The organism is Pseudofrankia coriaricola (genome assembly GCF_032027725.1).
Lineage (GTDB): Bacteria > Actinomycetota > Actinomycetes > Frankiales > Frankiaceae > Pseudofrankia.
On the sequence record NZ_JASNFO010000071.1, the window covers coordinates 57,672 to 105,284 of the forward strand.

General features: G+C 70.3%; 39 protein-coding genes, 2 tRNA genes and 1 pseudogene (1 of these 42 cut by a window edge). 24 read left to right on the top strand and 18 right to left on the bottom strand.

What is annotated here, in order from left to right:
• The 7 genes from gyrB to QOZ89_RS31795 all read left to right on the top strand — a co-directional run.
• A protein-coding gene (gene gyrB / locus QOZ89_RS31765; RefSeq protein WP_071053382.1) for a DNA topoisomerase (ATP-hydrolyzing) subunit B crosses the window boundary here: on the top strand, positions 1–1,373 show its 3' portion. The gene continues 568 nt to the left of window position 1, outside the view; 1,373 of the gene's 1,941 nt are visible here — the last part of the coding sequence; its start codon lies off the left edge, out of view; the stop codon is at positions 1,371–1,373.
• A gap of 286 nt (positions 1,374–1,659) precedes the next feature.
• Positions 1,660–4,209, top strand: coding sequence for a DNA gyrase subunit A (gene gyrA, locus QOZ89_RS31770; RefSeq protein ID WP_071053381.1), 2,550 nt, complete (start codon positions 1,660–1,662; stop codon positions 4,207–4,209).
• 34 nt (positions 4,210–4,243) lie between these two features.
• The gene (locus QOZ89_RS31775) at positions 4,244–5,665 is read left to right on the top strand and encodes a DUF3566 domain-containing protein (protein ID WP_312627350.1); all 1,422 of its coding nucleotides are present in this window, start codon (positions 4,244–4,246) and stop codon (positions 5,663–5,665) included.
• A gap of 111 nt (positions 5,666–5,776) precedes the next feature.
• A tRNA-Ile gene (locus QOZ89_RS31780) sits at positions 5,777–5,850 on the top strand.
• Between the two features lie 1,084 nt (positions 5,851–6,934).
• Positions 6,935–8,209: a glycosyltransferase family 4 protein gene (locus tag QOZ89_RS31785; protein ID WP_071053379.1), complete on the top strand. Its 1,275-nt coding sequence runs from the start codon at positions 6,935–6,937 to the stop codon at positions 8,207–8,209.
• Between the two features lie 3 nt (positions 8,210–8,212).
• Positions 8,213–9,016: a class I SAM-dependent methyltransferase gene (locus QOZ89_RS31790; RefSeq protein WP_312627352.1), complete on the top strand. Its 804-nt coding sequence runs from the start codon at positions 8,213–8,215 to the stop codon at positions 9,014–9,016.
• Complete coding sequence (locus QOZ89_RS31795) at positions 9,003–10,370, top strand: prenyltransferase/squalene oxidase repeat-containing protein (RefSeq protein WP_083419860.1); 1,368 nt, start codon at positions 9,003–9,005, stop codon at positions 10,368–10,370. The genes QOZ89_RS31790 and QOZ89_RS31795 overlap by 14 nt, the downstream gene beginning before the upstream one ends.
• A gap of 492 nt (positions 10,371–10,862) precedes the next feature.
• On the opposite strand, the gene QOZ89_RS31800 is transcribed toward QOZ89_RS31795, so the two are convergent.
• Both QOZ89_RS31800 and QOZ89_RS31805 read right to left on the bottom strand, forming a co-directional pair.
• Entirely contained in the window at positions 10,863–11,480 is a 618-nt protein-coding gene (locus QOZ89_RS31800; protein ID WP_071053451.1) for a class I SAM-dependent methyltransferase, read from the bottom strand.
• Positions 11,481–11,723: 243 nt separating this feature from the next.
• Positions 11,724–12,269, bottom strand: a complete 546-nt coding sequence (locus QOZ89_RS31805; RefSeq protein ID WP_071053378.1) for a PadR family transcriptional regulator — start codon at positions 12,267–12,269, stop codon at positions 11,724–11,726.
• Positions 12,270–12,380: 111 nt separating this feature from the next.
• On the opposite strand from QOZ89_RS31805, the gene QOZ89_RS31810 reads away from it, so the two are divergent.
• Positions 12,381–13,244 (top strand): SDR family NAD(P)-dependent oxidoreductase, encoded by an 864-nt coding sequence (locus tag QOZ89_RS31810; RefSeq protein WP_312627354.1) that lies wholly within the window; start codon positions 12,381–12,383, stop codon positions 13,242–13,244.
• A gap of 141 nt (positions 13,245–13,385) precedes the next feature.
• Complete coding sequence (locus QOZ89_RS31815) at positions 13,386–14,054, top strand: class I SAM-dependent methyltransferase family protein (protein ID WP_312627356.1); 669 nt, start codon at positions 13,386–13,388, stop codon at positions 14,052–14,054.
• 89 nt (positions 14,055–14,143) lie between these two features.
• Here QOZ89_RS31815 and QOZ89_RS31820 read toward each other — a convergent pair whose 3' ends face one another.
• The 3 genes and pseudogenes from QOZ89_RS31820 to QOZ89_RS31830 all read right to left on the bottom strand — a co-directional run bounded on the left by QOZ89_RS31820 (position 14,144) and on the right by QOZ89_RS31830 (position 15,963).
• Positions 14,144–14,980 carry a metallophosphoesterase family protein gene (locus QOZ89_RS31820; RefSeq protein WP_071053375.1) on the bottom strand — a complete coding sequence of 279 codons (837 nt, stop codon included), beginning with the start codon at positions 14,978–14,980 and terminating at the stop codon, positions 14,144–14,146.
• Between the two features lie 135 nt (positions 14,981–15,115).
• A pseudogene (locus tag QOZ89_RS31825) lies at positions 15,116–15,525 on the bottom strand (NAD(P)/FAD-dependent oxidoreductase); the annotation flags it as partial.
• Between the two features lie 177 nt (positions 15,526–15,702).
• The gene (locus QOZ89_RS31830) at positions 15,703–15,963 is read right to left on the bottom strand and encodes a CGNR zinc finger domain-containing protein (protein WP_083419859.1); all 261 of its coding nucleotides are present in this window, start codon (positions 15,961–15,963) and stop codon (positions 15,703–15,705) included.
• Positions 15,964–16,056: 93 nt separating this feature from the next.
• Between QOZ89_RS31830 and QOZ89_RS31835 the strand changes: the two genes are divergently transcribed.
• From QOZ89_RS31835 to QOZ89_RS31850, 3 genes are all read left to right on the top strand, one after another.
• Complete coding sequence (locus QOZ89_RS31835; RefSeq protein ID WP_312627359.1) at positions 16,057–16,749, top strand: ArsR/SmtB family transcription factor; 693 nt, start codon at positions 16,057–16,059, stop codon at positions 16,747–16,749.
• A complete protein-coding gene (locus QOZ89_RS31840) occupies positions 16,742–17,155 on the top strand; it encodes a cupin domain-containing protein (protein ID WP_071053373.1) in 414 nt (137 codons plus the stop codon). The genes QOZ89_RS31835 and QOZ89_RS31840 overlap by 8 nt, the downstream gene beginning before the upstream one ends.
• A 1,272-nt stretch (positions 17,156–18,427) precedes the next feature.
• Positions 18,428–18,973, top strand: coding sequence for a thioredoxin family protein (locus tag QOZ89_RS31850; RefSeq protein ID WP_071053371.1), 546 nt, complete (start codon positions 18,428–18,430; stop codon positions 18,971–18,973).
• 244 nt (positions 18,974–19,217) lie between these two features.
• On the opposite strand, the gene QOZ89_RS31855 is transcribed toward QOZ89_RS31850, so the two are convergent.
• Positions 19,218–20,048 (bottom strand): helix-turn-helix domain-containing protein, encoded by an 831-nt coding sequence (locus QOZ89_RS31855; protein WP_071053370.1) that lies wholly within the window; start codon positions 20,046–20,048, stop codon positions 19,218–19,220.
• 194 nt (positions 20,049–20,242) lie between these two features.
• On the opposite strand from QOZ89_RS31855, the gene QOZ89_RS31860 reads away from it, so the two are divergent.
• Positions 20,243–20,989: an NADPH-dependent F420 reductase gene (locus tag QOZ89_RS31860; protein WP_071053369.1), complete on the top strand. Its 747-nt coding sequence runs from the start codon at positions 20,243–20,245 to the stop codon at positions 20,987–20,989.
• A gap of 189 nt (positions 20,990–21,178) precedes the next feature.
• Here the strand turns inward: QOZ89_RS31860 and QOZ89_RS31865 are convergent.
• The 4 genes from QOZ89_RS31865 to QOZ89_RS31880 form a co-directional block, all read right to left on the bottom strand.
• Positions 21,179–21,254: transfer RNA gene (locus QOZ89_RS31865), tRNA-Ala, on the bottom strand.
• 135 nt (positions 21,255–21,389) lie between these two features.
• Positions 21,390–22,946, bottom strand: a complete 1,557-nt coding sequence (locus tag QOZ89_RS31870; RefSeq protein WP_312627363.1) for a hypothetical protein — start codon at positions 22,944–22,946, stop codon at positions 21,390–21,392.
• A 367-nt stretch (positions 22,947–23,313) separates the two neighbouring features.
• Entirely contained in the window at positions 23,314–24,441 is a 1,128-nt protein-coding gene (locus QOZ89_RS31875; protein WP_071053450.1) for a ParA family protein, read from the bottom strand.
• A 531-nt stretch (positions 24,442–24,972) separates the two neighbouring features.
• Positions 24,973–25,770: a maleylpyruvate isomerase N-terminal domain-containing protein gene (locus QOZ89_RS31880; protein WP_241842327.1), complete on the bottom strand. Its 798-nt coding sequence runs from the start codon at positions 25,768–25,770 to the stop codon at positions 24,973–24,975.
• Between the two features lie 887 nt (positions 25,771–26,657).
• Between QOZ89_RS31880 and QOZ89_RS31885 the strand changes: the two genes are divergently transcribed.
• The 4 genes from QOZ89_RS31885 (at position 26,658) to QOZ89_RS31900 (ending at position 31,096) form a co-directional block, all read left to right on the top strand.
• A complete protein-coding gene (locus QOZ89_RS31885; RefSeq protein WP_083419857.1) occupies positions 26,658–27,935 on the top strand; it encodes an ABC transporter ATP-binding protein in 1,278 nt (425 codons plus the stop codon).
• Positions 27,936–28,002: 67 nt separating this feature from the next.
• Positions 28,003–29,253 carry an ABC transporter substrate-binding protein gene (locus QOZ89_RS31890; protein WP_071053367.1) on the top strand — a complete coding sequence of 417 codons (1,251 nt, stop codon included), beginning with the start codon at positions 28,003–28,005 and terminating at the stop codon, positions 29,251–29,253.
• Positions 29,250–30,182, top strand: a complete 933-nt coding sequence (locus QOZ89_RS31895; protein WP_312627368.1) for an ABC transporter permease — start codon at positions 29,250–29,252, stop codon at positions 30,180–30,182. The genes QOZ89_RS31890 and QOZ89_RS31895 overlap by 4 nt, the downstream gene beginning before the upstream one ends.
• A gap of 68 nt (positions 30,183–30,250) precedes the next feature.
• The gene (locus QOZ89_RS31900; RefSeq protein ID WP_071053366.1) at positions 30,251–31,096 is read left to right on the top strand and encodes an ABC transporter permease; all 846 of its coding nucleotides are present in this window, start codon (positions 30,251–30,253) and stop codon (positions 31,094–31,096) included.
• A 305-nt stretch (positions 31,097–31,401) separates the two neighbouring features.
• Here QOZ89_RS31900 and QOZ89_RS31905 read toward each other — a convergent pair whose 3' ends face one another.
• The gene (locus QOZ89_RS31905; RefSeq protein WP_241842326.1) at positions 31,402–31,533 is read right to left on the bottom strand and encodes a DLW-39 family protein; all 132 of its coding nucleotides are present in this window, start codon (positions 31,531–31,533) and stop codon (positions 31,402–31,404) included.
• Positions 31,534–31,773: 240 nt separating this feature from the next.
• On the bottom strand, positions 31,774–32,316 hold the full coding sequence (locus QOZ89_RS31910; protein WP_071053365.1) for a YbhB/YbcL family Raf kinase inhibitor-like protein: 543 nt from the start codon (positions 32,314–32,316) through the stop codon (positions 31,774–31,776).
• A 110-nt stretch (positions 32,317–32,426) separates the two neighbouring features.
• Between QOZ89_RS31910 and QOZ89_RS31915 the strand changes: the two genes are divergently transcribed.
• Entirely contained in the window at positions 32,427–32,765 is a 339-nt protein-coding gene (locus QOZ89_RS31915) for a P-II family nitrogen regulator (RefSeq protein WP_071053364.1), read from the top strand.
• A gap of 177 nt (positions 32,766–32,942) precedes the next feature.
• On the opposite strand, the gene QOZ89_RS31920 is transcribed toward QOZ89_RS31915, so the two are convergent.
• A complete protein-coding gene (locus tag QOZ89_RS31920) occupies positions 32,943–33,752 on the bottom strand; it encodes a DedA family protein (RefSeq protein WP_083419854.1) in 810 nt (269 codons plus the stop codon).
• A gap of 473 nt (positions 33,753–34,225) precedes the next feature.
• On the opposite strand from QOZ89_RS31920, the gene QOZ89_RS31925 reads away from it, so the two are divergent.
• The 6 genes from QOZ89_RS31925 (at position 34,226) to QOZ89_RS31950 (ending at position 40,942) form a co-directional block, all read left to right on the top strand.
• Complete coding sequence (locus QOZ89_RS31925; RefSeq protein WP_312627373.1) at positions 34,226–35,404, top strand: lipase family protein; 1,179 nt, start codon at positions 34,226–34,228, stop codon at positions 35,402–35,404.
• 597 nt (positions 35,405–36,001) lie between these two features.
• Positions 36,002–37,000 carry an ROK family protein gene (locus tag QOZ89_RS31930; protein ID WP_071053362.1) on the top strand — a complete coding sequence of 333 codons (999 nt, stop codon included), beginning with the start codon at positions 36,002–36,004 and terminating at the stop codon, positions 36,998–37,000.
• 229 nt (positions 37,001–37,229) lie between these two features.
• Complete coding sequence (locus QOZ89_RS31935; protein WP_157910618.1) at positions 37,230–37,619, top strand: YybH family protein; 390 nt, start codon at positions 37,230–37,232, stop codon at positions 37,617–37,619.
• A gap of 742 nt (positions 37,620–38,361) precedes the next feature.
• On the top strand, positions 38,362–38,826 hold the full coding sequence (locus QOZ89_RS31940) for a hypothetical protein (RefSeq protein WP_312627380.1): 465 nt from the start codon (positions 38,362–38,364) through the stop codon (positions 38,824–38,826).
• 80 nt (positions 38,827–38,906) lie between these two features.
• Positions 38,907–39,557, top strand: coding sequence for a SigE family RNA polymerase sigma factor (locus tag QOZ89_RS31945; RefSeq protein WP_071053359.1), 651 nt, complete (start codon positions 38,907–38,909; stop codon positions 39,555–39,557).
• A gap of 11 nt (positions 39,558–39,568) precedes the next feature.
• Complete coding sequence (locus QOZ89_RS31950; protein WP_131804195.1) at positions 39,569–40,942, top strand: hypothetical protein; 1,374 nt, start codon at positions 39,569–39,571, stop codon at positions 40,940–40,942.
• A 342-nt stretch (positions 40,943–41,284) separates the two neighbouring features.
• On the opposite strand, the gene QOZ89_RS31955 is transcribed toward QOZ89_RS31950, so the two are convergent.
• From QOZ89_RS31955 to QOZ89_RS31975, 5 genes are all read right to left on the bottom strand, one after another.
• Positions 41,285–42,376 (bottom strand): TniQ family protein, encoded by a 1,092-nt coding sequence (locus QOZ89_RS31955; protein ID WP_312627383.1) that lies wholly within the window; start codon positions 42,374–42,376, stop codon positions 41,285–41,287.
• A 2-nt stretch (positions 42,377–42,378) separates the two neighbouring features.
• A complete protein-coding gene (locus QOZ89_RS31960; protein WP_312627385.1) occupies positions 42,379–42,852 on the bottom strand; it encodes a hypothetical protein in 474 nt (157 codons plus the stop codon).
• Between the two features lie 264 nt (positions 42,853–43,116).
• Positions 43,117–43,707 carry a DUF6262 family protein gene (locus QOZ89_RS31965; RefSeq protein WP_312627185.1) on the bottom strand — a complete coding sequence of 197 codons (591 nt, stop codon included), beginning with the start codon at positions 43,705–43,707 and terminating at the stop codon, positions 43,117–43,119.
• A complete protein-coding gene (locus QOZ89_RS31970) occupies positions 43,704–46,301 on the bottom strand; it encodes a tyrosine-type recombinase/integrase (RefSeq protein ID WP_312627183.1) in 2,598 nt (865 codons plus the stop codon). Before QOZ89_RS31970 ends, QOZ89_RS31965 begins: the two co-directional genes overlap by 4 nt.
• On the bottom strand, positions 46,298–47,476 hold the full coding sequence (locus QOZ89_RS31975; protein ID WP_312627181.1) for a tyrosine-type recombinase/integrase: 1,179 nt from the start codon (positions 47,474–47,476) through the stop codon (positions 46,298–46,300). Before QOZ89_RS31975 ends, QOZ89_RS31970 begins: the two co-directional genes overlap by 4 nt.
• Positions 47,477–47,613: the final 137 nt, after the last annotated feature.

Genomic DNA, 47,613 nt, shown 5'->3' on the forward strand with positions numbered 1-47,613 from the left:
AGGAGATGGCCTTCCTGAACAAGGGCATCTCGATCTCGCTGCGTGACGAGCGCGGCGAGGAGCCGGTCGAGGTCACGTTCATGTACGAGAACGGCCTCGCCGATTTCGTCACCCACCTGAACGCGACGAAGGAGCCGATCCACAAGACGATCATCGCGCTTGACGCCAAGGGCAAGGGCATCGAGGCCGAGCTCGCGATGCAGTGGAACGCCGGCTACAACGAGTCGGTCTACACGTTCGCGAACACGATCAACACGCACGAGGGCGGCACGCACGAGGAGGGCTTCCGGGCGGCGCTCACCAGCGCGGTGAACGTCTACGCCAAGGAGCAGAACCTCCTCAAGCCCGTCAAGGCCGGCGCGAAGAACGCCGACGAGCGGCTCTCCGGCGACGACATCCGTGAGGGCCTTACCGCGATCATCTCCGTCAAGCTCGCCGAGCCGCAGTTCGAGGGCCAGACGAAGACGAAGCTCGGTAACACCGAGGCGAAGAAGTTCGTCCAGGAGATGTGCTACTCCGCGCTGCGGGACTGGTTCGACGCGAACCGGGTCGAGGCACGGGCCATCGTCTCCAAGTCGCTCGACGCGCAGCGCGCCCGGATCGCCGCCCGCGCCGCCCGCGACCTGACCCGGCGCAAGGGCCTGCTCGGCGGCACCGGCCTGCCCGGCAAGCTGTCCGACTGCCAGTACACCGACCCGGAGCGCTGCGAGGTCTACATCGTCGAGGGCGACTCGGCCGGCGGCTCCGCCAAGGGCGGGCGCGACTCGAAGTTCCAGGCGATCCTGCCGCTGCGTGGCAAGATCCTCAACGTCGAGAAGGCCCGCATCGACCGGGTGCTCAAGAACGCGGAGGTCCAGGCGCTGATCCAGGCGCTCGGTACCGGCATTCACGACGAGTTCGACATCGCCAAGCTGCGCTATCACAAGATCGTGCTGATGGCCGACGCCGACGTCGACGGCCAGCACATCCGGACGCTGCTGCTGACGTTGCTGTTCCGGTTCATGCGCCCGCTTGTCGAGGCGGGCCACGTCTTCCTCGCCCAGCCCCCGCTCTACAAGATCAAGTGGGGTCGCGAGGACTGGGAGTACGCGTACTCCGACCGGGAGCGCGACGGGCTGGTCCAGCGCGGCGTCGAGACCGGTCGCAAGCTGCCCAAGGACGCGATCCAGCGGTTCAAGGGTCTCGGCGAGATGAACGCGACCGAGCTGTGGGACACCACCATGGACCCGGACAAGCGCATCCTGCTGCAGGTCACGCTCGACGACGCCGCCGTGGCCGACGAGCTGTTCAGCGTCCTGATGGGTGAGGACGTCGACGCCCGTCGCAGCTTCATCCAGCGCAACGCCAAGGACGTCCGCTTCCTCGACATCTGATCGGGGCGAACCCTGTTCGCCGCCCTTCGGGCGGCTTCCCGTAGCCGATCAGATCATGTCTGCCCAGGGGGGCGACCCCCTGGAACCCCCGATGTCGGGCTTCGCCCGACGAGGGGCGTCGACCAGGGGACCGCTGACGCGGGGGCGGTTGGACCTCCACGGCGGCTGGCTGGCAAGCACGCTGGCCACGATTGATGGCACTAACTGCGACATAGCGTATTAACCGACTAGTTCCGTGCTGTCGGGGTAATAACCGACAGGTTCCGTACTGCCCTGGAAGGACATCGTGGTCGACGTACTACCGCCGCCTGGCGACCGGATCGAGCCGATCGGCATCGAAGTCGAGATGCAGCGGTCGTACCTCGACTACGCGATGTCGGTCATCGTCGGGCGCGCCCTGCCCGAGGTCCGCGACGGCCTCAAGCCCGTGCACCGCCGGGTGCTCTATGCCATGTACGACGGTGGCTACCGCCCGGACCGGGGGTACTTCAAGTGCTCCCGCATCGTGGGTGACGTCATGGGTAACTACCACCCCCACGGCGACACGGCGATCTACGACACCCTGGTGCGGCTCGCGCAGCCGTGGTCGTTGCGCTACCCGCTCGTCGACGGGAACGGCAACTTCGGCTCGCCGGGCAACGACCCGCCGGCCGCCATGCGGTACACCGAGGCCCGGATGGCCGCGCTGGCCATGGAGATGCTGCGCGACATCGACGCGGATACCGTCGACTTCGCGCCGAACTACGACGGGCGCTCCCAGGAGCCGCTGGTCCTGCCCAGCCGGTTCCCGAACCTGCTCGTCAACGGCGCGGGCGGCATCGCGGTCGGCATGGCGACGAACATCCCTCCGCACAACCTGCGCGAGGTCGCCGGCGGCGTCCAGTGGGCCCTCGACCACCCGGACGCCACCGACGAGGAACTGCTCGAGGCGCTCATCGGCATCGTCAAGGGCCCCGACTTCCCGACCTCCGGCCTCATCGTCGGCCGCTCCGGGATCGAGGACGCCTACCGCACCGGCCGCGGCAGCATCCGGATGCGCGCCATCGTCAACGTCGAGGAGAACAAGGGCCGCACCCAGCTCGTCGTCACCGAGCTGCCCTACCAGGTCAACCCGGACAACCTCGCCGAGAAGATCGCCGAGCTGGTCCGCGACAACAGGGTCTCCGGCATTGCCGACGTCCGGGACGAGACCTCGGCCCGCATCGGTCAGCGCCTGGTCATCGACCTCAAGCGCGACGCCGTCGCCAAGGTCGTGCTGAACAACCTGTACAAGCACACCCAGCTGCAGGACACCTTCGGTGCCAACATGCTGGCGATCGTCGACGGCGTGCCGCGGACCCTGCGGCTCGACCAGATGATCCGCTACTACGTCGAGCACCAGGTCGACGTCATCGTCCGGCGGACCCGCTACCAGCTGCGCAAGGCCCAAGAGCGTCTGCATGTCCTCAAGGGTCTGCTCATGGCGCTCGATCATCTGGACGCCGTGATCGCGCTGATTCGCAATGCCGAGTCGGCCGACGCCGCCCGGCAGCAGCTGATGAACGGTGAATACGCCACTGGTCAATACGCCCAGATGGCGGGCACTGTCGCTCCTGGCCAGGACTATCGGCTCTCCGAGATCCAGGCGACTGCGATCCTGGACATGCAGCTGCGCCGGCTCGCCGCCCTGGAGCGGCAGCGGATCATCGACGAGGCCGCCGAGCTGGAGGCTCGGATTGCCGAGCTGGAGGCCATCCTCGCCTCGCCGCAGCGGCAGCGCGAGATCATCAGCGAGGAGCTCAAGGAGGTCGTCGACAAGTTCGGCGACGAGCGGCGCACCCGGATCGTGCCGTTCGAAGGCGAGATGTCGATCGAGGACCTGATCGCCCAGGAAGATGTCGTCGTCACGGTCACCCGGGGCGGCTACGCCAAGCGCACCAAGACCGACCTGTACCGCTCGCAGCGGCGCGGCGGCAAGGGCGTGCAGGGCGCCGCGCTGCGCGAGGACGACATCGTCGAGCACTTCTTCGTCACCACCACGCACCACTGGCTGCTGTTCTTCACGAACAAGGGCCGGGTGTACCGGGCCAAGGCGCACGAGCTGCCCGAGCAGGCTCGCAGCGCCAAGGGCCAGCACGTGGCGAACATTCTCGCCTTCGGCCAGGACGAGCGCATCGCCGAGGTGATGGCGATTCAGGACTATCAGGCCGCGCCCTACCTGGTGCTCGCCACCAAGCGCGGGCTGTGCAAGAAGTCCGCGCTCGTCGACTTCGACTCGAACCGCACCGGCGGCCTCGTCGCGATCAACCTGCGCGAGGACGACGAGGTGATCGGTGCCAGGCTCGTCGGCGCCGAGGACGACCTGCTGCTGGTCAGCCGCAACGCCCAGTCGATCCGGTTCCACGCCGACGACGAGCAGCTGCGCCCGATGGGCCGCGCCACCGCCGGAGTGATCGGCATGCGGTTCGACGCCACCGACGAGCTGCTCTCGATCGCCGTGGTCAAGGCGGACCTGCGGGCCGACCTGCTGGTGGCGACCAGTCGCGGCTACGCCAAGCGGACGCCGCTGGGCGAATACCCGATCCAGGGCCGCGGGGGCAAGGGCGTGCTTACCGCGAAGATTGTTCCCAGCCGTGGCAACCTGGTCGGCGCGCTCGTCGTCGAGCCTGACGATCAGCTCTATGCCATCGCGTCGAACGGCGGCGTGTTGCGTACCGTGGCCAAGGACGTTCGTCGGGCACAGCGCCAGACGATGGGCGTGAAGCTGATCGACCTTGAGCCCGGTGTGCAGGTCGTGGGTGTCGCGCGTAATGCTGATGCCGAGGACGTCGATGGCGACGAGCCGGCGGCCGGCTGACCTGCGGGGCTGACGGGGAGCTGAGGGGAGACGCGTGAGCGACAAGGACGAACGGCCGGGCAGGTCCGGCGCGCTCCCAGGGACCGCCACCGACGGCGAGAACCCTGATCCGAGCGCCGGCAACCCGTTCTTCGAACGGCAGGGGAGCAAGACGGACGCGGACACCGGCCGGCCGGCCGCCGACGCGACTCCTGCCAGGACGGCGACGAAGACACCCACGGCGCCAGGGGCCGGCTCGGGCAGCCCCGAGGATGACAAGACCGCGGTGGTGCGAGCCGTCGCCCCGTCGTCGGCGCCGGCCACGGCGAAGAAGAACGCGGCGAAAACGACCACTCTGGACACGGCGCCGGCGAAGGCGCCACCGGCCTCCGCGGCCACCACGACTGTCGCTACTCCGGTCGCACCCCCTCCGCTCGTCGACAAGGGTGGTTCGCACCGCGCCGACCGGTCGGAGCCTTATGCCGCGACTGGCCGTGGCGCGCCGGCCAAACCGGCCGGAGCGGACCAGCAGGCGCAACCTCCGCGCGACCCCGACACGATGGCCATCGTGCGTAACCCAGCCCGGGGCCCGGACAAGGCGCGTGACACCAGCCGGGATGCCCGTGCCCGCGGTGGTGATGTTCCCGAGCGTGCGGAGCGGGACCGGCCAGGGCGCTCCGCGCCACGGCCAGAACGCTCCGACCGTCCGGCCACGGGCGCCGATACCCGTAAGGTCGCCGCCGTGGCCGCCCCCAGCCCCGACCCGGACCGGACCCGCGCCGAGCCGGCGAAGCCCGACCTGGCCAAGCCGTCCCGTGGGCCCGCCGTCCCGGCCGAACGCGTGCCGGCACCAACCTCCGGCTCCCGCCCCCTCGGTCCTGCCGGTGGCCCGGGGCCTGACCGGGGCCGGCCCGCCGCCGACCAGGAGTGGGCGAGGCCGCCGCGCGCCGACCGGCAGGAGCCCGGCGGCGTCGCCGGTCCCCCCGGTCCCCCCGGTCCCCCCGGACGTCCCGGACATCCCGCCCATCCGGTTCAGCCTGGCCGGTACGACCGGCCCGAGCCGGTGCGCCAGGACTACCAGGACGACTACCTGGGCGGCGAGGACGACCTCAGCCGGGCTGGTCGGCGGGCCAAGCTAAGGCTCACCCGGGTCAGCCCGCTGACCGTGACCAGGCTGGCGTTCGCGTTCTCGCTCTGCGTCTTCCTCGTCGTCATGGTCGCCATCGCGGTGCTCTGGTTCGTCCTGAACTCGATCGGTGTCTTCGACAGCATCGTCGAGGCGGCCGGCACCTTGACCACCGACGAGAGCAGCAACGTCGGCTCCTGGCTGTCGTTCGGCCGCGCCATGCAGATCAGCCTGCTCATCGGCGCGATCAACGTCATCCTGATCACACTGCTGTCGACCCTCGGCGCACTTCTCTACAACCTCTGCTCCGACATGATCGGCGGCATCGAGGTCACCCTCAGCGACCGCTAGTGGCGGCCGGCGGCGCCGCCCACAGCGGCGCCGCCATCCTGTACTCTTGGCACCGGCAGGCCGTACCCCCTTGGGGCCGGCCTGTAGGCTCGCTATATAGATGTGGCATCTGGACCTATAGCTCAGTCGGTTAGAGCGCTTCCCTGATAAGGAAGAGGCCGGTGGTTCAAGTCCACCTAGGTCCACGCGCCGGCCTCTCCTGCTCGCTGACTTGGTCAGCTTCGCCGAGGGCCGTTATTTTGCCCCGGGGCCGAGCCCCGGACCCCACGCCAGGGGGCTTCGCCCCCTGGACCCCCGCGTAGGCCGGATTGCTTCCTGGCTGCTGTGTGAGGCTGATCCCGCGTTTGGGGGCTTCGCCCCCTTGCCCCCTGGCGGCTTCGCTTTGGTTGGGGCTGTTTGCTGGCTGTTTCGGCTGGGGCCCGTGCCTGGGGCTTCGCCCCTTGCCCCCTGGCTTCGCTTTGGTGGGGCTGCTTGCTGGTTGTTCGGCTGAGGGTTGGGTCTCGTGCCGGGGGCTTCGCCCCTTGCCCCCTGGCGGCTTCGCTTTGGTTGGGGCTGTTTGCTGGCTGTTTCGGCTGGGGCCCGTGCCTGGGGCTTCGCCCCTTGCCCCCTGGCTTCGCTTTGGTTGGGGCTGCTCTCTGGGTGCCGGTAATGCTGCGCTGGGGCCGAGCCGCGGAGCGGGGCGCCAAGGGGTTCGCTGCCTGGGCCCGGTTGTACGGCCTGGTTGGGGGCGGGATTCTGGGATTTCGGGTGGAAGTTTTTCGTCGTCTGACGGGATTTCTTCTTGTCTTGTTTTTCTGTAGCTGGTTTGTTGGCCTTTACGGGGCTGCGGGTGAGGCTGGTGGGGTGATCGTCGCCGCGTCCACCGTGATGGGGGCGAGGCTGCCCGTTCGCGAGGTGCCGGCGCTTACTGGCGCCGGTCATCTCGGCGGGGGACGAGGCCGGTCGGTCCAGCGCGAGGGGGTGCCTGAGTCGGAGAGTTCGGGCTCCGAGCGATCGCCGAGCGGGGGAGTCGAGGCGGGGCTGCGCTCAGCGACTATCCGATTGCTTACTTTAGGTGATATGCAACTACTATGGGTATTTGTGCTTTGACGCTGTCGGTGAGGGGACAGGGAATCGGGCTGGTCGGTTCGTCAGTGGTGGACCGAACCGTTACGAGCCGTCGGTGAGGTCGGGGAGCAGGTCCGATGTGCAGGAAGATCGGGCGAATCTGTCCTAATGTGACAAGTAGCGGCGCTGCTCTCGACCGGTAGGCGAGAGGGAGCCTGAGCCATGGGAGGGGCACCGTTGCGGATCGCGTTGCTGTCGTACCGCAGTCTCCCGACCTGCGGGGGCCAGGGTGTGTACATCCGCCAGCTGTCCCGTCAGCTCATCGGGCTCGGCCATCAGGTGACGGTGGTCAGCGGGCCTCCGTACCCGGACGTGGATGACGGGGTCGAGCTGCAGCGGCTGCCGAGCCTGGACCTGTGGGGCGAGGCGGACCCCTTCCGCTGGCCGTCGCCGCGTGAACTGCGCGACGTGGCCTCGCTGACGGAGTTCGTGATGATGCGGACGGGACAGTTCTCCGAGCCGCTCGCGTTCAGTCTGCGTGCGTACCAGGCGCTGCGGCCCCGTAAGGGCGTCCCGCCGCCGTTCGACATCGTGCACGACAACCAGACCCTGGGCTACGGGATGCTGAGGCTGCGCCAGGCACTGGCGCCGCACGGCGTTCCGCTGGTCGCGACGGTGCACCATCCGATCACCGTCGATCGCCGGCTGCACTTGGAGGCGACGAAGGGGGCGAAGGCCCGCTTCGGCGTCCGTCGCTGGTATTCGTTCCTGCCCATGCAGGCCCGGGTCGCCCGCCGGCTGGATGGCATTGTCATCCCGTCGGAGAGCTCGCGCACCGACATCATCGCGGACATGGGCCTCACGTCCGACCGGATGCACACCGTTCCGCTCGGCACCGACCACGAGGCGTTCTCGCCGAACCCGTCTATTCCCAAGGTTCCCGGTCGGATCGCGGTCGTCACCAGCGCCGACGTCCCGCTCAAGGGGCTTCTGGTGCTGCTGGAGGCGCTGGCGAAGATCAGAGCCGAGCGGGAGGACGCGCACGTCGTCTGCGTCGGCAAGGCCCGTCCCGGTGGCGCCGCCGCGCGCCAGGTGAGCGAGCTGGGCCTGACCGATGCGGTCACCTTCCGGTCCAACCTCGAACAGTCCGAACTCGTCGACCTGCTGCGGTCCGCCGAGGTCGCGGCCGTGCCCTCCCTCTACGAGGGTTTCAGCCTGCCGGCCGTCGAGGAGATGGCCTGCGGCCTGCCGCTCGTCGCGACCACCGCCGGAGCACTGCCGGAGGTGACGGGCCCGGACGGCGAGGCGGCCCTCACCGTGCCGCCGGGCGACGCGGACGCCCTGGCCGTGGCCATCAGCCGGCTGCTCGGCGACCCGGAGCTTCGGGCTCGCCTTGGCGCCGGCGGGCGCCGTCGCGTCGAGGAGCGGTTCTCCTGGCAGGTGGCGAGCGCCGCGACGGCCGACTGGTACGCCGAGCGAGTCGCGGCGCTTCGGTAACCAATGCTGACAGTTGACTTCAACCAGTTCCCGGTAGGCCCCGGCGAGCGTGTGCTCGACCTCGGCTGCGGGGCCGGACGGCATGCGTTCGAGGCCTATCGCCGCGGCGCCGACGTCGTGGCGCTCGACTACTCGTTCGGCGACGTGGTGGCCGTGGGCGGCATGCTCGCCGCGATGGCCGCCGAAGGCCAGGTGCCGGAGCGAGCGAGGGCGGGCGCCGTGCGTGGCGACGCGTTCCGCCTGCCGTTCGCGGACGCGACGTTCGACCGGGTGATCGCGGCCGAGATCCTCGAGCACCTGCCGGCGGATGAGAAGGCGATGGCCGAGTTGGTCCGGGTGCTGCGACCCGGCGGGCTCGCGGCCGTGACCGTGCCGGCCTGGCTGCCGGAACGGGTGTGCTGGGGCCTGTCCACCGGCTACCACTCCGTCGAGGGCGGCCATGTGCGTATCTACCGCCGGGGCGAGTTGCGTGGCCGGCTGACGGCCGCCGGCCTGGAGTACGTCGGCGGCCACCAGGCCCACGCGCTGCACTCGCCGTACTGGTGGCTACGTTGTCTCGTCGGTGTCCACGACGACGACCATCCGGCCACGAAGCTTTACCACCGCCTTCTGGTGTGGGACATGATGAAGCGCCCCAGGCTGACCCGGTGGACCGAGCAGGCGCTCAACCCGGTGCTCGGGAAGAGCGTGGTGCTCTACCTGTGCAAACTGCCCGTCGCGGCCGGGATGGCGTCGGAGCTGATGGAGGCTCAGGCGGCGGTCGCCACGTTCACGAAGCTGGAGGAGACCAGGCGTGGTGTCGGCTGAGCAGCCCGATCCGCACCTGCTCCGGCCGGACGGGCTCACGATGCCCGACCGGCCCGACCGGCCCGGTCAGCGGCCGGGTTGGCCCGAACAGATCAGGCGGCCCGATCGCCCGGCCCGGCCCGCGCCGGCGCCGTGGCCCGCGCCGTTGCTGAGCCGCGCCGAGATCGTCGCGACGGCCGACGCGCTTGTCGCCATGCAGGAGCCGGACGGCGCGATCCCCTGGTTCGCCGGCGGCCACACCGAGGCCTGGGACCATCTCGAATGCGTGATGGCGCTCGAGATCGGCGGCCGGCAGGACGCGGCCCAGCGGGGCTGGGACTGGCTGGTGCGCAACCAGCGCCCCGACGGCTCGTGGGCGGGCAGCACGGTGGGCGGCGTCGTCAAGCAGGACCACGCCGACAGCAACCAGTGCGCCTACGTCGCCACCGCGGTCTGGCACCACTGGCGGCGCACCGGCGACCGCGCGTTCGTTGCCCGGATGTGGCCCGTGGTCCGGGCCGCGCTGGACTTCGTGGTCGACATGCAGGCTCCCAGCGGCCAGATCTGGTGGGCCCGGTCGGCCGACGGCAGCGACTACCCGGCGGCCCTGGTCACCGGATGCGCCAGCACCCTGCACAGCCTGCGCTGTGGGCTTGGCCTCGCCAACCTCGTCGGCGAGGCGCAGCCAGGCTGGGAACTGGCCACCGGCGCGCTCGCGCACGCGGTGCGTGCCCACCCCGAGTACTTCCTGCCGACCGATCGCTGGTCGATGGACTGGTACTACCCGGTGATCGGCGGCGCGCTCAAGGGCGCCGAGGGCCTGGCCCGGCTACGCGAGCGCTGGGACGACTTCGTCGTCGACGGCCTGGGTATCCGGTGTGTCGACGACGAGCCATGGGTCACCGGCGCCGAGACGTGCGAACTCGCGATCGCGATGCACCTGGCCGGGGAGACGGCCGCGGCGCGCACACTCGTCGACGACATGCAGCACCTGCGCCACGACGACGGCGCCTACTGGACCGGCTGGCAGTTCGAGACCGGCTGCCACTGGCCGGTGGAACACAGCTCCTACACGGCGGCCGCCGTCATCCTCGCCGTCGACGTGCTCGCCGGCGGCGTCAGCGAGGCGGTCTTCCGCGGCGACGACCTGCCCGAGCCGATGACCATCCTGGAGCCCATCCAGCCCGGGGACAGATCCCATCCCGGGGCCGCGGCCCTGCCGGTGGGCCGGATCCCGCCGCTTCCGCGTAGCGGGGAACAGCTGGAACTGGCCTGCGACTGCGAGCCGGCCCCGCTGCTCGCCACCTGGGCCAGCGGCCCGCTCGCCGAGCGCCTCACCGAGGGCGGGCGCGAGAGCACCCGCCTGTCGGGGTGAGGCGCTGGACGCGCTCACCCCGTGTCGGGCGCTGGGCGCCCTCCCCGCGTGGTTCCGGGCCCTGGCATATGGCGGTGGCAGGGCTTGGACTGGGTTGACGACGTGGCTGGCAGACCTCCCAGATCGGCTTCGCCGATCCGGCAGGGACCCCGGGCATTGCGCCGATGCGCTGTCGCCACGTGTGGCTGAGATCCGTTTACTGGTCGCTGGGACGGTGTCGCGGGCCATCGCGGCTGGACATCCGGGCCCGTAGGCGTATGACACGGGCCCGTCTGGCTCAAAACCCATGGGGCGGCCGCGTTGGCGCAGCGCTGATTTGTTGCCACTGGGCCGTGGTGGCGTTGCCGGTTCCCTGTCGCTGGGTATGGCGAGGTCGCTGGCGGCCCAGATGGGCTCGTTACTTTGGGTATCCGTTCAGTGGCAGTTAATGGAAGTTAACTGGCAATAAAGCAGGTAGCCGGGCCAGTCGGGGATTGGCGGGCGGGTGGCTCGCTAGGGGACGCGATCGAGGACGCGCAGGGAGCCGGTGCGGGAGCGCTCCTTGAAACCGTCGTCCAGCGCTCGCAAGAAGATGTGGTACGGGGCCTGGCCGCCGTCCGCGGGGTCGGGGAACACGTCGTGGATGAGCAGCGTGCCGCCCGGCGCGACGTGGTGCGCCCACGCCTCGTAGTCCGCCTGGGCCTGGTACTCGGCGTGCCCGCCGTCGATGAACAGCAGGGAGACGGGTGTCGTCCACCAGCCGCCGACCTGCTCCGTGCGTCCGATGACGAGGGTGACGACGTCCTCCACGCCCGCGTCCTCGAGGTTGCGGCGCAGGAAGGGCAGCGTGTCCATCCGGCCGGTGCGCGGGTCGACCACCGTCGGGTCGTGGTGCTCCCAGCCGGCCTGGTTCTCGTCCGAGCCGCGGTGGTGGTCGACCGTCACGACCTGGGCCCCCGCCTCTCGAGCGGCCGCCGCAAGGTAGATCGTCGACTTCCCGCAGTAGGAGCCGACCTCGAGGATCAGCCCACCCGCCGGCACCGTTCTCGCCGCGGCATAGAGCGCGTCACCCTCGTCCTCCGGCATGAACCCCTTCGCGGCCAACGCCGCCCGCCGCAGCCCCTTATCCACAAGGTAGGTACTACCAGAAACGGGCCCGTCGATCCGCCGCCCCGGCTCGCCCCCACAGGCCATGATCGCCAGCCGTCCGTGAAAGAGCGCGGAAACGGGCCCGTAGGCGGACCATCCGAAGATGATCGGTTGGTCATTTTCGACGCCGATTGTCAACTGGGGCAGGCGGACCGTCGAGGACGACTCCGTCACCGCGGAGCGGGCCCGCCGGGGGAACCAGCTGCCAGCTGCCAGGCGACGCGGTCAGCTTGTGCGGTCGGGGTCGCTGACCGGCGGCATGGCGCGGGCCCACTCGGCCCAGTCGGCCAGGGCCTGGAAGAGCCGGACGCCGGCTTCGGCCGCGATGCGGATCGACCGGGTCTGCGGGCTGTCACCGTAGTCGCCGCGATCCTTGGCGGTGGTGTGCTCGCGGTAGAGGTTCGCCTGCTCGGCGAAGTAGCGGCCTTCCCGTTCGAGATGGGCGTCGAGGTCGTCGGGCGCCATCAGCCAGAAGAACACGGAACGTAGCAGGGGCTCAATGCGCAAGGTGTGGTCGACCTCGCCTTCGGTGAGCCAGCGGCGGACCTCGTCGAGACCGGCGCCGGTGATGCCGTACGCCTTTCGCCCCCTCGGTCCTCGGCTCTCCACCTCGATCAGGCCCGCATCGGCCAGACGGCCGAGCTCGGCATAGATCTGAGGATGCTGAGCGGGCCAGATCGGCCCGAGGGTCTCCTGAAACCGGCGGGTGAGGTCGTAGCCGCTGGCCGGTCCCTCGGCCAGCAACCCAAGCAGCCCATGTCGTAGGGACACCCTCACCCGCTCCCGTCGGTAGACACATGTACACCTTGACACGTCGGCAGCACCACGTGGATGCTCGCACCTGTCTCAACCAACATGTCACTTCATTCATGTGAGGCTTCCGTGTCGCAGCCAACAGATCGCCTAGCGGTCCTCGTCACCGGCGCCGCCGGCGGCATCGGTACGGCCATCACCGAGACGCTGGCCAGGCGTGGTCTCCACGTCTACGCGGCCGTGCGCGGCGGTGGTGAGCACCTGAAGGGCCTTCCGAACGTCGACATCGTGGGCTTGGACGTCACCGACCGAGGCAGCGTTCGCGCCGCGGCCGAGCAGGTCACCGCCGCGCGGCGGGACAGGGGTCTGCGAGCGGTGGTGAACAACGCCGGAGTGATTGTCCACGGCCCGGTCGAGCTGGTCGCCGCCGCCGAACTGGAACGCCAGTTCGCCGTCAACGTCTTCGGCGCGGTCGAGGTCGCGCAGGCGTTTCTTCCGTTGCTGCGAGCGGGCCGCGGCCGCCTGGTGAACATCAGCGCCCCGAGCGCGAGCGTCGCGATCCCCTTCGCCGGACCGATCTCGGCGAGCAAGGCGGCACTCGACTCGTTCTCCGACGCCGCCCGCGTCGAACTGGCGCCCTGGGGCATTCACGTCGTGACCGTCGTCCCCGGAGCTATCGAGACCCCGATCTTCACCAAGGCCGACGCCGCCGCGCAGGCCGCGCTGCGCGACGCGGACCCGGGCAAGGTCGCCCTGTACAGCCGTCAGCTCGAAGCCGTCGCCGGCGCGCAGGCGGCGATGAGGACCTCGAAGCCCCAGACCGTCGCCGACACCGTTCTGCGCGCGATCGAGGCCTCGAAGCCGAAGGCCTACTACCTCGCCAATGCCGATGCCCGCGCCGCGGCGATGCTGTCCCGCCTTCCGACTCGGACCAAGGACCGCCTTCTGACCCGCATGCTCGGCCTGCGCAAGACGGCTCCAGTGGCGTCATAGCGCCTGGACGCGCCTCCGGCTGTCCGGCCATCCCCGGACTCGGCGATCTCCGGATTCCAGAGCCGCGCGATCCCTGTTCCAGAGCCGCGCGATCCCTGTTCCAGAGCCGCGCGATCCCTTTCCTGGCTACGGTGGGAGCTTGTGAATCGTCCCGCTTCGGAGCGTCATTGGGTCGACTGGCACCGGCGGTACGACGTCACGGGGTCGTCGCTGAGCCGTCGCCTCGCCATGGTCCAGCGGCGCATCCGGCAGGCGCTGGACGACCAGCCACCGGGGCAGATCCGGGTGCTGAGCATGTGCGCGGGCCAGGGCCGCGACATCCTGGGCGCACTGGTCGACCATGAGCGTCGTGACGACGTCCGGGCCAGGCTCGTCGAGCTCGACCCCGATCTTGCCACCGACGCGGAGCGGGCGGCGAGGTCCGCCGGCCTGGATGGTGTACGGGTCGTGGTCGGGGACGCATCGGACCTTGGTGCGTACGAGGGCATTGCGCCGGCGCACATCGCCCTGGTCTGCGGAGTGTTCGGCAATGTCAGCGACGCCGACGTGCGGCACACCGTCGAGCAGCTGCCCCGGCTGTGCCGGCCGGCCGCGACCGTGATCTGGACACGTCATCGCCGTTCACCTGATCTCACTCCCACCGTGCGCTCCTGGTTCGCCGCGACCGGGTTCGAGGAGGTGGGGTTCGACGTCGAGGACGGCTTCCTGATCGGTGTGGGAACCCACCGGCTGGTCGGACCGACGTTGCCGTACCGGCCCGACATCCGGCTGTTCGATTTCGTCGGTGACGGCGGCGGGGCCCACCTGTAGCGAGCAGGCGTCCGGGTCCGGTCCGGATCCGGGCCGGACCACGTTCGCGACGGCGGCGGTTTCGGCCGGCCCGCTCGGGGCGTCGCGCATCACCCGATGCGGACCGCCTCCGGAAGCTGGTAGACGGCGAACGGGGCGCCGATGACCGGCGCGGCAACGTTGCGTACCGCGGTGCCGGCGGGCGTCACGCCGACCTCGGTCCCGTAGTGCGCGTGGCCGTGCAGGGCCAGCGTGACCTGGCGCCGGGCGCCTGGGACCAGGTCGCGGGGGTGTTCGTCGCCTATCCGGTGGTCAGACGTCCCGGTCCCATGAACGTCGTCTGTCCTGGTCGTCGCGCCGGGCGGGGGTTCCCCGTCGATCGCCGCGCCGAGGAGGTGGCTGCCCAGGAACGGGTACAGCTCCAACGGCTCGCCTACGAGGGTGTCCCGGGTCGGCGCATAGTGCGTGAGCGCCACCCGCACGTCAACGTCGAGCTGCTCCAGCGCGCCTCGCAAGGCCTGCGCGGTCGTCGCGGCATGCCGGGCGAACGCCTTCATTTCCTGCTCACCGTGCGCGGTGGCCGCGCGGCCGGTGAAACCTCCAGCGAATCCCTTCACGCCGGCGATCCCGACCTGTCCTCCAGCGGTGTCGACGACCGTTGACGCCCCCTCCAGCACGGTCACGCCGGCGCCGGTCAGCATCTCTGCGAACGCCGCCTCTTCGCCGCGGTTGTAATCATGGTTCCCGAGAACGGCGATCACCGGCAGGTCCAGCCCACCGAACAGGTCGCGGGCCTCCGCGGCGGAATCGATACTGCCGTCCTCGGTCAGATCCCCGGCTAGAAGGAGGATGTCGGCCACGTCGGCCGCGCGCTCGTACAGAGGCCGAAGCCGGGCCGCGGAGCCGGTGGTGACGTGGAGATCTCCAACTGCCGCGATTCGGACCATGACCCGATCGTCCCCCGCGCTCGCCCACCGAGTCGCGGATTAGGCGATCTGGCCCAGTACCGCATGTCGGCGGCGGTATCGACCTTGGCCCTGGCGCCCCCCCGCGCTGAGGCCGTCCAGGCACAGCAGGTTGCCTCACCCGGGGTAGAGGTAGCTGTCCTCGATCTCGGTGATCGTCACCTTGGGCGGGGGCAGAAACCCGAGCTGGACCACCTGTTCGGGAACCGCCGTGGCCAGCAGCCAGTCGGCCGCCACGTGTGCCCGGTTGGTGCCCGCGCCGAGGGCGAGCAGGTGATAGGCACGGTGACCGCGGCGGCCGGGACGCCCGAAATCCGGATCCCGAGCGGGTTGGCGACCGCGTCGGCGCCACCGAGGTCGACGACGAACCCGAGGTCACGGTGGCGGTACGGCCGCGCCGTGCCGTAGCCGACCGAGGCGGCGACGTTGCGCCCGGCGGCGGCCCCCTGACGGACGGCGTGCTGCGCGGTCTGCCCGGCGGGTGCCCCGTCCCTGGTCACGTCGTGTACCGCCGCCGCGTCGCCGAGAGTAACTGGCCGCATTCCCAGGACGCGGGAGTATTAGCCGACGGTCCGGTCGATGTCGGCGACGGTGAGCACGAGGTGGACGGCTCGGGCGATACGTACGAATGGCTCCCAGGTCGGTCGGTCGGGTGGGTGGGAGGCGGCCTCGGGCGAGCGGCACGGGGGACTGTGCGACGCGGTTCACACCCCATCGCCGGTACCTGTGGCTCTGCGGGCCCGGTACGCCGTCATCTTCGACCGGGCACCGCAGTCGTCCATCGAGCACCACCGACGTACTCCCGCACGGCTCTCATCGACGAACAGCAGCGCGCAGTCGGGCCGGCCGCACTCGCGTACCCGACCGGCCAGCGGCCCACCGAGCCTCCCAGTCGCGCTTCGTGCCAGACAGGCAGGGAACGCCCCACCGTCAATGCTGGATCCATGCCGGATGCAGGCCCTCACATCCCCGTTGGCGACTGCCCAAGGCCGAGTCCGCGACCTCGATTACTCATGATCTGCTTGATTACTCACTAATGAGTGAGTAAGGTCGGTTTCGTGCTCGATACAGCCGCAGCTGCTCGCCTACTGGCGGATCCGACCCGGGTCCGACTCCTCGACGCCCTGACTGCCGGACCGTTGCGGACCTCCGAGCTCGCCGCAGCGGCGTCGATGTCGGCAGCGGCGGTGAGCCGGCATCTTCAGCTCCTACGCGACGGGGACGTTGTCGAGCGCCTGGATGTGGCCGATGACGGCCGCGGGCGCGCCTACCGCCTCCGGCCGGCCGCGCTGGAGCATTTGGCCGACTGGATTCGCTCCACGACATGGAGCGCGGAGCTGACGGCCGCGGTGTCGCACCCCCGCACCCGTGAGCTCGTCGGTCGAATCGGAGGGTTCCTCGACGCACTCACCGACAGCGACGTGTCGTTCTTCGAACGGCACCTCGGCGAGGAGGCCGTCCTGATCTTCCCGGGCCTCGCCGAGCCGATCGACAAGCGCGGGTGCATCCAGTCCGTGAGCAGCCACCCCCCTTACCAGCGACACCAGCTCCTGGCCGAACCGACCGTGCAGCTCCTAGGGACCGCCACCACGGTGATCACGCTCCACGCCGAGGTCGGGACCGCGGTCGACGATCACCCTCGTCACACCTTCATCACCGCGGTGATGGAAGAACGCGACCCCTGGCAACTCGCCCACCTCCAATGGACACCAGCAGCTCCTCCCGACCAGAAAGGCATTACCGATGACTGACCTGTTCGATCTCACTACCACCTACGTCGTCGTCGCCGGAGACACGGCGACGAGGTTCGAAGGCGGTGAAGCGTTCTGGCGGCGCATGGCGTCCAACGATGCCGCGCTCTCTCCGGCGGACGGCGGATGGCTTGTCTCGTCCTACGTGCTTACTGAGTCGTGGCAGAACTGGGAGATGCATCCCAAGGGTGACGAGGTCGTCCACTGTCGGACCGGCGCGTGCTCCTTTGTCCTCGAGACGCCGAGCGGAGCTCGGACCCTCGAGCTGACCCCCGGACAGACGGTTGTCGTGCCACGCGGAACCTGGCATACAGCAAAGGTCGACGATCAAGCCGAGCTCCTCCACATCACCTACGGCTCGGGCACCACGTTCAAGCCCGTCGCGCCGACGAACTCGGCCCGGTGATCCCGCGCACCTTTCCGCCAGCACCGGGCTGGTCACCCGACGGCCACCGCATCAAGGCACCCCTGGAGTACTCCCGCGGCAGCGAGAAGATCTGGGTCTTCGGCGGCCTGCGCATCCGTGACGGCACCGAGGTCATCTGCTGCGCCCCGGCGCACAACAGCGACGGCTGGATCGGGCTGCTGACCCAGCTGGCCCGAGCCAATCCCCGCGGCCCGATCCGGGTCGTCACCGACACCTGGCCACCCACACCAGCTGGAAAGTCCGCGGGTGGCTGGACATGTCTACGGCACGGTCCTGATCGATCTGGACCGCCGTCGGCCGATCGACCTGCTGCCCGACCGGGAAACGGGGCTCGACCCCACCAGGGCCAAGTCCCGGTCCGGACGCGCTCGGCGACCGCGCTGATCGCCGCGACCGGTCGGGCGTCCGGGCCGTGCTGCGGGTCCCGGCCTGGGCGACCAGCCTGATCCCGCCGTGGCCGATCGACCGCGCCTCCGCCGCCGTCAACGGCTGCCGCTGCCGCTCGTCGAGATGCGGGAAGATCACCTTGAACTTGGCCGCCAGAACCGCCCGACGTCCGTGGTCGTATCGCGGGACAACCAGACCACATGACGCAAACGACGAGTTGTTGTCACAATGAGTGCATGGAAGCGTACAAGCACACCCCCGAGGAGCTCGAGCTCATCGAACAAATGCGCGGGCGGACGAGACCTTGCGCAAGCTGTGGGCGGAGGGGCCCTACCCTCCTCACAGCGACGAGTACGCCAAGTACGGCGAATGCCTGTGCGGACACTGCCAGGAAGTAGAAAGCCGGGATCCGGGGTGACGGCACGGACTCACGGCTCCGACGAGCCGCGGAAGCGCGGGAGTCGGCCGCCAGGATCAGCGCCTTGCCCGGCCAGGTCGTAGCCGACGCACGAGACGTCGAACAAGACGGACCCAGGGCCAACGGCACCCTCCACGAACACCCTCCTCTGCCGATGAGCGCGCGTCGGGATGATTGATCGACTAAACTTTTGGACGCGTCGCCTCAGTAGGCAGAACTCATTTGCGGCGGTGTTACCAGTTTGGTTGAGCGTAAGCAAGCGGAGCGTCGTCGGCCTTCCCGAGATCGATCTCGGTGACAGCTCGGCAGGGTTGTGAAGCATCAGGAATTTCGTGATCGTCCGCAGGGGCGGGCGTACCGCCTGCAAGCAGGGCATGCGGCGAAGCCTGCGACAGGATCATCGTGGTGCGCGTGCAGCCGTCGAGCCCGACTCGTAACCTGCGGGCATGGCTGTCTCGTCCCTGATGGTGCCTCTGGGCGCGGCGGCGCCGGACTTCGCGCTCGCCGACACCGCTGGCCGGACAGTGCGTCGCGACGACCTTGCCGCCGCGCCGGCGCTGCTCGTCGCATTTCTCTGCAACCACTGCCCCTACGTGCGGCACATCGAGGCCGAGCTGGGCCGAGTGCTCGGCCGCCACCCCAGCCTGGCGGTCGTGGGCGTGTGCAGCAACGACGCCCAGGCATATCCGGACGACCGTCCCGAGCTGCTCGCCGAACAGGCCAGGCGGGCGGGCTGGACCTTCCCGTACCTGGTCGACGGCGACCAGACGGTCGGCCGGGCGTACCAGGCCGCCTGCACGCCTGACTTCTTCTTGTACGACGTCCACCGCAGGCTGGCTTACCGCGGCGCCTTCGACGAATCCACGCCGGGCAACCGTCGACCGGTCCGCGGGGACCTGCTGGAGGCGGCGTTCGTACACGTGCTCGTCGGCGAGCCGGTACCCGAGCCGCACACCCCCAGCATGGGCTGCTCCATCAAATGGAGGTCCTGACCGGTTCGCCGCCTCCGCGTGCGCACCGGGCCGCCCTCACCAGGCTGACGGGATTGAGGGCGGCAGAGACGACCCGACGAGCTGACCCCTTCGCGCGGCACCGGGCACCTCACGGTCGGCAACCACGCTGGCTCTTCCACCCGCTCGGTCAGAAACGACGCAGCCGGGCCACCCGATGCGGCGATGTCTCCGATTCCCGGCCTGTTGCCGGGATGCCGGGGTCCGTCCGCTGTGTGGGGATGAACTACAGGGTCCCGAGTATCCGCAGCGCCTGCTCAGATGCCGAGCCCGGCTCGGCGGCGAACAGGTCCAGCCCGCAGCACGACGGCTCGTCGGGCAGCGCGACGAGCTCGCCGTGCAGCGTCAGTTCGCCCACGACCGGGTGGTGCAGCTCGTACACCCGGTACCGGACCTGCGCGACCGGGTGCTCTGCCCACATCCGCGTGAAGTCCGCGCTCAGGTCCCGCATGTGGTCGACGTGCGCCGCGAGTCCGGAGTCCCCGCGGTACCGCCCGAACAGAACGCGCAGATGCGCCACGTGCTCGCGTGCCGCCCGCTCCCAACCGGTGCGGTGCAGCTCGCGCAGGTGGGGCTCGTCGAACAGCAGGTGCGAGAGCGTGCGGCGGTTCTCCGGCAGCGCGGCGAAGTCGCCGAACACCGCCACGGCGAGCCGATTCCAGCCGACAAGCTGGGTGTGCCGACCGACCACCAGCGCTGGAGTCATCACGAACGACTCCAGCAGGTTGCGCAAGCCCGGAGGTACGTCCGACGAGGCCGCGACCCCCGCACACGGCAGGGGACGCCGTGCGATTCGGTGCAGGTAAGCCAACTCGTCCGCGTCCAGGCGCAGCGCCGTGCCGACGGCGTTCAAGACCTCGTCCGAGACGCTGTCGCCCTTGCCCTGTTCCAGACGCGTGTAGTGAGCGATGCTCACGCCCGCCAGCCCGGCCAGCTCCTCACGCCGCAGGCCCGCGACCCGGCGCACTCCGCCGTAGTCCCACAGCCCGACGTCCTCCGGGCGCAGGCGGGCACGGCGTGACTTGAGGAACTCGCTCAGCTCGGCCCGGTCGTCCACGCGTCAACCCTACGGCTGAGCGTGCAGCGGGTGATCACGTCGTGAGTACGCAGAACACGGGCCTGGTCGGGCGGTCGCGGCGGTTCCACGCTGTCTGGCGAGCCACCCGCACGCGACCGGCGCGGCCTTGCCGCGCTCGTTCACCGCCCGCCGGCTCTTGTTGCGGCATTCACACGAACGAACGGAGAGAAGCCGTGCCCCAAACGCTCGGACTCATCGGCAGCGGAATGATCGGTTCTTCCGTTGCCCGCTTGGCCGCCGCGGCAGGCCTCGAGGTCGTCCTCAGTAATTCGCGAGGCCCTGAGACACTCGCTGGTCTTGTCGCTGACCTGGGCGGGCGTGCCCGAGCGGCCACACCGGCAGAAGCAGCACGCGCCGCAGACCTGGTGGTGGCGGCAATCCCGCTGAATGCCTACGAACAGCTCCCCGCCGATGCTCTGGCCGGCAAGACGGTGCTGGACACGGCGAACTACTACCCCGAACGGGACGGCCACCTCGCCGAACTGGATGCGGGCGAACTGACCTCCAGCGCTCTGGTACAGCGCCACCTCACGGGCTCCCAGGTGATCAAAGCGTTCAACAACATCACCCCGCACCAGCTGTTCTCTCTCGCCCGGCCCGCGGGTGCGCCGGACCGCAGCGCCCTTCCCGTCGCCGGCGACGACGCAGAGGCCAAGGCAGAGGCCACCCGGCTGTTGGACGTCCTCGGTTATGACGCGGTGGACATCGGCATACTTGCCGCCAGCTGGCGCAGTGAACCGAACACACCGGTATACGTCCAGCCCTATCTCGGCGAAACACCAGCCATGAACGTCGAGGCCTTCCTTCGCTGGACTCTCCGGACACCCGGCGTCGTCGTTCCCGCAGCGCGAGTCCGCAAGCTCGTCGAGACCGCGGTTCGCCGGCCGGCAGGCGAGGCCAGGCTCCCGAGCGACGACTGACCCGAAAAATAGGTGAGGTGACAGCGTTCTGGGTCAGGCGGCCGCCGGGATCGGATCGAAGCGGACGGTGTAGCCGAGGGGGCAGCGCCAGCAGACGACCGAAACCACCACCCCAGCAAGCCAGAAACGATCACCAGCAGACTGTCACACCCAGATGTGAACATCGACGCTGCTCAGATGTGAAGATCGTGGTGGAGACGAGGGGACTCGAACCCCTAACCCCTGCCTTGCAAAGGCAGTGCTCTGCCAGTTGAGCTACGCCCCCGTACCGTGCGGCCGGCGGGAGCCGCCGGTCCGGCGGCTGCGCAGCGGCGCGCGGCTCCAAGCGTACGACATGCAGGCGCGAGGTGAGGAGCCTCGAAGTACCTACGGCATCGGGGCTCGTGCTCGCGATCGCTGATCAGCAGCGGCCCATCTGATCCAGCCACGACGCGAGCAGCGGCGGCAGCTGGTCGTAGCAGGCGGGACGGGTCGACGGGGCGGCGGGCGGCGTCGGGGCCTGTGCCGGTGACGGAGTAGAGGTGGGCCGTGGTGCTGGGACGGCCGTGACGGGCCGGCGGGGCGGGGCCGGGAGGGTCGTCGAGCTCGCGGACGCCTGGGCGCCGAGCGGCGGGGTCGCCGAGGGCAGGCCTGGGAACACGGGCGACGTCGGGGTGCTCGACGAGGTCGCGGGCACGCGGTCGGTGCCATCCGCCGCGGGGAATCCCGCGTTTGGGGACGGCGCTCGGCTGCTACCGGGACCGACAGTGAGTAGTGCGACGCCGCCTACGATCATGACAACGGCCGCGGCGGCGAGGGCAATCGTCGTTCGGCCGATCGGGCTGTGGACGAAGGTGCCCGTGCGCAGCATGTTCACCCGCTCCCGGAGGCCGCGGTCGCGAGGTTCGTCGGCGGGCTCGATAGGAATCAGGAGCCGAGCGGTCCCGTAAGGGATCTCGTCCTCATCGAGGGGCAGGGAGCCGTTGGCGGCCCCGTCCGGCCATTTCCGTTGGTCGATCTCCACCGAGTCGTCGACTGGCGAAGGGCCGTGGACCGTTGGTCCTCCGCCGGCCGCGTCGGCCGCGGTGCCAGCGGTGTTGGGCTGGTCAGCGGTGATGTTCCCGGCCTGAGCGATCTCCGCCGCCGGGGCGGCGTTCCCGACCTGCGCGGTGTCCTCGACCTGCGCGGTGTCCCCGGCCTGGGCGGAGGCGTCGGGATCGGGTTCCGTGCTCGTCGGCGCCGCGTCGCTTGCGTCAAGGGATCCGGGGGTGGCGTTGTCCGCATGGGTCTCGGACGAGGCGCCGGAATCGGCTGGAGCGTCCTGGCTGGCGGAGGCGTCCTCGACCTCGTCGAGGTCGGCCGCGGTGAGGCCGCCGCCGGTCTCGCTCGCACCGCCGTCGTCGCCTGGCCGGGTCGCACCGGCCGCCTCTGACTCGTCGACGGTCGGTCGCTCGGGTGGCGAGAGGGTTTCAAGGCCGCCGCTGTCAGGCTTGGACTCGGTCAGAGAGCCCTCGGTTGGGCTGGGCGTCGAGGCCTCGGAGGCGGGCGGGTCCGCGGGGGCGAGAGGGACGAGGGGGACGCTCCCTTTCAGCGTGGCTTCTGGGTCGGCGGCGTCGTCCTCGGGCGAGTGCGGGTCTGCCCCGGGGGCGAGGTCGTTCGAAGCGGGGAGGGATGCCCCGAATGGGTGCTGAGCGGGCGGGCGAACGAGCGTCCGTCGGGACCGGAGAAAGGCCGCGACGCCCGCGGCGCGGCGCCGCGTCGCGAAGGTGACCCGGGTTTCGTTGTCCGTTCCGAGTCGCTCCGCCGCTTGTAGTGGGATGATCTGTTGATGTTCACGGTGGCCGTTGTCTGCGCCGCCATGGGTGTCGGCGGTGTTCGCGGACGGCCTCGACGTGGGCTGCGCCGGGCCGATTGTGATGTGGGACACGGGACTGGCCGGCGAGACGGCGCCAGCCTGGGCCACCTCGTCCTGGGGCACGGCCTCATCCTGGGACGAGGCGCGGGTCGGTCCGGGGCGGAGTGTCACGGCGTCGTGAGCCGAATCCGATCCCACGTCTCCCGCGTCGCCGTTGTTCCAGCTCCCCGCGGCCGCTTCGCTCATCGTGACGTGCCCCTGTCGCCTACTTCTCGCGCGGGTCCGCGCGCCGTACGGCGGCGGAGCGCGGTGCCTGGGCGCTGACTACCGGTTCTCACGGTTCCACATGGCGGTAGATGACCGCCGACCAGCCGGGCGAATCGGCGTCCACCAACAACGGACTATCAAGGTCCCTTCAGTGGAGCGGCGGTGCGCGGGCATGGTGCGCGGCATCCCTGTCTGCTGGTGCTGGTGCTGGTGCGGCCGGCGACTACTGTCTGTTGCCGGAGGCGGAAACGGGCAGACGGGGCAGCGTCGGGTCGAGGTAGCGCAGCCGCTCGCGCACGTTCACCGCCAGGTCGCGGAACTCCTGGTAACACTTGCGGACCTGGGTCTGCGCCGCGGCGAGGGCGCCGTCGCCGGCCCGCAGTTCGAACATCGGCTTGCGGGCGTCCTGCGCCAGCGGCATCAGCGCCTGGTAGTGCGGCAGGTTCGCGATCTCGAACGACTTGTCGAACGGGTCGGCGCGCTGAGCGCCGAGCACCGATGTCGCGAACACCTCGGGGATCCTGTCGAGCCAGCGGTCGTACGCCCGCACCGGCCGGTCCCTGCCCGAGGCCGGCTGCATGATGACGTACCCGATCGGCATCATCAGGGCGCGCGGCGCGGCGATGCGGTCGGGCACCTTCGGCAGCACCATGCCCTGCCAGGTGGAACGCCAGTCCCGCAGCGTTGGGCCGAGGTTGCGCAGGCCGCGCAGCGAGAACAGGTCGGCACCCAGCGGCATGAGCACAGTGTCCGCGGACAGCAGCGCGGCCCGGTTGATCGCGCCCAGGTTGGGTCCGACGTCGATGAGCACGATCTCGGCGCGGACCGCGCGCCCGCCATGGTCGACGACCCGATGCAGCGCGGTGGTCGTGCGCAGCGCGGCGACGTCCTTGCCGAGGAAGCTGTTCGGCCACGCCGCCGACAACTTGTCCTCGAAGACAGAAAGGTCGACGTCGCCGGGCAGCAGCCAGACGTTGTCGTCGACGGATACGGGGTCGAACAGCGCGACGTCCCCGACGCCCTCCATGATCGGCGCGATCGCCGTGGCGATGGTCCCCGTGCCGGCAGCGATCCGCGGGCGTCGCCCGCCGCCGAGGATGTCGAGGTGCCGCGGAGCCGAAGACCCCGTCGAGCCCAGCCTGGCGTTCGCCGGCGACACGGCGGCGGCCTGTTCCTGCCACAACGTCGCGAGTTCGTCCTCGTCGAGGAACTGCGCGGTCAGGTTCGCCTGGGGATCGAGGTCAACGGCGAGCACACGGTGCCCCTGGCGCGCCAGCATGTGCGCGAGATGGAAGGTCAGCGTCGTCTTGCCAACGCCACCCTTGTTGTTGAACAGCGCCATTGTGATCAACGCCGGCCCCCTCGAGCCGCCCACCCGGCCCGTGTCAGCCCGAAGCCGCCACATGTCCGCCGGCGGCGCGGGGCTTCGCCGTTCTCGCGCCCCCTTCGCCCGGGACCGGCGGAGCCGCGCAGCTGAACATCCGTGCGCATGCGGGGGCCCCGACGGCCAGAAAAGCCGGTCAAACCGGCATGTTGCGCGCGCACCCGACCATTGTCTCCCTACCACCCCGACCCGGCGCATTGCCAGGGTCATCGGCTGCCCGTATCGGGCCCTGGTTCGGCACGGTGACCATGCAGGGGATCCGTGGTGACCACGGTGACCACGGTCGGGCTCTGCTGGGCCTGGGCCCCGCCCTTCCTCCCCGTCCGGCCCGGCCGAAGGAGGCCCGGCCGACAGAAGGACCGACAGAAGGAAGGAACGGACCGGCGTCGGAGGCGGTGGGGATGCCGACACGACACGGTGCGGTGCCCACGCGTGGGCACCGTCCCTGGGTGGACGTCGTGGCGCGAGTACGCGAGTAAGGAGGCGCTCCCGGGACGCTCAGCTCGAGGGGGCGAGAGGTGGCCAGTCCGTCGGGGTGGCCGCCGTGGGCAGCCGGCCGAGAAGCCAGCGCAACGTCTCCGGGGTCGAGGCCCGCACGGTGACCATCCGCGGGCCGCGGCCGAACGCGCGTGACGGCCGGTCGCCCGGTGCCAGCAGCACGGTGACCTCGGGTGGCAACCGTTCCGACAGACGGGCCGCGCTCCACGCCCACTCGGCGTCGACGTAGGCGGCCGGCAGGTCGGCCCAGCCAGGGCCGCCCTTGTCGATGAGCCCGAGGTCGACGAGGTGTACCTCGACCTCACGCCAGCGCGCGAAGACCAGGTCGGTCAGGCTCGTCGGTGCCCTTCCGTGGTGCACGATCCCGGTCCGCCAGACGTCGACGTGCGTGCGGTCCCAGGCGCGCTCGAGCGCCGCGATGGCCCGCGCCAGGTCATCACGGATCACCGCCGCCGGCCGGCCGGCGGCCACGTCCAGGTCCACGTCCGGGTCGAGATCCAGGCCGAGGCCGGCCGCGGCGGCCTCGAACAACCTGGTGTGGGTGTCCGCGCCCTGGGCCAGGTGGCTCAGCACATGCCCCACGGTCCAGCCGGAAAGCAGCGACGGGCGGGCGATGACCTGGTCCTCGGCGGCCGAGGCGAGGGCGAGCAGCCGCCGATGACCGGTGGACGCCCCCGCGAGCAGGTCGTGGGGGATGGGCGACGGGACATAGCCGGAGCCGACGGGCGTGGCGTGCGTTTCCCGCGCGGACGGCGGGATGCCTGGCTCCCGGGTGCCGGGCCGAGTCTCGGTGGCCACCAGCCCACGATGGGCCACCGCGCGCCGTCCGTCCAACCGGCGGTCGTCGCCGGGCTTGGGCGCTCGCCAGACCCCCAGAGCCACACCGGCGAGGTCACGCGTCCACGGACGGACGCTGCCCATCCACAGGGACACCGTCCACCTCGTTCCAACGTGCCCTTGCCAACGCTGACCATCAGAGGGGCAGTGTTGGCAAGGACTCGTTCCTGGCCGCGAGACGGGGATCGTCACCCGAGAACGGCGACCCCCGGTGGAAACCGCCGCGCGATGGCCTGCCGGCGGCAGTCGCGGGCCGGCCATCGCTCGCCGCGGCCATGGCTCGTGTCACGCCCGCGGCCGTCTCCTCACGATGCCCACCGGTGGTCGGTTCCGCCGGCAGGGTGGCGCACTGTTGACCGTGCGGACCATCTCCGAAGGCGCTGACCACCGGTGGGCATCGGGGAGCACCCTCACAACGCGTGGGCCTGGCCTCACCGACGCCCGCGGGAGCTTCGCTGGACACGCTCCGCCCGTACGCTGACCACCAAAGGGGCAGTGCCACGTCAGGACTACGCCGGCTGGTATCCGTTCGTGTACAGACACTTTCCCTACGCGAGCAGTGCCACGAAGGTGTCCCGAGGCCGTGCCTCGTGCCCCCCGGCCCGGTCCACGCAGGTGGCGGGTCCGCGACGCCTCCGGCAGGGCCGTCGCGTGACGAACGAACGAGAGTGGAATCCCTGGTCCGAGGCGCCGGTGGGCTCTGATTCGGCCGGGAAATCGAACCTTTACGTCGGATCCCTTGTCGAGGCCTCGTTCCGCTGTCAGTCTGGCTCGGCGCCAGTGCGCAACTTCTACAGGTTGCCGCAGATCTGTCACAGAAAGTGAGAAAGGCGGGTGCGAGCTTGGCGGTGACCGCGGACGAGGGGCCGGCGTCCGCCGCGGACGCGGTGGGCGATGCGAGATCGGTGTCCGCCCAGGTGTCCACGACGGTGCCCACCGGTGGAACGGGTGATGCACCGCCCGCGATCGAGCTGGTCGGCGTCGCGAAGGAGTACATGTCGCGCCGCGGCGCGGTGACCGCCGTCGAGACCATCGACCTGCGGATCGCCGAGGGCGAGTTCTTCTCCCTGCTCGGCCCGTCCGGCTGTGGCAAAACGACCACGCTGCGCATGATCGGCGGCTTCGAGGAGCCCAGCCGCGGCCAGATCCTGCTGCACGGCCAGGACGTGACGTCCGTCCCGCCGAACAAGCGCGACGTCAACCTGGTCTTTCAGAGCTACGCGCTCTTCCCGCACCTCGACGTCGCCGGCAACGTCGCGTTCGGCCTCAAGCGCAAGGGCGTCGCCCGCGGCCAGGTGCGCCGGCGGGTCGGCGAGATCCTCGACCTGGTCGAGCTCGGCGCACTCGCCGACCGCCGGCCCCGGGAGCTGTCGGGCGGCCAGCAGCAGCGGGTCGCGCTCGCCCGTGCGCTGGTCAACCGGCCGCGGGCGCTGCTACTCGACGAGCCGCTGGGCGCGCTCGACCTCAAGCTGCGCCAGACCATGCAGATCGAGCTGAAGCGGATCCAGCGCGAGGTCGGGATCACGTTCGTCTACGTGACGCACGACCAGAGCGAGGCGCTGACCATGTCGGACCGCATCGCCGTCATGAACAAGGGCCAGATCGAGCAGCTCGCCTCGCCGCGCGAGCTCTACGAGCGGCCGCGCACCCGGTTCGTCGCCGGCTTTATCGGCACGTCCAACGTGCTGCGCAGATCCGTGCGCACGGTGACCACCGACGGGACCGGTCCGATCGCGATCCTGGACGCCGGCGCGGACGAACGGGTGATCGTGCCGGTGCACTCGGGGCTGGGCGGGGTGGTCACCGGCTCGGTTGTCGAGCTGACCGTGCGGCCAGAGAAGATCAATATGACCGCCGCCCGGCCCGAGGGTGACGTCTGCGTGTTGCGCGGCCGGGTCACCGAGGTCGTCTACCTGGGCACCAACACCACGTACACGGTGTTCACCGCCGGCGGCGACGAGATCACGGTCTTCTGGCAGAACAGCGCGGACGCGAACGACCTCGCGGGTCGCGGCGACGAGGTGTGGCTGTCCTGGCGAGAGGACCACTCCTACGCGCTCGCGCCCAGTGGCGCCGATCCCGCCGCGGCCGAGGCACCGACTGAGCCGGTGGCCACCGCCGGCTGAACCGCCTGGGCCGCCCAAGCACAGCGAACAACGCTAGTACCACTGCATCTCGCGGAGGACCCCCACTGTGACGACTCACGGCAGCTCGGACCATCCCGGCGCGCACCAGGCGCCCGCCCCCGCCGTCAATCCGGCGCTCCTGCGCGGGCTGACCCAGCCCAGGCTGGGCCGTCGCGACGTCTTCCGGCTGGGCGGCCTCGCCGGCGCGGCCGCGCTGCTGGCCGCCTGCGGGGTCAAGGGCGAGAAGAAGGACGACTCGGCCAGCGTCGTGCCCAGCGACTTCTGGGCGGGCAAGACCAAGACCAACACGCTCGACTTCTCGAACTGGCCGCTCTACATCGACGTGTCGGAGGACGGGAAGTCCAACCCGTCGCTGGACAAGTTCAAGGCCGACACGGGAATCAAGGTCAACTACCGCGAGGACATCCAGGACAACGAGTCGTACTTCGGCAAGGTCCGGCCGAGCCTGGCCGCCGGGAAGTCGATCGGCGCCGACCTGATCGTCATCACCAACGGCATCTTCCTGGACAAGTTCATCCAGCTCGGCTACCTCGCGCCGCTCGACCAGACGAAGCTGCCCACGTTCGCGGCGAACGCGGACGCCAGCGTGAAGAACCCGTCGTACGACCCGGGCAACAAGTACACGGTCGCCTGGCAGTCCGGGCTCACCGGCATCGCGTACGACCCGGCCAAGACCGGCCGGGAGATCACCAGCTACGAGGACCTGTTCGACCCGAAGTTCGCCGGCCACGTCGGCATGTTCGGCGACAACCTCGACCTGCCGAACCTGGCGCTCGTCGGCATGGGGGTGAACCCGGAGAAGTCCACCCCGGACGACTGGAAGAAGGCCGCCGAGAAGCTGAACAAGCAGCGCACCGACGGCATCGTCCGCAAGTACTACACGCAGGACTACATCGACGCGCTGGCGTCCGGTGACCTGTGGATCTCCATGGCGTGGTCCGGTGACGTGTACCAGCAGGTCGCGAGCGGCAAGAACCTGCGGTTCATCGTTCCGAAGGAGGGCGGGATCCTCTGGACCGACAACATGTGCATCCCGATCACCGCCCAGCACCCGGTCGACGCGATCACCTACATGGACTACGTGTACAAGCCGGAGATCGCCGCGATGCTGGCTGAGTACATCAACTACATCACCCCGGTGCCGACCGCCAAGCAGGACGTGTCCCCGGCGCTCGCCGACTCGCCGCTGATCTTCCCGAGCGAGTCGGACCTCGCGAAGACCCACCGTTTCCGCGTCCTCACCACCGACGAGGAAACCGAGTGGAACAAGATCTTCCAGCCGGTCTACCAGTCGTGAGCGCCGAGCCCGCGGCCACAGTCGCCCCTGCCCCAGGGGCGACTGGTCTCCGGCGCGGGCGACGGGGCGCGCGGTGGCGCTCGCCCTTCACCCCGTACCTGCTGGCGCTGCCGGGCGGGCTGTGGCTCGCCATCTTCTTCGTCGTCCCGATGCTGGTGATGCTCTCGGTCTCGCTGCAAACCGGGAACGTCGTGGACGGCTTCGTGCAGACCTTCCATTTCGCGGTCTACCCCGACGCGATCAGGCAGTACTCCGACCAGTTCATCCGGTCCTTCGCCTACGGCGGGATCTGCACCGTCCTGTGCGTCGTGCTCGCCTACCCGATGGCGTACTGGATCGCATTCCACGGCGGGCGGCGCCGCTCGACCTACCTGTTCCTGGTGCTGCTGCCGTTCTTCGTCTCGTTCGTGATCCGGACCGTCTCGTGGAAGTTCCTGCTGGCCGACGACGGCGTGCTGCTGGGCAACCTGAAGGACATCGGCCTGCTGCCGGACGACTTCCGGGTGCTCGCCACCTCGACGGCGGTCATCGGGGGCCTGACCTACAACTCGTTCCCTTTCATGCTGCTGCCGATCTATGTCGCGCTCGAGCGGATGGACCCGAAGCTGCTCGAGGCCGCCGACGACCTCTACGCCGGCAGGGCGGCGGTGTTCGGCCGGGTGGTGCTGCCGCTGTCGATGCCGGGCGTGTTCGCCGGCGTGCTGCTCACCTTCGTGCCCGCGACCTCGGACTATGTCAACGCCTCGATCCTCGGCGGCACCAGTGACACGATGATCGGCAACATCATCCAGACGACGTTCCTGACGAACGCGGACTATCCGCTGGCCTCCGCGATCTCGTTCATCCTGATGGTGATCCTGCTCGTCGGGATCTTCATCTACGCGCGTGTGCTGGGCACCCGCGACGTCTTCGAGATGGGCACCCGATGAGCGCGGCTCCGACTCCGGTTCCGTCCTCGACATCGCGTCCGGCCTCGGCCTCGGCGGCGTCCGGGGCCATGCCCAAGGGCAAGGCCAGGCGCCCGCGCGGCCGGCTCGGCGAGCACCTGCTGCGGGTCTATACCTGGCTGATCCTGCTGTGGCTGGTCGCGCCGATCATCTCGATGATCGTCTTCAGTTTCAACGACACGCACAGCAAGCAGAACAACAACTGGCAGGGGTTCACCCTCACCTGGTGGAAACGCATCGGGGCCATTCCCGACCTGACCACCGCGCTCGAGAACTCGCTCACGATCGCGCTGCTGTCGACCCTCATCGCGACCGTGCTCGGGACGATGATCGGCATGGCGATCGGCAAGCACGCGTTCCGCGGCAAGGGCGCCGTGAACCTGTTGCTGTTCGCGAACATCGCCGCGCCCGAGGTGGTACTCGGCGCGTCGCTGCTGTCGCTGTTCATCACGCTTGGTATCCCGCGCGGCTACCTGACGATCCTCATCGCGCACGCGATGTTCAACATCGCCTATGTCGCGGTGGTGGTCAGTACACGGCTGGCCAGCTACGACCTGAGCCTCGAGGAAGCGGCGCGTGACCTGGGTGCCGGCCCGTTCGCGACGTTCCGGCTGGTCACCCTGCCCATCATCTTCCCGGGCGTGATGTCGGGCGCGCTGCTCGCCTTCTCGCTGTCGATCGACGAGTACATCATGACGCAGTTCAACGCGGGCGGAACGCTCACCTTCCCGCTGTGGGTCTTCGGGGCGACACGGGTCGGCGTCCCGCCGCAGGTGAACGTCATGGCCACGATCATCTTCATGGGTGGCGTGCTGCTCGCCGTACTCGGCGCGACCATTGGCCGAGGCCGGCGCACCCGGCGGCCGGCCGACGACACCGCCGGCGCCCCGGCCTGACCCCGCGCGGTGGGTGTGACATTGGGCTGGCGAGCAAGGCACGTAACGGCACCACAGATCGTGACAACGCATCAGCGCAGTGCCAACCCAGCCACCTCGTCGAGCGGGATCAGCCGGGCCACCGTCATATGCGTCAGCCCGGAACCACGCGGGGAGGGCGCCCAGCGCCCGCGGACCTCCCAGATCGACTCCGCAGGCTCCGTCGATCCGGCAGGGACCCCGGGCGGCGCCCGGCCGGGGTTCCTGCCGGATCGCGAAGCGATCTGGGAGGTCTGGGGCGCGGAGCGTCCGGGCGCGGGACCGCCCTAGTCCTGGCTGGTGCTGGCGGAGGTCGCCTCCCGCCACAGATCGATCTGCTCGCCCTTGTCCCGGCGCCAGCGGGTGGCCAGCGCGGCGGCACTGGCCACCGCGGCGATCAACGCAAGCTTGCGCATCATCGGACGCTCTCCTTGTCCTGGTTGCTGGGCTCCCGGCCCCGCCTCGTCACGGTATCTCGGGCGCCCTGCGCCCGCGATCGGGCGCAGGGCGCCCTCTTACGTGATTCCAGGTCGGGGCATACGACGAGCCTGGCCTGGTCCCGAGTCGACGAGGTGGCTGGGTTCGTGGGTTGAGCGGGCAGGATCGTGCCTGGGTGGGCCGAGCGCCCCGGAGGGGCGCTCGGCGTTGCCCTGGGCCGCTCAGCGCTGGTAGGTCGCCCGCAGGACGCCCCGGGCAAGCGTGTGGAACGCCAGGTTGAATCCGACGACCGCGGGCGAGACCGCGTCGTTGATCTCCAGCTTCGGGACGTCGACCGCGTGCACGACGAACACATACCGGTGCGGGCGGTCGCCCGCCGGGGGTGCCGCGCCGCCGTAGCTCTTCGTCCCCCAGTCGCACGCCACGTGATAGGCGCCCGCCGGCAGGCCGGAGAGGTCGCCCGAGGCGGCCCCGGTCGCCAGCTCGGTGACCGACGCCGGGATGTCGACGAGGGTCCAGTGCCAGAAGCCGGATCCCGTCGGCGCGTCCGGGTCATAGCAGCTGATGACGAAGCTGGCCGTTTCGGCCGGGAATCCGGACCAGGACAACTGCGGAGAGACGTCCTCCCCACCGGCGCTGCCGTGCACCTGGGCCAGGGACAGCGGCTCGCCGTCGGTCAGGTCGGTGCTCGTCACGGCAAAGCTGGGAGCAGGCGGCAGCAGGTCGAGAGGGTCTGGCGCCAGTGCGCGGTCGGCCAGCGACATACGGCGTTCCTCCAGATGAGCAAGGGTGGGCAGCGCAGCCCGGCATGCGTCGGCTCTACGCTTTGGCGGAACGAAAACCCGCAGTCCGAGCGCATGAGTGGGGCCTGGTCGTGAAGCTTGTCACCGCAATCCTCCGCCCGCACCGGGTAGCCGACGTGCGCGCCGCGCTGACCACGTTCGGTATCCATGGCATGACGACTAGCCAGGTAACCGGTTACGGCATGGAAGTTTGGCGTACCAGTTCGTATAGGGGGCAGAGGTTCCATGACGAAACCGTCAGTAACGTCCGGTTGGAGATCGTCACCGAGGATGCTGACGCGGAGGACGTAGTCAACGTCATCCTGCGCTCGGCCTCGAGCACCGCGAGCGGCGCGGGCAAGATCTGGGTCACTACGGTCGACGGGCTGGCCCGCGTGCGTACCGGCGAGCGAGGCCCCGATGCGCTCTGATCTTCGGGAGCCCAGTTCCAGACCTCAGTTCCAGAAGATGAGTATTCAGATGTCGTCTGTTGTGTCGTGCCGGCCTGAGGTGGCGTAAGCTAGCGTTCGTCTCGGTCGTCCTGCTCGTCGAATCCCCCCGTATCGACGAGTAGGCGATCGAGATTTTTCGTGTGTGGCCGGGACCCGTCAGCGACGGTGGCGGCCGCCGCCGTCGGGGCGGCGAGGGGTGGGGCGCGGGACCGGCGGCTGGACGGACAGGCCGGGGCGCGGACGGACGAGGACCTGGGTCGTCTCGTGGCTGACTGGAAGTACCTCGTCGTCCAGCGTGTCGTCCATCGCGGGGACGGTGTCGTGAGAGCGGCGCCTGGCCGCGCGGCGGGCGCGCAGGAGCTCGTAGCCGATCGGGACCACCGAGATCAGCACGATGAGGACGAGAATCGCCTCGATGTTGTTCCGGATGACGCCGATCTGGCCGAGGAAGTATCCGAGGGCCGTCACACCGCAGCCCCAGATCACGGCGCCGATCAGGTTGTACATGACGAATGTGCGGTAGCTCATCCGGCTCACGCCGGCGATGATCGGCGTGAAGGTGCGGATCACCGGTACGAAGCGGGCCAGCACGATCGACCGGGCGCCGTGCTGCTCGAAGAAGGCGTGTGCCTTCTCGATGTGCTCCTGCTTGAACACCCGGGAGTTCGGCCGGCGGAACAGCGCGGGGCCGACCTTGCGCCCGAACAGATAGCCGACCTGGTCGCCGGCCGCGGCCGCCACGCCGATCAACAGGCAGGCGAGCCAGATCGGGGTGGAGATCTCGCCCCGCGCGATCAGCATGCCGAAGGTGAACAGCACCGAGTCGCCGGGCAGGAAGAAGCCGACGAGCAGTCCCGACTCGGCGAAGACGATGATCAGAATGACCGCGATGCCGGCCTTGGCCAGGGTGTCCGCATTCAGGAAGGCGGGGAGGGCAAGCGTGTTCGCCGCGATCGAGGTGGTCACAGTGCGGGCCTCCGGAGCGGACGCGGTCGCGAGGATGGCCAGCCGCCCGCGGGAACGGCATGCCCGCTCGTCGATGGCCCAGTCCGTGGGTCCAGATCAGGGTAACGAGCGTCTCCGCCCGCCGGGCGAGCGGCTGGCAGTACCCGGCTGAGCTGGCCGGAGTCTGTGGTCCGGAGGCCTTGGCCGGAGCGTGTGTCTCATGCCATACCGCGGCCGGGCGGCCGGTGGCCGCGCGACCGGAGCAGGAACCGGATCCGGTGCCGCGTTGGGCGTGGAGCGGCGAAGCGGTCGGCGGTTGACGGTTGGCGACGGTGGTGCCTCCGGCCATAGCGGGCGAAGTTGGTTCACGTGAAACGTTCGCCGACACAGAGGGTGAATAACCTCGACATGTGCGGACGCAGGCATCTCCGGGTGGACCGGGCAGACGGCGGGCACGGCGAGGGCTGGTTGTCGTCGCGGCGGCTCTGGCCGTTGTGTGCGCGACCGCGCCGCTGACCGGTTGTGGCTCCGGCGGGGATGGTGGCGGCGCCGCGCCCGCGACGGCCGAGCCGACCCAGGCGGACACCGAGTTACCCGCGGATGTCAGGCCGGGCGCGCCGGGCGAGCTGATCTCGGCGACGCCGCTGACCGCGTCGGATGGCATGGCGGCCTGGCGGGTCGTCTACCACACGCGGGACCAGAACGGCGCCGACGTGGTGGCCTCCGGGCTGGTCGTCACTCCGTCGGCCGGGCAGGGCGGCCCTGTCCCGGCCGGCGGTCGGCCAGTGGTCGCCTTCGGGCATGGCACCACGGGGGTGAATGACGCGTGCGCGCCGTCCAGGTCCAACCCGCCGCTGTCATCCATCGGCGGGGCGCTCGGGCTGGTGACGCAGGGGTACGTGCTCGCCGCCGCCGACTACATCGGGCTCGGCACTCCCGGCGAGCACGCGATCTATGTCGCCCGCCCGGAGGGCCAGGCGCTGCTCGACGTCGCCCGTGCCGCCCGGTCGCTTCCGGCCGCGCATGCCGGTGAAAGTGTGGTCATCTGGGGTTACTCGCAGGGCGGCCAGGCCGCGTTGGCCGCCGGAGCGCTGGCCGCCCGCTACGCGCCGGAACTCTTAATCCGCGGGGTGGTGACGACCGCGCCCCTGGCTGACGTGCCGAACTCGCTGCGCAGCATGCTCGCCGAGCCCAACGGAGTCGCCTACGTGCTGCTGGCGGCGATTGGCGTCTCGGTGATCGATCCCGGCGTGCGGCTTTCTGACGACCTCACCGCGCAGGGACGACGGCTGTTGTCGATCGCCCGGGAGAAGTGCGCGCTGGATCTGCTCATCGCGAGCTCCGGGCAGAGCAGCGCGACGGTGTTCGTCCACGATCCGCTGACCACCGAGCCCTACGCCTCGGTGTTCGCCGCGCAGCGGACCGCGGTCATCGCGCGGATGGCCCCTGTGCTGGTACTGCAGGGCGACATCGACGATGTGATCCATCAGCCCGTCACGGACGGTGTGGTGCGCGACCTGTGCGCCACCGGCACGGAGGTCGCCTACCACCGCTACGCGATCGCGGACCACAGCACGGTCGTCGGCGCGTCCTATCCGGAGATGTACAGCTGGATCGCGGGCCGGTTCGCCACCGACCCGCCGCCGGTCCCCAACATCTGCGCGGGCCTCTAGCGCCCAGGCCGTAACGGGGCGAGCACCTCGGTCCAGCGAGCCAGCTCATCGAACATCAGTTTCGAGGCTGACGACAGCCGCCGCGGTCCTCCGGCGGGCGGCCCGATGCGCCTGCCCACAGTTCTCCTCGTCGGCTCTCCTCATCGGCCGGCGAGCAGCGGGCGCGGTCTCGAGGGCTGCCCGGCCCACGGCCCGGCCCACGGCCCGGCCCGCGGTGCGGTCCAGCCCTGGCGCGCGGCGAGCGGGCCCTGCCCTCCCGGCCGTGAGACAGCCACGCGGTCGCGGTCGCGGTCGCGGGCGGAGGCGGAGGCGGGGCCGCCGGGCCGACCCGGCGGCGGCTGCGCGACGATAACGCAGCCTTGACGGCGGAGGCTCTCGGCCTACCTGATGCGGGGCCGCGCCACGACGGCGACGTCTCGCGCGGCCGGAGGCGCTCGACCAGCCTGGTGCCGGACGGGCGTCCAGGCGGTCGGCGCGCCGCCACTGGGGCACCAAAGTCGGGCATGACTGGCCGGTATGTGACGCGACTCGCGGCAACTGGGCGACAACTAGGCCGAAGGCGGTTCGGCCTCGCTGGCAGGGACGGAGAATGGCGCGGTGACTCAGGACGGCGTACCACGCGCGGGCAGCGCGGGCACGGATCCGGTTCTTGGCCTCGACCTCGGCGGCACGTCGATCAAGTGGGTGACCCTGGTCGACGGCACGGTGATCGACAAGGGCCAGGTGCCCACGCCGCGGACCGGCGTCGACGACGTGCTGTGCGCGCTCGCCGGCCTCGCCGCCCAGGTCCCGGCGGCGCGGGCGATCGGCATCGCGGTGGCGGGCGCGCTGGACCCGGTCGCCGGCAAGCTGCTCGTCGTCCCGAACATCCCGGGCGACTGGCCCGCCCGGGCGATCGGCCCGGAGCTCGCGAACGCCATCGGGCGGCCGGTCAACCTCGCCAACGACGCGCGGGCGTTCGCCTATGGCCAGCTGCGGCACGGCGCCGCCGCCACCGCGGCCGACGCGATCTTCGTGACGCTCGGGACCGGGATCGGCGGCGCGATCGCCTCCGACGGCCAGCTGCGGCTCGGCTACCAGCGCCGCGGTGGCGAGATCGGGCACATGCCGATCGAGCCCGATGACGGCCGCAAGTGCGGCTGTGGCGCGATCGGCTGCCTGGAGACCATCGCGGGTGGCCGGGCACTGGCCGAGATGGGCGGAGACCTCGTCCGGACCGGCTCCGCGCCGGTGCTCGCCGCGGCCGTCGAGGGCCGGCCCGAGCTGGTCACGCCCGGGCACGTGGTCCAGCTCGCCCCCGTCGATCCGGCCTGCGCACGCCTGGTCGCCCGCGCCGGGCGGGCCCTCGGCATCGCGTTGGCCTGCCTCGCGAACGCGCTGGCGCCCGAGGTCATCGTGTTCGGTGGCGGGGTGTCGGCCGGCCTGTCGGCCTTCCGCCCGCACTTCGACGACATCATGTCCCGCTACACCGTTCTCGTGGAGAACCCGCGGGTCGTCACCGCCATCGACGGCTTCGCCGGCGCCGTCGGCGCCGCCGCCTGGGCGGCCGAGCCCCCCGCCGGCTACCCGTCCCCGACCCTGCCCAGCGTCCGCTGACCTCGGCGGCTGACCTCGGCGTCGCCGCCTACCGCAGACGCACAACTCCTGACGCCAGACAGCAGCACCATGCGCTGCTGCCGCCTCCCAAGGCGCGGAAGGAGGGCCAGGTCCCCGTGGACGCGGGCCCTGGCCCGACGCCTGTCCGGAAACCAAACCTCGCAGCTGCGTCGGTGGCTGCACAGGTTCGGTTGACCTCAAGCGCGGTTGAGGTCCTAGTGTGCCGTGCGTGAACGAGATCGATGACCTCATCAGCCGCTACCAAGATGGCTTCCTACGGCTCGACGCGGGGTTGTTGGGTTCCCTGTGGGCCGACCAGGACATCGTGTACAGCCCGGCCGAGCTGGCGGATCCGATCACCTCCAAGGTCGACCTTGACGCGTACTACGCCCGCGTCGTGCGGTTGTTTCGCGACGTCGAGATCATGGACGTATTCGCTGTCCGTCACCAGCGCTTGAGTGACGATGTTGTCGCCGTCCATTTTGGGTTCCGCTTTCGAGCCCACTTCGTCAGCGGGCCATTGCACGTGGTTGCCGGCCGGGTGTCCGTGGTGTTCCGCCGCGACGCCACCGGATGGCACGGGGTGCACTATCACGAGTCGCTGACGCCCGGAAGCTAGGCCTCAAGCTTTCACGCCATGACCGTCTGGTGGGTGTGTCTGAAATAGGAAAGCGCTCCTGGGCTGGGAGGACGGGCTCGTCGAGAGCCCGATCCGTTCCAGTCGAAGGAGCACCTTCATGGTGCGAAAGTACCGGTGTCTACCCGTCTGACAACCCGCCGGGAAAACGACGATCAACGAGGGAACCTGCAGGCGCAGGTGTAGGTTCCCCCGTTGATCTTCCAATCGGTGGCGTGCTGCCAGGGGTTTCCCAGGCGGGGTGTCATTAGGCGTAGTGCTGACTTACCGGGTTTCGATGGCAGTTCTGCGCGGGGAGTCGCCGGGTGTGTCCCGTCCCGGCGCCCTGGTCTCGTCCCAGTCGAAGCTGGCCAGGTCGACCGGTCGTCCCCTCCGAAGCTGGTCCGATCCGGCCGGAAGGTCGATCAGCTGATGCCTGACCAGGTACATGCAGCGCCCTTGCGGAGAGTGCTGATTTGTCAGTTTTGGTGGCGGTCTGTGGGGTTATGGTCGCGTAGCGGCTGGTGTCGGGGTTGGTGAGGTCTGGCGCGTGACGTGCTGGTCGTGCTGGTGTGGCTGCAGGCAGGGCGGATCGCCCGGCTGACGGAGGACAACGCGGCGCGGGACGCCAGGATCACGGAGTTGACGGCGGCGAACGCGGTGTTGGCGGACCGGCTCGGCCGGGTGGAGCGCCTGCTGTCGCGGAACGGCTCGAACTCGTCGATGCCCCCGTCGAAGGATGGCGATGGTCGTGGTGATGGACGAGACCCCGCTGCGCGTCGGCCCCTGGCTACCCCAGCCAGGCCGTAAGAAGGCCGAACGCCACCTGCTCGTCGCCTGCACCGACCTCGACGTCCGGTTCCTGCTCGGCGACCGCGACCTGGAGACCTTCCGGACCTCGGTACTCACCGAGCTCGCGGCCGCACTGGGACGAGCAGCGGCGTCGTCCACCGCATCTGGTCTCTTGCCTGGTCAGTGCCTCGTGGCCAGACCAGGTTGGCGGGGACGGGACAGGGTGCGTCAGTCGGACAGATCCCAATTGGGGGCAAGTCGGGTGACGTATTCGGTTCGGGCCTGCGCCGACAGCGGCTCGTCCGTCGTCCGGACCCTGGATTTCCAAGACCGACTCCTCGGCGGGATGGACGGGTGGCGTCGCGTCAATCGCGGCGGCCCGCGTCGGCGACGTCTTTTCAGCGTGGGTTTCGGCTGAGTACTCATCGTGGCTGGGGTCGGGCGTGTTTGTACTGGGACGGGCCAGACACGGGCGAGCTGGACACAGTGGAGGCGAGGGTGCGTGCTGATGAGGAGCTGGCCTTTAAGACGTTCGTGGCCGGGGCTGCCGACCGGTTGCTGCTGAGTGCGGTTCTGCTCGTCGGCGGGGACTGGGGTGCGGGGGAGGACTTGCTGCAGGGGGCGTTCGAGCGCACCTACCGGCAGTGGCCGCGGATAGCCGAGGGCCGGCCGGAGGCGTATGTACGCCGGGCGTTGGTCAATGCCGCGACGAACCGGTGGCGGTGGCTGCGGTCGCGGGTCGCAGAGGTGCCGCTGGTCGTCGATGGCGAGTGGACTGTCGATGTCGCCGCCGTGGGCGTCGACCATGCTGACCGGTTGTCCCTGCGCGACGGCCTGGTCCGCGCGCTGCTGTCCCTGCCGCCTCGGCAGCGGGCCGTGCTGGTGTTGCGCTACGTCGATGATCTGCCCGAGGCGGAGGTCGCCGCCGCGCTCGGCTGCTCCGTCGGTTCGGTGCGCAGCCAGGCCTCGCGGGGCCTTGCCCGGCTGCGCGACAGCGAGCACCTGGCGGCGCTCGGCGCCGTCCACGCCCCACGAGGACGCCACCGCGGCGGGGGAGGCCTCGACGTCCTGACCAACGAGACAGGGGATGGCGGCACCGCTTCGTCCCCAGGGGCTTCCGCTCCGCGTTCGACGCGACCCACCCGGTGAGGGGAGATGCTGTGAGTACAGGAGCAAACGGGCGCACCGACCCAGGTGGACCGGTCCAAAGGGGCAATTTCACCGCGCGGGTCGGGGCTGCGGCGGGGACGCAGCCCACGCGCGACATCGTGGACGGCGCTGACCAGGACCTGGTGGCGCACCTGCGCGCCCTGGGCGCCGGGAGGCCGCGGCGCGGTGTCGGCACCGCGTTCCCCGACCTTGTGTGCGCACAGGCCCGCCGTCATCGGTCACGCGCTCGCGTCGCCGCGGTCGCCGCGCTCGTGCTGGTGATCGTGGCGGGAGTCGGCATCCCGGTGAGCCTGCGTGCCGGCGGGAACGACCCGGGGTCCGCCGTGGCCGCGGCAGGGCCCGCGTCGCGGGACGTTCCGTACGCCTTCGGCGGCGTGACCACGACCTGGCTGCCGGCGGCGATGACGCACGACGCGGACCTGACCGACGTGATCCCGTTCGAGGCCGAAGCACCGCTCCTGGCCAGCTACGTGCACATGCTCGGCGCCAACGCGTTCGTCAGCAGGTTCGTCGCGCCGTCCACGGCGTCGACGACCGCGACGGCCGGGCTGTCCACCGTCTGGGTGATCGCGGCCTATCCGCCGGACGACCACACGATCGGGGCGACCATCCCTCGGATCCAGGAGGAGCTGGGGGGCTTCTTTGACAGTGACGGCTCCGCCGGGGAGGCCGCCGGCGTCACCGAGGTGTCGGCGGTGACGGTGGGCGACCGGGACGCCGCCTTCGTCCGCAACGACCTCGCCCTCGGGCACGACGCCGCACATCCCCAGGGCCCGGAACCGGACCACCGCTACGGGGGCCTGCTCACCTGGCCCACGGCCAGCGGCGCCGTGCTCGGCGTCGAGGCCGACGGTGCCGCTCCGGTGGACCTCGAGGTGCTGCGGCAGATCGGCGCCGGGCTGGTCCTCGGCCCGATGCCGAGCATCGCTCCGCTACCGACCGAGTCCCTGCGGCCCCTCGAGGACGCCGGGATCGCCGCGGCGGTGGAGTCGGTCCTCCACGACGCCTTCGCCCACGGCGTGCCCGACGAGCGCTGGGCCGCGGCCGTGGAAGACGGCCCGGCGCTGACAGCCATCCATGCCAACCTGCGCGCCCACTTCCCACAGTTGAGCGACACCATGGAGGTCACGGTCGACAGCCTCAGCCAGAGCGGATCCGACTTCGTCATGGCCCGGGTGACGATGACGTTCATCGACCCGACGGTCGCGGTGATGGCTGGCCAGCGCGGGCCGGACGGCGTCGTCCGATTCCCCATCACCGTCGGGGCGATCCGTACGGCTGACGGCTGGAAACTCCAGCGAAGGTCTTGGTGCGGTTCCCTCAACCTGCTGGGGATGGAAATGCTGAGCTGCCCGCACGCGTGACCTGAACCGGGCTCGCCGGGGTCCTCCGCCCGCTGAAGGCGGCGCGGCCACCCGGCGGGCCCGGCGGGCAGGCGCCGCGGCGGCTTCGCAGAGCCGGTCAAGACCCCCTCCGCCAATGCCGGTCGAGTGGCGGAGCAAGCTGGGAAACGGCGGCGAGAGCCGGGAACCTATATACACCTTCTGATCGCCCAGGGCTCGCGAGAGGTCGGGCCTGCTATGAACGGGACGTCGCGTCCCGAGGCGCGGCAGGATGGTTAGGTCCCGTGGACGCGGGCCCCTGGCCCGACGCAGGGGTGTCCCTCTCGGTCCGCGGCGGTCGCGCTGAGGACGGCGACGCGGCTGTTAGACGGCTGGTTGATCCCTCCACCGGGGCGGCCAGCGGAGGCCCCGACGGCGAGGGGGTTCTGGGGGGCGTAGCGCTCTTTTCAGCGGGATGCTCAACTCCGTCGCTGGTGGTGATTGCGGGTCTTTGAACAGCCAGCGCAGGTCGTGGCCGGCTGTGCGTGTGTCGGCGATCCGCAGGGCGTGCAGAGCGGCGGTGACGGTGACGGCGACGAGGGACGCCCGGTCGGGTGGGTGAATGGGCTGACGGGGTGACCTGCCGTCACGGTCGCGGACGTACTGGGCGAGCACGTCGGCGGGCAGCCGGCTGGCCAGGTCGTCGATGCTCGCGTCGTGGAGCACTCTGCGGCCGAGGAAGGCGAGGTCGGTGAGCATGGTCGTGACGGGCTCCGGGACGGCCTTGTAGATCCCAAAGTTCGCGGTGGGGCGGTCGAGCACGTGCCAGAGAATCTGCTGGGCTTCGAGCACGGGGTGGCCGTCGTCCAACGCTAGGGCGGGGGCGGCGGTGAGGTCGGCGCCGCAGCGTGCCGCTTCCCGGCCTCGGGCGCCGCCGATGCTGCGCGCGCAGTGTCCTGGGTGGGGAACGAAGCCGAGCGCGACGCCGGCCGTGCGGGCCGGGCGGTCGCAGCGAGGGCAGGTGTCGACGAGCAGGCATTGGTGGATTGGGCAGGCAAAGGACCAGCTCAGGCGCCAGTTCAGTGGCCACCGTCCGTCGCTCTCGTGTAGGCAGCTGGGGCAGAAGCGTGAGCCTTCGGTCCGGGCCCAGAGCCGGTAGCGGACACGGCGTCGTTCGGTGTCGACATGCACCGCACGGCCGTCGAAACGGGTCAGGGTCAGGCTGTGGAGGGCTGCGGGGGAGATCCCGCAGGCAGCGGCGATGGATGCTGCTTCGCTGGTGTGCAGGCTGACAGTCCAGTCCGGCGCATGTGCAAGCATCCGTGAGGGGTGCTCTCGGTCGGTCGTCGGTAGCCCGAGCGCGATGGCGAGGTCCCCGAGGGTGGCCTGCAGCCGGTGCGCGTAGGTCTCCAGCCAGGAGCCGAGTGCCTCGTCGGGCAGCGGGTCGAGCCGCAGTGGCAGCGTGCGGGCCGGCATCGTTATGCGTCGGCGGACGCGGTGGTGCGTAGGGCGCGGTGATGCGGGGTCAGCCGGCCGGCGTCGAGCGCTGCCTGCAGCGGGGCGCGGGACTGCTCGGCTCCTTCGTCGGCCTTCACCCGGTCGAGCAGGTCGCGGGTGAGCCGTTCCTGGCCGTGGCGGATCGCCCGGCCGGCGCCGCGGCTGATCAGGGTCATCAGGGAGCCGATGTGGCCGGTGGTGCGGGCGAACAGGTAGCCGGACAGCTCGTCGGCGAGGTCGCCGGGCTGCTGGTCGGCGAGGATGAGGTTCTTCTCGATCGCGAGCAGGAGTTTGCGCCACTGGTCGCGGCCGGCGTTATCTGCGAGGTGGAACGGGTCGAGGGTGAGCCGGGTCCAGCGGCGGGCGGTCTGCGCCAGCGCCTGGTCGGCCGGGGTCATGCCCTCGCTCATCAGCCCGCGTTCGCGCAGCGCGACACCGGCGAAAAGGAACGTCACCGGGAACTCGTTCGCGAGCCATTTGAGGTGGTTCGAGACTTCCAGGCCGTCGCGGGAGCGGACGTCGAGGAAGTGGATGTCGTCGAGTTTACCGACCGCTGCCGTCCTGATTAGCCTCTTGACCTGCGCTGATGCGTAGCTTACATGTCCGTGACGGTCGTTTGGCAAATATCTGGCGGCATCAATTCCATGTGTTGAGCGGCGCGGTCTGGCCACCGGATTCGGCGGCCAGACCGCGGGCTTGGATCAGCGGTGGAATTCCGGTCAGGGTGAGGGTTTCGGTTCGAGTAGGCGGGTTTCGAGGTCGGCCATCCGGCGGTCCTGGAAGCGCAGGTTCGAGCGGGCGGCCTTCAGTCGCTCGTCGAGGGCGCGGTTGTCGGTGGTGAGCTGACGGACGCGCTGTTTGAGGGTGGTGTTCTCGGTGGTGATGCGCTGGATGGCCTCCTGGGTCCATTCGGCTTCGAGGTCGCGGATCTGGCCGAGGAGCTCGCCGATGCGGGTGCGCTGGGTGAGGATCTCGGCGTGGGCCGCGGTGAGCGCGTCTTCGGCGTTCAGTGCCCGTTCGCGCCAGGGTGCTTGGCGGGCGTCGTCTTCGTCGGCGATCCGCTGGCCGCGGCGCTGGTTGGCCTCGGTCATGGCGGCGGTGACCGCGGCTCTGGCCTCGGGGTTGTCGTAGAGGAAGGTGCGGGATACCGTCGCGCGCCGGGCCACGGCGGCGACGCTGACCGGTGTCTTCTCCCGTCGGAGGCGGGCGACGGCGTCGTGGACACGCCCCAGCGCGGCCTCGGATGAGCGGCGTCGGGCCGAGGCTGCGGCGGCCGTGCGCGGGTCGGGTTCGGGAACGGCGGCGCTCACCGACGCACCTTTTCGCTGTCGCCGAGGCCGTCGTGCTCGTCGTGTGCGGCGTGCGCGAGGTCGGCGGCGCGGAAGGCGGTGGACCAGACGCGGTGGAAGTAGTCCTGGGGTTTGCGCAGGTCCAGGGCGAGGGCGTCGTCGAGGAGACCGAGGCCGGCGAGTGCCTTCTCCAGGCCGTCGATCGCATGGGCGGTGGGCTCGAAGTATTGGTGGAGGTAGTCGGCGGTGGCGTCGTCGGGGGCGCCTTCGGCGAGTAGCCGCCATTGCTCGCGTTTGCGGCGCCAGTAGAGCAGGTCGGCGCCGGACAGGACGAACTTGTCGCAGCTGTGGCAGTTGAGGTTCCAGGGGCAGGCGCCGCCGTCGACGACGGGTTGGAAGGTGCAGAACCCGCCTTCGGCCGGAGTGCTGCGCCGGGACAGGTCGACCGCGAGGGCCTGCGCCTGGCCACGGCTCAGCGGCGTGGCGTCCCCGGCGAGCAGTTCGCCGGGGCGGGCGGCGCCGGGGCCGGCGACCCAGACGTGCTGCAGGACGTTCTCCAGGTCGGACTGGGTGAGGTGGACGTAGTGCTCGGCCATCCGGTCGGAGACATGGCCGAGGTAGCGGCGGATGTGGCTGAGGCTGGCGCCGTGCCGGAGCAGGTTCGTCGCCAGCGTGTGCCGGGCCTGATGTGGCACGACGTGACCGAGGTCGAGCGCGTCGACCCAGGGTCGGAACCGGCTGTGGAACCACTGGTGGGTCAGCGCGACGGTGCCGTCCGGGTTGCGGTGGGTCGTGGGGAACAGGGCCAGTCTGGCGCGTTCGGTTCCAGCCGGCCGGCGGCCGTGCTCGGCGGTGAACCGGTCGAGGGTCGTGACCTGCCGGGCGGCGAGGACCTCATAGAGCCGTTCGGGGATCCGGATCGCCACGTCGTAGTTCCCGACCTTGGTCTGGTCGTGCCAGAACATCGCCAGCCCGCCGTAGCGGCCGAGGCAGTCCCATCGCACCGACAGCACCTCGCCGATGCGCCGGCCGGTGATCACGACGGTCTCCCAGATGTCGCGCATTCCCCAGTCCTGGGGGTCGTAGTCGGCGGCGAGCCGGGTCAGGTTCGTCTCGTCGGCCAGCGCGCGGGCGACCTCGTCGGGGAACGGGCGGCGGGCGCGCATCGGGACTCCACCGGCGGCGGGAGCCGCGATGATGAACTCCCGGCTCAGGTCGAGGCGGTCGGCCGTCCCGCTGTCCATCGCGTCGCGCAGCAGCTTGCGGACCGCGTTGAACACCACCGTCCGGGTGCCGGTCGTGACGACGCCGGCGGATCCGCTCGTCCGTTTGATCGCCAGGGACGGCAGACCGTCGCGTTCGCGGTGGCGCTGGTCAGCGACGAACCGCCGCATGTGCTCGGCCCCCAACAGTGCCGGGTCGTGACCGCCGCCGGGGGCGTCGAGTTCCAGGAAGACGCCCAGCTCGATGGCGGCCCGGCGGACGGAGTCCAGCACGGCGGCGGTGCGCGGGCGGCGCGCCGAGCTCAGCAGATCGGCCAGGTAGTCGAAGGCAAGGTCCCGCAGCCAGCGCTGCGGGATGCCGGTCAGGTCGACGTGGCTCGTGCGGTGCGCGAACCGGACCCCGAAGTGGTCGGTTTCCAGGAAGCCGGCATCCTTCGCCTGCTCGGGAGTGAAGTAGACCAGCCGCAGCTCGTGGAGGATCTCTTTGGCGATCGCGCCGGAGAACGCGGTCGCGCCGTCGAGGTCGAGGTCGACGAGCGAGTTCGTCTCAGCGTGGCGGCAGGTGTTCACCAGGGTGCGGACCCAGCCGACGTCCCAGCGGGTCGGCCGGGACCGGCGGGTGTGGATGAACAGCCCCCACTGAATCTCCGCGCGTAGCAGGGGCCGCAGCCCGCGCAGGTTGAGCTGCCCCGGCCAGGGCATCGCGGTCGACGCCTGGCACCAGAGGCGGAATTGGTGCTCGTCGGTGTAGCCGACGGGGACCGGCTGGCTGGCGTGCTCGAAGCGCTGCCACCAGCTGGGCGGCAACGCTGCCCCGCCCGGCTGGTCGTCGCCTCGGTAGCGGGCCGTATGCCCAGAACACAGGCCCAGCGGGGAGGCCGCCAGGGCCGGGCAGACCGAGACCTGACAGTCCCCGTAGCCGGGATAGGGCACCTGCTCGCCGAGCCAGCCAGCGAAGTCCGCGCCGTCGCCCACGTCGAGTGCGTGCAGCGACCACCGTCCGCGGTGCCGCTGGCAGAGCCGCAGGTCGGTGTGGTCAGCGGGCCGGTCAGGGCAGACCCGGCAGGGAAGATACTCGAGGTGTTCCGAGGGCGGCAGCGGCTGGGCGCCGGCCACGAACGCCGCCTTGCCGACACCCCGCGCCTTCGCCCGAGCCCACTGCTCCCGGTGGATCGAACACAGGTCGCCGCTGCCGCGGACCCGCTCACAGCCGCCGATCACACAATCCCACTGGTAGATCGGATGCCCACGCGGGATCCGGACAATGTCGCCGCGGAACATCGGGTCGAACGACGGGCCGCCGATCAGCGCGGTCAGGATCTCCAGCCGGTCCCGTACCGTCCGGTCAGGCCGCTCCGCGTAGAGCGGGCGCAGGTGATCCGCCCGTTTCACCGCGTTCCCCAGACGGTGCGCAGCGCCGCGTCGAACGCCGGGTCATGGACATCGACATGGCCATAGATCTCATCGACCACAGCGGTGGAAGCCCAACCGCCGGCGTCCCGGGCGATCAGCAGGTTGCCATCAGAGGCGTCCAGCACAGCGCTGGTGAAGGAGTGCCGGAACGCATGCGGACGGACGACGCCCAGGCCGGCGCGCTGCCCGGCCCGGCCCAGCATCCGCCGAGCCGCCACCGGCGCCCACGGCTGACCATGCCCAGCGCCGTGGAGCTGAACGAGCAGCATCCCGTGTCCCGCCTGACCACGCGGATACTCGCCGGTGAGGTAGTCGAAGTAGGTGTGCACCATCGCGGGGCTGACCCGTTTGAGCAGCCCACCGACGACGGTCCCGTCGTCGATCCGCCACGGGTGCTTGGTCTTTGCCTCCGCCCGGTTCGGGTTGCCGGGGCGGTGGCAGACGTGGACGTGCGGAGATCGGCATTCGCCGCAGGCCGCGTTCTCCCGCAGGTGCAGGTCGACCAGGTGCAGCCCACACAGCTCACCGATCCGCAGACCCCCGTCCGCCAGCCAGGTCACCACCAGCCGGTCACGGGCCGAGTTGACCTCGGTCAGCAGCTTCTCCCGCGCCCCGTCGGGCAGCATCTTCGGATGCCGCCGGTGCGGGCCGGTCGGGGCCAGCGGGTTCGCCGGCATCGTCGACGTCACGTGCCCGAGGAACGCGCGGCGACGGTCCGCCCGGGACGGCAACCGGGCGCGGTCCAACACGTTGCCGAGCTCGCCGTTGACCCCGTAGGACGCTTGGTGCAGGTAGAACCCCTTCAGGCAGGCAGCCGTCGTCGTCAGCGCCGCGCGACCGTAGGGGCGCTTACCGAGGCGCCACGGCTGCCCCAGCGGCATCGCCACCTCGGCACCAAGGATCCCCATATAGCGTTCGAGGTCGCGCAGCCCGACCACGGCGACGGTGAGGCACTCCCGCTCGAGCCAGCGCAGGTGGTCGACCAGCAGGTAGGCATACGTCCGCTGCGTCCCCGAGCCATCGTGCCGGCGCAGGTACCGGTCCGCCTCCGGGTGCACCGTCCCCTCCGGCCAGACGATCGTCCACGACCGCCGCCCGTCCCCCTGCCGGATCTCCTGCACCCGCAGGTCTCCGATCACAACCGTGCGAACCACGTGCCCTCCGCCTACCGACGCCGCCAACAGGACGGACGTCCCGGACCCGGTCGGTAAACGAGCACGGCACGTCCCAGCCACAGGCCGGGACGGACATTACGGGCAGCTCTACCCGCGGTCGGTAAAGTCGACGACGA

What these genes read in the sequence shown, in the direction of transcription:
- QOZ89_RS31785 (WP_071053379.1), top strand. Translation starts at nt 6,935, where the DNA reads ATGGGAGGGGCACCGTTGCGGATCGCGTTGCTGTCGTACCGCAGTCTC.
- QOZ89_RS31790 (WP_312627352.1), top strand. Translation starts at nt 8,213, where the DNA reads ATGCTGACAGTTGACTTCAACCAGTTCCCGGTAGGCCCCGGCGAGCGT.
- QOZ89_RS31820 (WP_071053375.1), bottom strand. Translation starts at nt 14,980, where the DNA reads ATGGTCCGAATCGCGGCAGTTGGAGATCTCCACGTCACCACCGGCTCC.
- QOZ89_RS31840 (WP_071053373.1), top strand. Translation starts at nt 16,742, where the DNA reads ATGACTGACCTGTTCGATCTCACTACCACCTACGTCGTCGTCGCCGGA.
- QOZ89_RS31850 (WP_071053371.1), top strand. Translation starts at nt 18,428, where the DNA reads ATGGCTGTCTCGTCCCTGATGGTGCCTCTGGGCGCGGCGGCGCCGGAC.
- QOZ89_RS31900 (WP_071053366.1), top strand. Translation starts at nt 30,251, where the DNA reads ATGCCCAAGGGCAAGGCCAGGCGCCCGCGCGGCCGGCTCGGCGAGCAC.
- QOZ89_RS31905 (WP_241842326.1), bottom strand. Translation starts at nt 31,533, where the DNA reads ATGATGCGCAAGCTTGCGTTGATCGCCGCGGTGGCCAGTGCCGCCGCG.
- QOZ89_RS31910 (WP_071053365.1), bottom strand. Translation starts at nt 32,316, where the DNA reads ATGTCGCTGGCCGACCGCGCACTGGCGCCAGACCCTCTCGACCTGCTG.
- QOZ89_RS31940 (WP_312627380.1), top strand. Translation starts at nt 38,362, where the DNA reads ATGGTCGTGGTGATGGACGAGACCCCGCTGCGCGTCGGCCCCTGGCTA.
- QOZ89_RS31955 (WP_312627383.1), bottom strand. Translation starts at nt 42,376, where the DNA reads ATGCCGGCCCGCACGCTGCCACTGCGGCTCGACCCGCTGCCCGACGAG.